Below are 57,671 nucleotides of genomic sequence, written 5' to 3'. Positions count from 1 at the left end.
CGTTGGCTGACATCAGCTCGGTAAAGGAAATGTGATGTTGGCTTGCGATTTTGTACAACCAATCCCCTTCTTTTACGCGATATATGTTGGCCTTACACTCTGTGTCGCGATCTGTGTATTCCATAACCGATATAACTTGCTTGTCTGTTTGTGTTTCAGAAGCCACTTGAATCTCATCATAAACAGGAGAGGGCACTTGAGTGTTGGTATTTTGGAATCGATATTGAATCCCGAAACCCAATGATTGCAATTTATAGTCTGGCTCCTGACTGGAAAGGAACTTGTAGCCAAAGTTGAACGCCCAGAGCGGGTTTAGCTCATATCGAATGCCAATTTGTGCGATGGGTGAGAGCTCGTCGTTTTCCGATATCACGCCCAACCCACCGTAAAGTTTGTAGCGTTTAGAGAGAGGCAAGGTGCCCAGCAACGACAGATCGGTTCCATAGCGAGAGATGTTTTGAGTGGTGTTTCGGTATTCACCGACTTTGAGCATATCTAGCTGGCCATATGTACTGGTTGACGCTTCTATTGCCCAGGTTGGAGAGAGTTGATAGCCAAGCTTTATCCCTCCTCCAAAAGAGGAATCAGAGAACTCGGTATCCGTTTTGCCGTTATGGGTGAGGGAGCCTCCCACGTACCAGTTGGTAGAGTTGGTAGGCTCTGCAATAGCAACAGAAGAGAAGCCTGCAATAATTCCCATTATGAACGTAGTTCTATTCATTAATACAACTCCTCGAACATAACGGTGAAACTTCCTGAGTAAGTGCCGGATTCAACTTCGGTTGAAGGAATATCTTGGTAACTCACCATGAGATCAAAATTAATCACATTGGTTGGCGCATCGAGTACATAACTTGTTTCGTCATTCGTCAGTTTGTTTACACCATTTTCTACCCAAATAGGGTCCTCACAGTTGGTGGAAGTACATTCAATACTAAACGGGATCTCTGTCTTCCCAGTGTTGGACGTCAACGTGAAATCATGGGTTAGCAAAGTCATAGATAATCCCGTGCTAAAGGTTCCTGTTGCGGTAATATTGAACATGGTTTCAGCTGACACAGTATGGTTGGTTGTGTCATAAGTAGGGTTCATTACACCATCACCAGCAACATCGATGCTTTCCAAACTGTTAGGAACATAATCGATATTGACGGTGAAAACGTCAGATAAAACACGATAGGTAAGGGCGCCACCTGACGACTGATAGTAGTATCGAATGTCAGCAGGAATGGTTGCCGTGTACACACCTTTCTCTTGTCCTTGCAAAGCGGCCAAGAGTGCGGTTGTATCAAAGTCAAATGTTGGTCTGTAAAAATAAAAAGGGGTAACCTCATTGCTGTAATCAAGAGAAAAGCTAGCGCTACAACTTTGCGTGCTGTCATCGGCAAGAGTGACAGTATTTCCAGATAGCTGCGATGTTGCGCAGCTTGGGGTTACAAGTTGAGTGTCATTACGAACATAATTGTTAGATGACACGTTGTATTGCACGCCTTTCAGCCCGATAGGGGCATTAACGTTTGCCCCAGTCGGTCCAGTTAACGTCAATTCATCTGGCTTGTTGGTTAGGTACGCGCCCGGGAGAAAACGATCTGTCGGAGTAAGACCACTTGCCACTGTCCAGTCACTTAAGGTGTATGTGTTGCCACCTAAAGCTATGGCGTTCTCAAGTCGCAATTGTTGACCTTCAATGTGAACATTAAGCGTGGCACTATGAACCAGCGGGGCTGCAAGCAACAGTAACCAAGAAGCAGAACGAATCATTACTTGCCATCCTTTAACGTTATCTTTTTATGGTAGCTTTCGTCATGGTTAATAACGGTCACTTCTACTTGATCTTTTGAGATGTTTTTAGGCAATTCATACGTGCGCTCACGGCCTGACAAGGACATAGCGGTAAATTCGCAGTCTTCTGTTACCTTATCTGTACATTGGTCCACATAAGCGCGGATGAAGCTGTTACCCGTGTTGTTGATGTGCAGTTTCCCGTTCGACAGTGATACTGAGTAGTCGATTTTCTGTGTTTTCGCAGGAATCACAAAGAGAGGACGATAGCCAAAGTTGATCGTCACAGCAGACTGTGATTTTCCTTCTGGGTCGTAAGGTGATGGTTCAAAGCTAACTAGGTAGTATTGGTCTTCGCTAAAGTCACATTTGTTACCACATAAGGAACGCACACCAACTTGCTTTTGGCGGCCTGATTCAAGGATCATCTTTGGATGAGTTAAGGTTACGCGCCAATCAGAGAAGTTTGACTCTGTATAAGGTGTGCGTGTCAGTTCGCCATTTTTAACTTGCAGCTGAGTGATATTCGATTGAATGAACTCAGTGGTCGATTTGTTGTTTGAGATAGTGAAAACGCCGTTTCCGTATTCGTCACCTACTAACAACATAGTATCTACGTTCATTGCTGAAGCTGCCGTTGAAATAAGTGCAGCAGCGAAAATTGGAAGTGATTTCATCATCAGTTACCTTCTGGTCTATTAAGTACAAAGTCGCGCTCTTGTTGCGTTTCCGAGTTGGCGTACTGAGCGACGTTTTCAATGTTTTGACGTTGTTGATGACTGAGTTGAAGATCCTTATCTCCAGTCAGGTAAACAAAAGACTTACGGCCCAAACGCGTTGTTAGCAGTTCAGTGCCATTGTTGGTCATTGCCTTAAGTTGTTGGTTGATCTCCGTGAGGTCATCGAACTGACCGATGTACATCACATTGATTTTTCGATCGTTTTTGACCAGAACCATTGACTCCAATGGTTCAAGATCTGGCTGGCAGTAATTTGTGCCAAAGTTTAATTGTTTTGCATCGTCTACCGATGGTAAATAACATTGCTGGCCACCGCTCTTTAGTGAGAAAGTTTGCCCTTCTTGAACATCAACTTTGTGAATACCTGAAGTAATGTTTGAGATAGACAAACACGCAGGGCCTTCACATTCGATAGTCTCAATGTCGTTACCGAAAATATCTTTAAATTTACTGACAAAGCTGATGACTCGGCTGACATTTGAATTGAGTTCAATTACCGTTCCTGGGTGCGTATAACCCGTCGCGTTTTGCTGACCTGTATTGTGCAGCGCAACACTCTCCACATCTAATTCGATAGTGCTGGTTTGATATTTATCGAGTGAAATCAAGCCAGAATCACCATAGATGTATTCTTTATGCTTCACTTTGTCGTCAGCTTTTACCACCAACAAACCTTTTGTTTGGTCCTCTCCATTGTCAAAACGAATGTTGTTTTTCGTATCAACAGAGACGTACGCATCACTCTGCTTCGTAGTGAAGTGAATGCTATTCTTGCCAATAACTTGTGTACTGCTTAGTGATGCGTTAACTGACTTTTCACCGTTGTCCGCAAGGTACACAAAACCATCTGCCTGATAATGTTCGTTTCGGTTTGCCGCATAAGCCGTCACATTATTGAGTGAAGATTGCGACGAGTTTGCATAGTAGCTATTGCTTGCCGTTAGACGGAGATCCTTCTCTTCACTCTCGAGAAGATCTCGAGTTTCTAGACTGTTGGTGTATTGACTAAAGCCATCTTGATCTATGGTGACACTCGACTTGCCTCTTAGCTTAAAGGACAAGGGTACAGACCAATTAATAGCAAGAGTCAGTTCGCCTTCATCAAAGTCAGAAGCCAACGATTCGTTGTTGTAACTCAGGTTGACATCAAGATTAGAATCAAGCACGAAAGGTGCGCTTAACCCTGATGATAAGAACCAGTTTTTACGCTCGTTGTTGTAGATATCTGCCTGATTTAAGTAGTTTACCGACCCATATCCACGGATTTTTTTACCTAGTGTAAAGCTGCTCGATAGGCTCAGTTGCTCCTTACTCGCGGCGCCATACAGATACTGAGCAAAGCGGTTCTTCTCTTCGTTATCAAGCTTTTCATAGGTGACGCCGATGCGGCCCATATTTAAGTAGCCAGATAAGTAAGAGGCTTGGCCATCAATTGAAGAGGCCGTCACCTCATAGCGGCTCTCAAATGGTAAATACCCTTTGAGGCCAACTTGCCCCATGTTGTGCTCTTCAGTCACAGTAGAGCCTAAGGCGAGGGTTTGAGTATCAGACCATTTATATGCCACTATGCCTTGAAGATAAGGCTTTGCATCGAAAGACTCAGTCTTCTGCGCTTCAAATTCATCGTCTTCATTGATGACCTCTACATCCGCTCCTTGGAATTGACCTGCTGAAATAAAATAGTCGAACTCTCCGGTGTTAAGCGTATCGGTTTGTGCGTTATAAACACGAACTGACTCTGTGGAAACCACTTGAGAACCTGCAGTGATCTCTACCATCACGTCGTAAACACCACTAGGAAGCTCTGAATAGCGAATACTGCCTTGGCCTTCTGTTACCGACTTTTGGACGATGATCTGTTCGTCTTTGTAAACTTTTAGAACGCCACTAGAAGGGGCATAAAAAAACAAAAACTGGTCATCATTGCTATTTGCTCGACTTAGATTTTTACTTGAAGATAGATTTACACTAGCTTCATGGTACTGAGTGCCGTTCAATAAAAACGATGTGCTGTTCAATGCCAAGCGGTCTTGATGATAGCCGGCGGTTAGGCGCAAGTTTTTGTGTTCGATATTGTAGTAACCGTAATTAACCTCGGAGGTTCCTTCTTGGTTGCTAACATAAGTGTCAAGGTGTACCGAGCCATAAGGTAGACCCAAAATGAGTTGGTCACTGAGTGACAAGTTAGGGCTACCGTTAAAGCTTGACGTTGTGTATAAATTTGCGCGATTGATCAAGCCAGGATTTGCATTGTACGTTGACGCGTAGTCTTTCTTTATCGCTCCTGGTTTTGTATCGGCAAGCAACGTTTTGTTGACGTAAATGTAGAGCTTGTTTGTGTGGTAATCATAGAAAACATCGTATGACTCAGGGTTAAGAGAACACAGGTTCAAGTCACCCACACAATCAACGCTGTTTTCTGCGCCAAGCACAAAATCATTAGTAATTTTCGTAGCCGTCACTTTGGTTAATCCAGAGTGCACTAAGTGCTCCACTAACGTTTGAACGTCATTCTGATCTTTAAGTTGCACAGAGTTGTATGTGACTAACATCGGCAACGTGATGAACGAACCATTCAGCCCTTTGATTTCTACATCTCGAGCTTGTTGCTCATAGAAATCTTGAAAACCTTGAGGGATCGGTGCCGCAAAAGAAGTGTCGCTAAACGAAAGTGTTACCAAAATACTGGTAGCAACGGTGGAAATTCTATTCACAATGAAAGCTCCGCTAGCACAGATAGTTCGCCTTGACATAAGCTCGCGCTCTGAGGCAAGGTCCCGAAAGAAAATTTGACGTCGTATTCGCCAACCTTTACGCCATCCGAAGCTTGATTGAACTCCATTAACAAAGGTTCAATCTCTGTTAATGGTTGTCCCTCAATGTAAACTTGAGCAAAATCTGACGGTGTTACTAAGGCCGTCTCATCCGCGCTGTAACACTGTGAAGTGTTGCTCTTCATAAAGAGTTGAAACTTCATTGATTGGTCAGAACTCGGAATGTCTGTCGTGACCGTCAACAAAGTGAACGCATCATTAAATGTATTCGCTTTCGTATTTTTTTTTAGTGTTAATGAAGAAGGGGAAAACGCGATGTCAGTAATCTGGTGAGAGAAAAACTGACTTTTATCGATTTCACTGACCAACTGAAAAATGTGTGTTTCTGCTTTTACGCTGAAAACGAATGTTCCAGTCAACATGCAAAATAACGAACGAATCAAAGAAAACTTCACGTTTCCCCCTTTTGTCAATTAAAGGCCGTCTTCGTAGCTAGCGGTCATTTGAACACTAACTTGACCTTCGCCTTGTACAGCAATATCTGTGATTGGTTGTTCATTTTTAACCGTCAGAGCAACAACGCCTGTTTGAAGTTCATTGAAGTTACCCTGAGTGAATGTCGTGCCTGATAGTTGATCAGTTACTGCTACGTCAGCTTCGTATGACATTGAACCATCCATCATTACTTGAGCGCTGATGTATGACCATGTTGCTAGAGGCTGACGGTCACCAACGGTTTCTAATGCAGAGTCATAGTCACGAGCTTCAAGAACCACCTCTGTAGATGTGAACTTGCCGTCTTTCTCAATGAAAAGAGTGCCGGAAGCAATCTCGCCGCCGCCTTCACCTGTAATCTTTAGGTTTGCGCTAGGAACAGAGCTACCAATTAGGCCACTCCAGATAACTTCGGCACTTGCTTCATCTGCTGCATTTACCGCTCCAGAAGCGAAAGTGATTGCTGTCGCGCCCATCAAGAAAAATGTATTAAGTTTCATGTTTTTCACCTATGTTTAAAAAAGTTGTTGGTTCGTATCCAATATGAAATCGAGCCGTTTTTCGTCGACGGCAATTTGAATCGATTGAGAGAAAATTTGGAAATAAAAGGCTGTTAATAGTGCTTTATCGATAATTAAAAGAGATTTAATTCAGTTGAATTTTATTTATAAGAGCATGAAAAATTTGAATTTATATTTTTTTATACAACAATTAATGCTAATGGGGTTGCACGAGGTTAAAGATGTACGAACGGCTATCTATTGATACGGTTAGAAGAACGATTACCTTGGTTGATAGTGAATCGGGAAAGGAGAATCAACCACTTGAATTGAATCGAAGTGAATATAATTTACTTCTCGCTTTTTGTGATTCTCATGGAGAGGTGATCGATAAACAGTCGTTGATTGAATTGGGGTGGCCCGGACGAGTTGTTGGAGATAACTCGCTTGCAGTTGCGATTATGAAGTTACGCAAAAAGCTCGACAGTCTCGAATTGGGTTTTGAGATAAATAACCTTCCCGGTGAAGGGTATGTATTCATCAATGCAAAAAATGTCGGAATAGAGCATGAGAATGGCGCTTCAGATGCAAGTAATCCTGAAGTAGAAGAAACGGCAACAACGGAACCTGTTGTAGAGAATCTAGCCGCCATAAAAGAGGAGGCTGACAAATCGGAACCTCGACATGTTGAGATTCAACATACAGGGATAAAAAAGCTGATCAGAAAGCCGATTTTTTGGGAGGTTTCACTCGGGATAATTGTTGGCATCGTCACTTTCTACTTCGTTTATCGCGAGGCATTTGAGTGTTTTGATTGCTTTGGAGGAGTCGGTGGCTAACGTAAAAAGACTGAGCTTTAGATTACTCGTTGTAATCGGCATTGCGTTTTTTCTCCCATGGTTCTTTTCTCTTGGTACTTATTTTTCTGGTTACGCCCACTTTCAAGATGAAGAGCATGAGATCTTATTGACGGCTAAATCGGGCTTCTACAAAACCATCCATACTTTTGATGGCCAAGTGTACCGAGTTCACACTGGTATCTATGCGTCTTTAGGCTGCTCAATGTATTTCTTTTCACTTGATGGGAATTACATCGAAGGTCTTGAGCCCGAGTTTGCTGAGAAAGTGATCAGTTTAGATTTATCTCGTTATTTCCGAGGGCTAACTCACGTGAAGCTTGCAGATCGAGGTGATGGTAAGTGGATCGGTAAGATGCAAAAAGCAGAGAGTGAACATTTATTTGATGAAGTGGTCTTCAATGGCCGCTTGGTAGGGTGGTGATAATGACTACAAGGAAAAAAGCAATCATCTACCTAATGTTACTCATCGCTCTATTGTCCATTCCATGGGTTAATGCAGTCAGCAGTAGTTTTCTAATGGAAGGGGATTTCGGTGATAGGAGTGTTAAATTTATCGGCTCTCATGGTCGATATAAACTCGAAGCGAACTATCTCTCAAAGACACATGTTGTGAATACGGGATATTATGCTTCTCTGTTTGACACTTTGTATCTGTTTCAGGTGCGCCGAGATAAAGTCGCCGCTGATGATGCGTTTGATATTAACGAGTTTCTGAGGGGACATCGAATTGTTATCGTTTTCAAGCTTAATCAAAAGTCCGACAAAGAGTACTCGATCAAATTCATCGAAGAGGACCCACGCAAAGGCATTTCTATGTACCCAGTAACTATTGAAGGTTACTTGGGAATTCTATAATGAGTAAGGAGTAGTGCTCTAATCACTAGAGCGCTATTTTGTGTCTACACGAGTAAGTTTATATTCCACCATTTTAATATCTTTCGATTGTAAGTTACCTAGAAAGTACTACAATCGCGAAATGTTACTCCTCCTTGGTGGATCTAAAAATGATAAAGAAAACCCTCCTTGCTATGGCGCTTTCTGCGAGCATTATCGTTCCGGCGAGTGCTTGTACTGGCATCTCTCTTTCTACTGTGGCGAATGACCACATTCATGCTCGCACAATTGAGTGGGGCGAGAACGATCTCAACAGCAAGTTGATTGTTGCTCCCCGTGATTACATGTTTACTTCAACTATGCTGGACCAGAAACAAGGTTTGAGTTGGAAGAGTAAGTACGGCTTTGTTGGGATCTCCGTCAGTGACGATCGCTTCATTGGCGAAGGCATCAATGAAGAAGGGCTGACTGCCGGTTTGTTTTACTTCAAAGGTTACGGCTCGTTAAAAGCGTACGATGCGAAAGACCGTGCAAACAGCATCGCTGATATGGACTTTGTTCGTTGGATGCTGTCGCAGTTCAAAACCGTCGATGAAGTTAAAACAGCGATGAAAAACATCGATATTGTTCCGGTTTATATCGATGAGAAAGGACAGCCTTCACCAACTGGGCACTGGCGTGTTACCGACAAAGCGGGTAACAACATCGTCATCGAAATCATGGATCATGGCCAAGTACACATCTACGACAACGAAGTAGGTGTATTAACGAACTCGCCAACGTTCCCATGGCAAGTGACTAATTTAAATAACTACATTCATTTGCAACCGGGCACTAGTGCGCCAACCAAGTTTGGTGGTGTTGAGGCGAAGTCGTTCGGTATTGGCTCAGGGTTCTTGGGTATGCCAGGGGACATTACACCACCATCGCGATTTGTTCGTGCAGCGTTTTTCGTCAATACTGCTCCGGAATCAAAAACGGGCGAAGAGGCGGTGTCACAAGCATTCCACATTCTGAACAACTTCGATATTCCAATTGGTACAGAATTTGGGCCTGAATATCGTGAACATATCCCTGATTTGCCGAGTGCGACGCAATGGACCTCGGTGATCGATCAAGGTAACAAGGTGCTGTACTACACCACGATGCACGACAGTCGAATCAAGAAAGTTGACCTGACTAAGATTGACTTTGACAAAAAGCAAGAAGTGAAACGCGAGTTGGATAACGGGACTTTTACGTTTACAGACGTGACACCTTAGTTTTCCCTCGAACGTATAAATAACGCACTAAGCGGAGAAGGTTTTCCTTCTCCGTTTTTTTATTTCCGAAACATCATGAATTTCAAATAGAGTTTTGAAAATTGAGGTATTGATTCAGTAAGTTATGAAGCACGAGTTATTGGCTAATGAATTTCATGACTCTTATTCCATATTAAACAGACTTTATGCGAGATTTTTTAATCTTCTTATTTATCAGTCGGATGAAAATAATAGTGCTGTAGTAAAAGTCTGATCTTTTCAACAACAAGAGGTTGGTTTAAAACTTATTTATTTAACTTTTATTTACAGAAATATGCTGCTAAATATTTAATTAATTTATGACTTCAATAATTTAAACTGATTTAACGTGTTGAAATTTATTGTCTTTTTTCCTGAGTGCTTGGTTTTATCATTGTTGTCTTGATGACTTTGAAAGCGGTGTTAATTCTCAGGCTAGAGCATTAAATTCGCTAAAGCTAATTAAGTAATTTCTAAACCCATGAAATGGACGCTCTGTTCGCGCTTGCTCAATAAGAAATATTTTAAGGTTTTAACCTGATCTTTCTCGGGAAAAGTCTGATTTCATGAAGTTGATTTTTACAATTGCTGGGAAATAAAAGTAATAAACAAAGTGGTTGAAATGCAAACATAAGGGAAAGGTATGAAAATAAATAAGGTCAGTATAGGGTTAAGTGTCGCTTGCGGATTATTATTCACGGGCGTTACTCACGCTCAGGTTATTCCGTTCAATAATAATCAGCCGACTAATGACTTACAGGGTGATTTTGAGGCGATGGTCATTTATGCGCAAAACATCACGGTTCCTCATCACAACGATAAAGGCGATCCTAGGCCGCACCTCACTGCATTGCGTGATACTTTGCTGCTTGTTAAACCTGTCGAACACGTACTGAACTCGACGCAAGTGAAAGTGATTGGGCGCGATGTTAAAGGTGAGCAATTAGGTGTGCTGTCACTGAACCCACCAGAGCAACTTCCGAGTCACGATGGTTCAAACCTCGATATTACGTATGCGCAAGATATGTGGTCAGTGGCACTGCCAGCGACTTGGATACAGCCCGGCCTTACTCTAGAGCTCCTGAATGGAAGCACATCAGGCGTCCTCTCCGGTTTGGATATTGGTGCGCCGAACGAATTGCTGATAAACACGATGGATTTAGGGATGTTAACCAATCCAAGGGGGCGTTTTTACTTCGCAGATAATCCTGAAAGACATAGAGACTACTTCCAAAAAATTCCGGTAAGCAAGTTGATCGTTAACCCGTACGAAACAGTGAAACTCAATAAAGTGATGCTGCCAGATGGTCGCTTGTTAACCGAGTTAGACCCGAGCACGGGCACTTGGCACAAAGGGGATATGCGTGCGTATACCACCAAGATTCTGATGTCGCACGGCATCAACCTAGCAAACTATGGCATCAACTCTTCGACAGCGATCTCAGAGAGAGCACACCCATATACGGCGAATCAAATTACAGCGATTGCCGCAGTAGGGCGTTATCAAAATGGCGTGGTTGCTCACGGTGGCAGTGGTGGCAACGGTATGGTAACTATCGACTCATCGTTAGGTAATGAATGGAGTCACGAAGTCGGACATAACTTTGGCCTTGGGCACTGGCCGGGCGGCACGGATGGCACAACGCATCGGTCATCTACAGACATAAACTCTGCATGGGGTTGGGATCAATTCCAACAGCGTTTTATTGCTAACTTCATGTGGAGCAAGCGTAATGGTCAGGATCAGGTTTGTTGTACCGACGGCATAGGAATCCCAGCTTTCGAAGGCTATAAGTTCAACAGAGATGCAATGGGGGGCGGTGAGCCAACTTCACCGATTTCCAAATACACTCTGCACACTCCGTTTGTACTAGAAAAGATTCAGACCTTTATGGAGAAAAAGGCGACATTTGATGAAGCATCGTCGACTGGCTTTAGTAAATGGAACGATGAAACGAAAACGATGCAAGAGTTTGAACAACCAGCGCTCTTGTTGGCCAAATCTATCGCCTCGCAATCTCAACTAAATACGATTAAAGACGACACGGTAGGTTCTGTGTTGTTGGGTTACATCAATGACTTTGATATCACAAAGGTAGAAACGGGAGACGGCCGTTGGATTCGCGATGTTTACTTGCCGAGTGCTGCAAATGTTGTCGCGGGTAAAGTGGTGAACGTCGCACGTTACTCTGGGTATGGCGTGACAGTTCATATTAATGGCCAATCGGTGAATTTGAATCGTGGTGACAGCAAGTTTTACATCAGCGACGGTAAAGGTTGGCAAGAAACCAGTGAAGCGCAGGTAGCGGAAAATAACCCGACACGTGTCCCTACGGATAGCGGTGTCGCTGTCACAACACTTGTTGGTTATTACGACCCTCAGCAAACACTTAACAGCTATATTTTCCCAGCGTTACATGGTGCGTATGGCTTTGTTTATCAGCCGACTCCGGCAGAGATCCTAAACACAAATGGATGTTATGTCAGGGTGTATAACGGTAGAAACTACCAAACGGATAACTACCAATTGGTTGGATTCCGTTATGACGATAACGTGATGAACAAGTTCCACATCAACCTCAAGCAATCGGATGCACCGACAAGAGCAGAAGTTGTCTGCGATAACACGGTGTTGAGTTCGTTAGACATTGAGAAACCAAAGCAAGACCTCAAAGTCTCTATTGTTCAGTCTGATTCCTTAACCGACTCCACTCCAACGGAGAATAGCGCACCTGTTGCTCATGCTGGTGAAGATCAGTCTGTACTGTCAGGCGCAACCATTACGCTATCTGCAAACCAGTCGACGGATGCCGATGGTGATGAGTTAACCTACATGTGGAAGCAAATCTCGGGTTTACCTGCGACCATTCAGTCGCCCGACAAAGTTAACACCAGTGTCATTTTGCCTGACTCGAACAAAGCGGAGTCGTACGTTTTTTCCGTCACGGTCTCCGATGGAAAAGCAAGTTCTGAAGATACGGTGATGATTAGTGCTCAGCCTCAAGCAAACCAAAATCAAGCGCCACAAGTGTCTCTCCCGCAAAGCATGGAGGCAAAATCTGGTGCAGTTATTGAGATTACCGCTACGGCATCGGACCAAGATGGTGATGTGCTTTCATATCAATGGCACACATCGGGCCTAGCTTATCTGCCTGTATCAGTAGGCACTATTCGTCTGACGGCTCCAGAAGTCACGGTCGATAGCCAATTTACGGTTCGTGTGATCGTCACTGATCCAGCAGGGGAAAGTGCCAGTTCAAGCACGATTGTGAAAGTTAAAGCCAACAACAATTCCTGCAGCATCAGTGATCCAAATGCCGCGAACTACGCTGTATGGTCTGCAAGCAAACCGTACTCGGGTGGTGATCTTGTCAGCCACAAGCAGCTCGTTTGGAAGGCAAAATACTGGAGCCAGAACAATCAACCTGATAACAGCGATGCTTGGGAGCTCGTCAGCGATGTAGCGCTGCCGTGGTCTACTCAAAAAGCCTACTCCGGCGGTGATCAAGTGACGTACAACGGCGTTAAGTATGAGGCGAAGTGGTGGACGCGTGGTGATCAGCCGGATACATCAAGTGTATGGAAGAATGCTGGCGTAGCATGTCCATGATGCTTTTCCGTCGTTAATTTGTCGGGAGAACTGCCTCCCGACTTGTCTTTCTCATTATCAATAAATGATCTTTTCAATTGCCGAGGCCAATGCCTTTGGGCAAGGGCACGTTGTACTTGCCAGTCAGGTAAACGCTAGGAAACAAGGAGAAAAATATGATTAAACCAAAATTGAAGTTACTTGCTTTAGCACTATCGTGTTTCAGTGCTGTTCCGCAAGCCGCTCTAGCTGATGTTCATATCGGAAAAGAGTTCCAGATTGAAGTGATGAGTGACGCCTCAAGGGTGGCATATACCGCAGAAGAACTGGGGTTAGATACACCCGCGCTTATCGCGGTCGAAGTCCTTAATGATGCTCATCAGCGTGTTGGGCTACTGCATATTGAAAGCCCTTTATACTTGCAGTTTGAAGAATTTGAAGAGCAAACGGGTGAATTTGTCGCGGCTCATGAAAAGTGGTTTGAGCAGGGAATAGTGAGTTTAGATCATGCTCAGCAAGCGACATTAGAGAAAGGAAGTTCTGTTCGCTTCTACAGTTTAAATGAGGCTGGCGAAGTTATTGAACTGCTCATGGTGCAACCAAAGCGTTTGGCTTCCCTTCGAACACGTAGTGTTTCCACATCTGCCTACAAATTTATTGATAATGGGTCTCCAAATGAAAAAATCGACTTAGTTTTGTTGGGAGATGGGTATACCGCTGGAGAGAAAGAAAAATTCCGAAGCGATGCAAAACTGATTACCGATGGTTTTTTTGCTAAGTCACCTTATAGTGATTACCGAGACTATTTCAATGTTTGGTTAATCGAAAAAGCTAGCCAGCAATCAGGTATCGGTATTGGTTCTCCACTCGACGGCAGCGCGTTTAAAACCTATTTCCCTGACAGTTCAAGCCGATTGTTGCTACTCAAAGATCGTTTTGTTTCGTTGAATGAAGCTAAGGCTGTCCTGCCTGAATCCGCGACCGAGATTTTTCTTGTTGTCTCCAATACAGAAAAATACGGTGGAGTAGGTTACGGAAATGTCGCAACCATGTCGACCCACAGCAGTGCGGTTGGACTTGCCTTACATGAAGTGGGTCATACCTTCGGTAAGCTTGCGGACGAATACAGTTATGGTAACTGTAATCTGAACGGTGAACCCTCTGCAAAAAATGTCACGATGCAAACAAGCAATGTGAAATGGTCGCATTGGATGGTACATGATCATGAGGTTGGTCTGTTCGAAGGTGCGCAATACTGTGCGACTGGAAAATATCGTCCGACCAAAAACTCCTTGATGCGTGCTTTAGGAACAAACCTTGAATTTGGCTCAGTGAATAGCGAAGCCTTGATCCTTAAAATGTATGAGACGATCAACCCAGTTGCTTCAGTTTCTCCTTCTTTGAGTACCATCGCATTAGAAAGCGAACGAGTTTTCAGTGTATCGACACCGATTCCGACTAACAGAGTGGTTATTCAATGGTCCTTAAATGGAGACGTTCTTTTAGAAGGTGATCAGGCTGCAATAACGGTAAACCCAACAAACCTCGATTCTGGAAGCCATGTTCTAAAAGTAGTCGTGAAAGACACAACTGAAAAAGTGAAACGTGACCCGAGTAATCGTCTTATCAGTGAACGTCAGTGGCAACTGAATGTCGCTGATGATCCTCAGCCAGAGCCCCAAAACCGTTATCGTTACGCACGCTTTGTTATTGATTCAGAGATTAAAGGACAAGACTTTGCTTCTGCGGCAGAACTGACTTTTGTTGACCAAACTGGCAGCACAGTGTCTCCGGCGAACATGAAAATTGTCTCGGTTTCTAGCCAAGAAACTCAATATGCACGTCCGGCAAGCAATGCCATTGATGGTGACCCTGACACATTTTGGCATTCACGTTGGAGTCAATCTCCTGTGGGTAAAGCTCCACACGAAATCATCATCGACTTAGGTCAAAGCGTCGCGTTATCCCGAGTTGAATATCTACCGCGACAAGATGGCAACGTAAATGGTACGGCCAAAGATTACAGACTGTACCTTAGTAATACCGTTGGGCAATGGGCATCACCGGTGGATAGCGGCTCGTTTGCACCGAATACGGAAGAAAAGGTGATGTTGGTGGAGTCAAAAGGTGAGGAAAACCAAGCGCCTAACGCTATTGTTTCTCGCTCGCAAGGTGAATTGACAGGATCGGGAACCGTGATGTTAATAGGTGAAAAGTCTAATGATCCTGATGGTGACGGTTTAGTGTATCAATGGCAGCAGACTTCTCCTAAATCTCCCCTCGCAGTTATTGAATCTCCTAAAGAAGCAAACACCCAAGTGCGGTTTGCTGGCAGTACGAGTGAAGTCACTTATCGATTTACCTTAACCGTCAGCGATGGTGAGCTTTCGGACTCTGCAGAAGCAGTGATTACGCAGAAAGCGGAAGCGACTCAATCAAGTCCAAAATGGGACGCAGGTAAAACATACGCAACGCCGTGTGAACGCGTTTCTTGGAAAGAGAATGAATGGGAAAACCAGTGGTGGACTCAAGGCACGGAGCCGGGCTCGGATGGAACATGGGGTGTTTGGCGAAAAGTTAATACTTCGAACAATCAGTGTTCTTAAATGCAATGTTGCAAGAAACCTAAATTAGAAATACTAGCCATAAATTACGTATTTCATGGAATCTCATAAGGGTGAAAACATGAATAATTACAAGAGATTATTTCTTTTCGTCTTGCCTATTGCGCTGCATTTACCAGCCAATGCATCTCAAAGTGAAACTTACATTGTCCTCCTAGATGATGCGAGTTCACCAAAGAAAATGACGCGAAGTACACAGGTTAATTCTGTCAAAGAAAAAGCAAATCAAGTATTGCAACGTTTGGCGAACGTGCCTGAATCGGTTCACACACGTTCGTCCCGAACTCATGCCCCCATTTTGGCTGATAGTCTCTACCAAAATCTCAATAGCTTCTCTGTAAAACTATCGACAGGTCAAGCCGAGAAGCTAAAAGAGATGACGGAGGTTAAAGGTGTTTATCCAGACGTTATCTTTAGCGCGGACGGTGTACATCGCCAGAATTCACAACGAGTCGCTTCTTGGGGATTGGATCGTTCTGACCAACGTGAGCTGCCTTTGGATGGAGAATACGAAGTAGGACCATACACCGGAAAAGGCGTATCAATCTATGTTATCGACTCAGGTATCGATTTTTCTCATCCGGATTTTGGGGGGCGTGCTCAATCTGGTTGGGACTTTGTTGATAACGACAGCGATGCTTCTGATTGCCATGGCCACGGCACTCACGTTGCGGGCACAGCCGCTGGGCGTCAATATGGTATCGCGCCGGGAGCGGATATTTATTCTGTGAGAGTCTTGAATTGTGAGAACAAAGGTTGGGGAAGCCAGATCCTTAACTCTTTTGATTGGGTCATTGAACATGCTAAGCAACAAGGTCAGCCAGCTGTCATCAACTACAGTATTTCTCGAAGTACTCGTTGGGCTCCACTCGACCAAGCGGTTGATAGGCTTATTACTGAATACAACCTGCCATTTGTACACGCGGCGGCGAACAATAACACCGATGCCTGTACCAAAACACCTCATTCTGAATACTCAATAACAGTTGGGGCATCCACCAACGACGATTACCGTTGGTATAGCTCTAACTGGGGGGAGTGTGTCACGTTGTTTGCTCCAGGAGCAAACATTATTTCCGCCCGCAACCATGGTGGTTATCAATCAATGTCCGGTACCTCAATGGCAGCACCACATGTAGCTGGTCAAGTTGCACGATTGCTAGAAGTGAATCCTAAAGCATCGCCGAGTGAGCTAAAACGCTTGCTGATAGAAAATAGCACGGCAAATGCTCTGTACAACGTGGGCGACGGTTCGCCAAATCGTTTGTTGTACGTCAAGGGTGACGACAGTACAGACGTAAACCAACCTCCAATAGCTGTTGCAACAAGTAACCAATATGAGCTGACAGGTGCTGGGACGATAAGTTTAACTGGGGATGCTTCCAGCGCTCCGGATGGCGACCAATTGATGTATAAATGGCAGCAACTCGCTCCTTCAAGCCCTCTTGCTATTATTGCATCACCTTCCGCCTCGAAGACGAATGTAGGCTTTGATGAACATGGGGCGGACATTACTTACCGCTTCTTATTAACGGTCAATGATGGCGTGACTTCTGATTCTACAGAAGTGAGAGTGGTGCAAAAAGCACAACCTACCACTCCCAACGGTGTTCAATGGGAGTCGAGCAAAACTTACGCTTCTCCTTGTGAGCGTGTCTCGTGGAAAGGGAGTGAATGGGAAAACCAGTGGTGGACAGTCGGTAACGAACCGGGCGCTGGTGGCGCATGGGGTGTGTGGCGAAAAGTTGGAGATTCGAACAATCGATGTGGATGAACAGTTAACACTTGCTCTGGTTTAAGAGGGTTTTTCAGAGATAAGGCGCCTCATTTTTACTTACAGAAGCGTATTTATTACCGATAACTTATCAATTTTTATAGAATTTAATCATTCTGTTTATCGTAGGAAAAATCAGACAGAAACCTTTATTTTCAACGTATTAATGATTTTTCACACAATAATTTTGCGATTCTCGTAGGCATTCCGTTAGAAAAGTTCTGTCGTATGCTATCCAGACCACAGGAAGTATTTGCAAGAATTCTCGCTAACGCTAGTTAAGATGTTGGTCGGGAAATCGTAATGAAAGATAAAATGGAAACGTATTGGGTTCAGCTTGTTGATAAAGCAAGTACGGCATCCGATCTGTCGGATTTGACTCGCTCGAGACTGCGAGGGTGTATAGGGAAGTATGGATTGCGTTACAAGGTGGAAGGGGGTGTATTGAGTGAACATCGCTACAACCGTAAAAACCTGGTGAACAGCATGGAAGGTGAAGCCGAAACTTCACCATCCTAAGCTTGTCTTTATTTTGAGCGGCTCTTCGTTTGCTCCAGCGCGATATGAGTTGCATCATTGCTGGTCAGCATTTGATACGGCCTTAGGTCAAAGAGTGGCATAATAGAGTAGATGTGATCAAACAAGTCCGCCTGAACGCCTTCGTAATAAGCCCAGTCGGTATTATTCGTGAACGCATAAACTTGGATTGGAATCCCTTCGGGTGTCGGCTCTAACTGCCTCACCATAATTAACATGTATTGATGGATGTCCTTGTTCGCTTTCAAATAAGCATTCACGTACGCACGGAACATTCCTAAATTGGTCATTTGACGAAGGTTACCCAACGCAGGTTCCTCGCTCATTTCATCATTGTAGTCATTGATCTCACGAGACTTTTCGTAAATGTACTGACGTAGAATTCGAATGTTCTTGAGCTTTTCGATTTCTTGCTCAGATAAAAATCGAATTGAGGTGACATCAATATTGACGGCACGTTTGATGCGTCGACCGCCGGAGTCGGACATGCCTTGCCAGTTAATGAATGCATTTTGAACCAGTGCGTAAGCGGGCAGCATACTAACGGTATTGTCGAAGTTTCGTACTTTTACTGTCGTTAATGAAATCTCTTCTACCGTACCGTTGGCGCCGTATGAGTCCATCTGAATCCAATCATTCAAGCTGATCATGCGGTTTGCAGAAAGCTGAATACCCGCGACAAATCCTAATATCGTGTCTTTAAACACTAGCATGACAAAACCTGTCGCGACCCCCAATCCAGAGAGGAAGATAACAGGGGATTCATTGGCCAATATCGACATCGATACGACAACACCTACAAAGAAGGTAAAGAGCTTAATAAGCTGAACAAAGCTCTTGATCGGCATTTTTCTCGTAATGCCTTTAAAGGTGGCAATGTCATTCAAGGCATCAAGTAGGGCGAAAATCATCCAAATAAAGATGACCAAAATCGAAATACTTAAAATGCGGTCAAAGATGTTGGCTAACCAGCCATAATGACCAACGGCTAATGGAATAAAGACATCCAAAACCATAATTGGAATCAGCAGTGAGAGTTTTTCTAAAACATCGTATTTCGTAAAGCTGTCTGCCAAGGGTTTATTGGTTTTTTGCAACACATTGTTGGCAGAGCGAACGATAAGGTGGTGAACAATCAAATAACTGATCGCAGCAGCAGCGAGGCTCGACAAAATAAAGACACTGGTGAGCTCTATTCCGTATGGATCGCTATTGATGCCGACGGCACTCAGCTTTTCTGAAATGAAAGTGCGAATATGATGATCGAGCAAAATGTCATCCTCAAAACGGGCCTGAAAACTGGGAGTGAGAATCTCAAAACAAAAAATCAAGCAGCAAGCGTTAGAAAGCCGCCAATCCTACTCCCCATCTCTTTGTTTTGCACTGCTTTAATCTAACAATCGTGAATCTTATTATTCAAAAATAGTGTATAGGCGATGATGTGATACGGGTTTAACATCCAATTCTGCAAACGGGACACGTATTTCTGTTAAGTCTGTGAACTCTCTACGGTTTTATTAGACTAGACTGAAAAGGCGGCTTGCGTTTAATTTAAGAGGCATTCAATGGAAAATTCTAATCAATCACAACAACCGACTTTTTTGTCTAAAGGCTGGAAGTACTTCGTCATTGTCGGCGTCATTATCTCATTAATGGGCGTTGGAGCCATGAGTTTGCCTGTTTTGGCTGGCGTGACGATCTCGACCATTGTTGGTGCGGTTCTGTTGTTCAGTGGTCTGGTTCAGGCATACCACACGTTTTCCATTAACGTTTGGAAAGAGAAACTTTGGTACGTCTTAAGTGCCGTTTTATATATTGTTGGCGGTTTGTTTATCCTATTTAAGCCACTAGCAGGCTTAGTAACCATTACAATGTTGATGGTGATTGTGATGATCTTAAACGGTTTGACTCGTATCTTCTTTGGTTTGAGCAACCGGAGCCTACCAAGCAGCAACGTGATTGTATTCAGTGGCGTAATTTCAGTGCTTATCGGTGGTTATTTCTTCATGTTGCTCGATGATCCTGCATTCTCAACTACGCTATTGGGTACATTTGTGGGTATCTCGCTACTGATTGAAGGCATCAGCTTCATCTTTATGGGCTTACAAATGAAAAAGCTTTCCCAATAAAGGCACTATCTAGCGCTAAAACTTTGTGAAATAGAGAATGCCTGCCGATTCGGTGGGCATTTTTTATGGATGGAATCGGGCAGAGAATCACACAGATACGCTATGCATTGATATAAAAGTCACCTAAAGTAGGGCATCACCACAATAAATTGCAGGGAAGGCAATGACGCACAAAGTATTTTGGGATGACCCGTATCAAGTTAAGTTGGAATCTACCGTATGTCGCGTAGACGGACCTTGTATCGAGCTAGAAGAAACCATCTTTTACGCCGAGTCTGGTGGTCAAGAAAGCGATGTAGGCACCATCGGTGGTATCCAAGTGATAAAGGCGGAGAAGCAAGGTCTATCCATTGTTTATACACTGGAACGTGAGCCGAACTTTGAAGCTGGCGTAGTCGTGACAACTCAGATTGATTGGGCGCGTCGTTATGCTTTGATGAAACTGCACTTTGCCGCGGAAGTGATTCTTGAAGTCGTGACTCAGCGCTTTCCTGAGATGACCAAGGTGGGAGCGCACATTTCTGCCGACAAAAGCCGGATTGATTTTGAATGGCACGAGAGCGTTAAACCATTGCTGCCAGAACTGCAACAACAAGCTCAAAGTGTTATTGATTCTCACGCTGACATCATTAGTGATTTTTCTGATACCAGCGAACAGCGCCGCTACTGGAAAGTTGAGGGTTTCGCACAAGTTCCGTGTGGCGGCACTCATTTAAAGAACACTTCGGAAGTTGGGCGCATTCAACTTAAACGAAAGAACATCGGCAAGGGTAAAGAGCGCATCGAAATCAACCTAGTAGAAGAGTGATGCTCAGCTCAACAACAGAGTAGGCTGTTGTATCGTGGCAATAGGCTTCGCTGTTTCGTTCACACTTCTTCACATCCGCTCGTCATCATCTTCCATCCTCTCTTACTGTTTAACCAAAGGTTATTAATAGACAAGGAGAGGGTTTTGAAACCGATTCAAACCGCAGTGATTGCACTTTCATTGGTGTTTAGCTCTGTATGGGCAGACACTCAATTGCCAGATTCAGTAGAGGCTGACGTAGTCCTAAAGACGACAACCAGTTGGGATGGCACTACGTTGCCTGAATACCCCAAAGGTCAACCGGAAGTCACCATTTTAAAAATTACCGTCCCCAAGGGCGTGCAGCTTCCCATGCACCAACATCCTGTCATTAATGCAGGCATTGTGCTGAAAGGGGAAATCACTGTCACGAAAAAGAATGAAGAGAAGATCGTACTGAAAGCCGGAGATGCAATTGCGGAAGTCGTCGACCAATGGCATTTTGGCGCAAATACGGGTGATGAGCCGGTAGAGATTTTGGTGTTTTACGCTGGTGTGAAAGATAAGCCGATAACGGTGAAGTGAAGCATGCAGAATCAAAAAGCCCGAGCATAATGAACTGACCCCCCATAGTTGGACACTAATTATTGGGGGTCTTTTTATGTCCAAATATAGCCGCGAGCTAAAATGTGTCATTGCTAAACAATGCTTAAATGGTACGTCATCTAGTTATTTAGAAAAGCAATATTCAGTTTCTTCGAGACAGATTCGGTATTGGGCCCAAGTTTTTGCTATCCATGGTGCAGCTTCATTTTTACCAACTAAACATGCTGTTTCTGCTCAAACAAAGCTAAAAGCATTAAATTTAATGTGGACGAATGACTGGTCTCTTTCGCACACTAGCGCAGTATTTAACCTCTCGTCCCCTGGGATACTATCTGTCTGGCTCAAAAGATTTAACGAGCTCGGTATCAAAGGGCTCAAAATTCGCCAGAAAGGAAGACCTTCAATGAAACAGCAGCCTCAACGTACCACTAAACCAGATAATGAAATGACACTTGAGGAGCTAAGAGAGGAGTTGATCTACTTACGAACTGAGAATGCTGTTCTAAAAAAGTTGGAAGAGTTGGAGCAAGAAAAGAACCGTCGAACAAAGAAAAAGCGGTCATAGCTCTAACTCTTAAAGGTAAGTACCCACTGAAGCACCTGTTGCAAACTCTGCAACTGGCGAAAAGTGTCTTTTATTATCAGGCTCAAGCGAGCAAGCGTACTGATAGTTACGAAAGTGAACTGCGGTTGATAAAGTCAATTTATCATGGGCATAAGGGGCGATACGGCTACCGCCGTATTCACTTGGAACTAAAAAAGCGAGGCTTCATGTTGAATCACAAGACGGTTCAAAGGCTTATGGCTCAGCTAAACCTTAAATCAACGGTCAGGATTAAAAAGTACCGTTCATATCGAGGTGAGTCTGGAAGAACAGCTCCCAACATACTTGAAAGAGATTTTAGTGCGTCCCAGCCAGATGAAAAGTGGGTAACTGACGTTACGGAGTTCAAAGTCAAAGAGCAGAAAGTGTACTTGTCTCCGGTTGTCGACTTGTTTACTCAAGAGGTGGTTGCTTATAGAGTAGCTAAAAATGCCTGTTTGCCGCTTGTCATTGATATGTTGACGGAAGCGATATCAAAGCTTAGACCGAACTCAAAGCCAATTATACATAGCGATCAAGGTTGGCAATATCGGCATCGACAATATCAGCAAAAAATCGAAGAGAGTGGGTTAATACAAAGTATGTCGAGAAGAGGTAACTGCTTGGATAATGCTGTTGCAGAAAACTTTTTTGCTTTACTTAAAACAGAGATGTATCACAACCAGAGCTTTGAAGATGCAGATACTCTGATAGAGCAAATTAAAGAATACATCGAGTACTACAATACCAAACGTATAAAGGTGAAGCTAAAAGGCCTGACTCCGATAGAGTATCGAACTCAGGCCTTGAAAGCCGCTTAACAGAAATGTCCAACTTTACGGGGTCACTTCATAAACTCGGGCTTTTTGTTTCTCCGTTGCAGAGCGTTATGACTCACAAGGCTTTGCGTTATTGATGCTGCGTTTTTGTTTGAACGACATCACCAGTTGCGGAACGAGTGACATCAGGATCATGCCTAGCATTAGGCTGTATTGAACGGGAGTGAAGCTTTCGCCCATCAATACTAAACCAGAAACAATGCCAGCAACTGGGTTTGCTATACCACCGAAGGTAAAGTCCACCACCGACATGCGTTGCAATAGCCACACGTACATGCCATAACCAAGCGCGGTGTTGAGTACGATAACCCACAATAAACCACCGACGTTTCTCAATGATGCGTTTTGTAGGGCGCTCACATACGGCTCTGGATCAAAGCTAGCGAAGATGACTGCGGCGATAGAAAGAATGATACCGCCTAAAATGAGCTGCCACGTTAGAACCGTCCACCAGTGCATTCTTGTCCCTAGAGACTTAGTGACGCTACTGCCGATAACGATACACATGATTGCAGATAGCATTGCGATTAAGCCAATAGGGTTAAGTGTGATCGAACTAGGGTCAAACAGGAACCACGCCAGTGCAATCAGCGCTGCGCCGCTTATCCCTTGAATCAAACTTGGTTGTCGCTTGTACACAACCCAACCAAATAACATGGCGAACACAGGTACAGAAATCATACCCACTCCAGAAATCGCAGAAGGCAAGGTCAACGCCATAACAAAGATGAGTCCGAAGAAGAGGGCGATATTGATTGTGCCGAGTACCAGTAAGATCTTCCAATCTTGTTTCTTTGGTAATGTTGGTTTGATAGCAAGCAACAAAAGGCCAGCCGGCAAAGCGCGCAGGGCGCCAAGCAACACTGGCGGCCAGTCTGGCAAAGTAAATTGTGTCACGGCGTAAGTGGTGCCCCAAAAAAAACGCCGGAATCATCGCGAGTAAAATGTTCATGTTAAATATCTTTACGTTGAGATAATTTATTGTAAAGGTACGCTCGAGATGGCTTTTTGTAAAGTATCTTTATGTTAAAATAAATTCGTAAATCAAAATGTCTTTGGAGATGAAAGGGTAATGGACGCAATTGACAGAGTGGTAAGCCAGTGGGCTAAGGAAAAGCCGGAGCTCGACACCGAACCGATGGCGATCATGGGGCGTTTGATGAGAATCGCAAAGCACATGGAGAACCACGTCGCCGAGCTGCACAAACGTTACGACCTCAAAATGGGCGAGTTTGATGTATTAGCAACGCTGCGACGCCGTGGTCAGCCATATCGTTTAACGCCATCGGAGCTGATTTCATCCATGATGCTGACGTCCGGTGCCATGACAAATAGGCTTGATAAGCTAGAGAAGAAAGGTCTGATTGCACGTGAGCACAGTAAAGAAGACCGCCGCAGCGTCACTGTCGAACTCACAGAAAAAGGTTTCGAGCTGATTGATTCTCTGATAGAGCAACACCTTCAAGCGCAACATGAGCTGATGGGGTCTTTGAGTAGTGCAGAAAAAGGGCAGGTTAGTCAGGCGTTAAAGCTTCTATTACCGCAGTATGAGTAGAAGCAAGTCATGGGTTTGAAAGAGGATTACTGAAGAATATTAAAGAGTTAGAGCAATTTCTTGATACTTTCATGTGTGCAGAAAGCAGCTTTCCATTTGGCCCTGATATCTTGTTGTTTAGTTGAAACTGGAAGGTAAAGTTTCACTCCCAGTAAATGGACTAATGATTCACATCTGTGCAAGTTTGACTTAATGATTAATGCCCTTATTAATCAATTTTTGAGTTTGGTCGAGTACGGTAACTGTTGCAGGTTCAGGAACCGAGCCTGCATTATGATTTAATGCTAGCAATAAAGTTAGCGCCGAAGCGCATAATATAACTAGCCAAATGACAGTGTAAAAGGTACGTTTTTTGGTAATAAAGCGGTCGTTAGCCAAATAATGCTTGTCATTAGACAAGATTCTTTTGATGTCATCTTCTGTTAGAGCATTTCGGTACACCTCTTTACTCGCATCATACATTTCTTTGAATCTCTTTTGTTCGGTGCATGATTCGTAAAAGGCTAGAGCGAATAAGCAAGTGAACATGAAAAGTGCAAACGCAATTATCGTTACAAACAAAGGAGAACCAACAAAAGCAAATAGCTCTGATATTGAAGTTAAATCGTTACCTTTACTAAAAATACGGAATAGAAGAGTTGATACGACAAATGTAGAGATTGTCCAGACACCCGTTTTTATTGAGTTAGCTATCTTTTCGGCAATATCACTAGCTTTCTGAGACGTTGCAAATACTTGTTCTGCTAGTTTATTGGTAGAGTCGATATAGCTCTTAACATCCTCTTTTTGTGAAAGTTCAAAGCTCGAACCCGCAGATATCAAGACTTGATTATCAGTCAGAAGTACGTCATCAACATAGAGTGGAATTATGTTTCTCGCGATACCTAGTTTGTCACTGGAGCGTCCTGAGCTATATATCCAAAGGTATAGTTGCCATAAGGAATCTGCGTTTATGTGTTTAAGTGAGGCAATATCGTGTTCAGTGGACAGGTCCTTTATACCGTTAAGAAAATAAGACACAAGACTGTTGGATATGTAAGTTCTATTTGCAACGAAGCTAAGCAAGCTGACATTTAAGAGGGCATTGAATGCTTCGTAGATTGTGCGCAGACTCTTGTGAGGTGCCGATTCAAACTTAAAATGGTCAGGAATCCATGGCCATGTAGATGCATTCGCAAAACTACATTGTCTATCACGTATCTTAACGACGTCATTACATCTCTTAATGCTAAAGCTGTCTTTTTTGATAAAAGTAGCTAAAGCTGATACGGGTACGAAATGAAAATAGTCAGTTTTGCTATATGTCATGTCTTCGTGTACAGCGAAAATGCAACTATTAATGTTGTTGGCATAAAAATGTTTAACAAACTGATTGTTCAATTCTTCTAAACTCAGTGATTCTATGTAGTTAGACAGTGATGACATTGAGTAAATGTGAGTTAAAAAAGAGTTTTCACTAGAAAGATTTGCTTGCTTCTTATGAATCTCAATTTGAATTGAAACGATGTCATCAACCTCACAAGAGCGAATCTTATCTAATAGTTTGTCATGAGCACTTTCAAATTTTTCTGCGCTCATTGTGTTGCTTAATTGAGTTGAATCTGCTCCTTCATACTCATAGAACCTAACGATAATTTTATCTTGATGGCTTGCATAACTTTTCAGTAAATCAGTTAACTTACTGGCGTCTTCAAGGTTAACTTCATTTAAACGAGCAGACGCGCAAAAACGGGTGAAGCCTTCCTCTGACTTATCCCATTGTTCGATAGGTTTACTCCAAATCCTTTTAAGTTCATTTAGTAGCATTAATTACTTTCACTGTCTTTTTTAAAGTGATCATAGCCAACTTCGGAAAATATTATTATACCTTTTCTGCCGTCTTCTTCATGAGGTATTATCGTCTCTTCTAAGCCTAGAACACCGTCAGTCAAATTTAACTCGATACCATCAGATAAAGCTATCGGAAGTTTTCGGCGTTTAGCGTTTATGTCTTCCATATTGACTCTAAACTGACCATCAAAACCATCTTTAGACTTGGAAGGGTGTTTTTGTAAGTCGGAGACTAATGATTTTGTATCAAAATCGCGATTCAATGGGACGTGTTTTGCGAAAATTTCTTCAATAAGCTCTTGATATGAAACTACATCATTACTTTTGTTACGCAAGTAGGTAAGTAAATGGTTTCTTAGCATCAAGTGATCAGCTTTATACCCTTTATTCTTTACCTTTGTAGTTAAGGTCTTATCTATTGCTTTGAATGCATTGAATGTATTCAACCGATCTTCACGAAGGGGAGCTACACCCAAGAAGTTTACCCAGAATGCTAGTGTCCTTGATACATACAATTCCTGTTTGTCATTTTCTGAAAATGTTATTACTGCTGTGTTTAACGCTCGTTTTTCAGCCGGCAAACCAAACTGATGCTCAAAATCTTCAACACTTGCAAACTCTTCTTGTTCCATTTTTATTAGTACAAGGACATCAACGTCGTTGTCGGTAGGTTTATAGTGAATGAGCAGTAAACTGCCAGGGGTTACCTTTCGGCCCATACGTTCAACAGATTTTTGAGAGATTTGTTGACTGCTGATTAAGTATCCGGTCATCAACTCGCAAAATACTGTCCAATAGTCAGCATTACTTAGATATGTCAAAAACTCTTTTTTTACATCTGAATCGTTTTGAAAAACATATTGCTGAGTGCTGCCGTTCTCAACCACTTTTTCTAGAGCAGTAGCAGCAAAATCTCGAAAATTCTCTCTAGAGTTTTGTTTTTCTACAAATTTGGCGTAGGTGCCATTTTCGATTGACAAGTGATAACAACTACAGTTGATAAAATGCATGAAAGATTACCTTATCTCATTGGTAGCAAAGGATTTATTGCATTGTACCTAATAGATAATATAGGTGTAATCAAGCATTTGCATAGTGTGACTCTTCATATTCAGAAATCATACAACCATGCTCGTTTTTGAAAATCGGTTGTTTACATGTAACGAATCTGTACAGTGAGGTATTTTAGTTTCTAGTATGTTTCAAAAGAGCTCTTCTAAGGTGGTTGCTAAACTAACGAAAGTGCAGCGTATTTCATTGGGATATCGGTAACATAGTTTGTGCTTGATCACAGATACTTTGTTTATTATCAATATCTTCGGACAAAAACTCGCACCTTTAACTCGTACCAACTATACAAATGTTATATCGATGTTAAAGGTGAAGTTATGCGTGAACTCTCTGAATGGTTAGAAGCCTACGGTGAAAGCCATCAAAACCCAATCAATCAAAAGATTCATAAAGTGGCGGTGCCGGGTATCTTTTTATCCGTAGTTGGGTTGATTTGGTCTATTCCGCAAATTCCTTTGTTTGGATTCAATCTCAATTGGGTGTGGGTCGTTGCTTTACCCGCGTGGATCTTCTACTTCCGGTTGTCTCTCAGCGTATTCATGATGATGATTGGTTACACCGTTGCATGTATCGGCCTGATCTGGTCGATGGACATACTCGGTTGGCCAGTTTTACAGATTTCGATGCTACTGTTTGGTGTGCTTTGGATTTTCCAGTTTATCGGACACAAGATTGAAGGGAAGAAACCATCGTTTTTTGAAGACGTTCAGTTTTTACTGATTGGTCCTATTTGGGTGTTTCGTAAGCATTAACGTAGGAGTGTTAGAGCGTTAATGCTTATCGGCCTTTAGCTTAAAGTTACTTGTTTATCTGAGTAATTATGTTGTTTAGTTTGGTTATGTTTTCGACGAGCTCATGCATGTTCTCCTCTCCAACTTGATTGCAAAATTCTTCTGCGTAAGCTTTATGAAAAGGAGTGATCTTTGATAAAACTTCATATCCTTTGGATGTTGGACGAAGCAATTTAGCTTTCTGGTGTGAAGGATTCTCAATGGTTTCTAGAAGACCGTCGTCTATGAGTTGATTGCTTGTTCTTTGAACGCTCTGGCGTGTAATACCCATCTTGCGAGCGACTTCTGCTTGGGTAAAAGGGTGGTTTTCCACTGCACCTAATATTTGCCAGCGTGTTGCAGTTAAGTTTGCTTGTGTTGCGATATGTTCAGCGATGGCAAGGAAATGTCCATTAAGTTCGAATATAGAAAGCGCTAGTGTACTTAGGTCTTGTTTGGCATCACGCATTGCTTTTCACCTCACCGAGCAATTCAAAGAATCCGTTGATGTCTCGTTGATAAAATAGCTTTTCCCATGAATTTAATGTTTTTTCTGAGTATAGATTCAAAGTTTTAAATATCTCGATCGCAAAAGCTACAGGCTCGATACCACTTGCAGTAATAACACGATTGCAGGTAACGGCAGGCGCATTAACGTAGTATTTGCTACCGGAGTAACCCGTCATCTCCATAAACTCCTTGGAGTTACTTGTATGTGACCTCTCGTCTAACAGGCCTTCTTTGGCTAAAGCTGCCGTTGCGCCGCATATGGCAGCAATAGATTTGTTTTGTTCGATGAATAGTCTTGCTTTTTGAATGAAATCGCTGATACCTCCGATAGCCGCATTATCAGAGCCACACAATATTAACATTTCGCTGTCGAGTGGATTCAATTCTTCCAAAGTCAAATCAGGAAGCATTGTGATACCACCTTTAGATTTTACGGAGTTTTTGTCCCTACCTACTGTTTTGACCTCGTAACTGTGATTGTCTTGTTGAAACTCTGGAGAATTTATATGCGCTATCACGTAGCCAAACTCCCAGTCAGAAATTCCTTCGTATATTGCGAGGTGAACGATTCTTTTCATGACTTTTCCTCTAAAATGGTAACGCCTAAAATAATGACAGCGTGTTGTCATCATTTCAAGGTTTATGATAAATTCAAATTTAAAGCTATAAATTATGGGGAATGTACATGAGTGCAGAAGATCATTTTCAGGGCCAGTTTGAAGTTGAATTGAAATACCGAGTGAAATACAAGCGAGCGTTTTTAACCGCGCTAAGCAGCTTACAACACGAGGTGATGTTCGAAGATAACCAAGAATCAGATTGGTTTTACGATACACCTGATCGCAAACTAACCAATGAAAACAAAAGCTTGGTGATTCGGGAAATTGAGCCATCTGGCATTAAGCTTTGGATTGTTAAAGGTCCGGAAGAAGATCGTTGCGAAGCGACAGACATCACCAAGTCTCACGCAGCAAAAAGCATGTTGGAGAACATGGGCTACGAGGTCATTCTTCATACTAAGAAGACTCGCAGTATCTACTTTGTCGGTGAATTTCATATCACGCTTGATCACCTTGAAGGTATCGGTTATTTCGCAGAATTCGCGATCATGACTGACGATGAAAGCGCATTAGGACGCTACAAACAAAAACTGCAAGCACTAGCAGGCATGTTTGGTTTGGATGAGTCCAACCGAGAATTGCGCTCTTACAAACAAATGTGGACCGCTCAGTAAAATCCCCGTCATTTCTTATTGGTCTGACAAGCAACGCCCTCCAATCGCACTATGATTAAAGTAGTGCGAGCTTGCCGTCTCGCACCAACATTCCATTTCGCAGACTGATGGTGACAATGTCACTTAAACGGAGGGGGAAATGTACAACCGCGAGCACAAATACGTGTATTGGCGAGAAGAGCGCAAGAAAGGCAAATGGCACTACATAATGAAGTCTTTCTTGATGATTTGCTGTGCGTTGTTGGTTGGCAAGGTTATAGGCTTGTTTATCTTTGGTGAGCTGCAAACGGTAAGGGATATTACCGATCAGTTTCCTGCCGATGTTTTCATCATGATGCTGGTGGGCTTCCCCATTAGCGTTATTGGTTGGTATCACGAAGAGTCGAAATTCTTCCGAGCCTTAAAGCGCCGAAATAAGAAATTTAAAGCGCGCTTGGAAAATCGCAAGAAAACAAACAAGCCAGTTTAGAAAGATGCCGCAAGATTCGAACTTTGCGGCATTTTTGATTTTTGTTCGCATTTCCAATTGTGGCTCGAATCCCTTTATCTTCGCCCATGTTCCTTCGCTAATAATTTCTTACTTTCTTTCTTGGATGACGCATGAATTTCATGACTTTTGGCAAGCCTTTCTTATCCTCACTCTGCTAAATTTCAACCAAGAACATCCCCCTCAACAGGAATAATAATGGATAAGAAAACCATGTTGCACAGTCAAAAAGTCTACTTCTGTAATGATGAAGAGCTGGCGGCAATGCAAACCGAATGTCTTGAGACCTTATACGATTACAACCACACACGTCCTTCGGAATCAGAAAAGCGGGGCGAGATACTCGGGCGTCTGCTCGCGTCTGTAGGTGAGAATTGTTACATCGAACCGCCTTTAAGAGCGAACTGGGGCTGTCACACTTACTTTGGTGACAATGTTTACGCGAACTTCAATCTTACTTTGGTCGACGATACCTACATCTACATTGGGAATAGCGTGATGATTGGACCTAATGTAACCATTGCAACGGCAGGGCACCCAATCGATCCCGATTTGAGACGAGACGTCGCGCAGTTCAATATGCCGGTTCGAATTGGAGATAACGTATGGATTGGTGCAAACTCGGTGGTATTACCGGGTGTGACGATCGGAGAAAACTCGGTGATTGGCGCGGGCAGTATCGTAACTAAGGATATTCCTGCCAATGTGGTTGCCGTTGGTAACCCGTGTCGTGTGCTCAGAGAGGTCGGACAACACGATAAAGAGTACTATTTTAGAGATCGTAAGCTTGAACTAAATATGTTCAATGGTTAGTCTGAATCTTCTACCCGAATAGGAAAGTAAAATGATCATCCGCACAACCAACCTTTGGTGGCTCCTCCTTCTAATGCCAAGCAGTCGGTAGGTTGAGTTGTGCCTGGCTGCGAGTAGATGCAGCCAGAATGGTATTCTATCTCGTAGCCTTGTATGAACAGAAAATGTGTTATCAAGGAGAGACAATGAATACGGCATCCGAATCCAATCCACATTCAGAAAACAAGCCAACTAAGCCCTTCAAACAACCGATCAATTCGGTCACATTAGGCGTATTGTTTGCACTCGCGGGAACATTACTTTTTTCTATCAAGCCCATTTTCGTCAAAATGGCCTATCAGCATGGTGGTGATGCCGTTAGCATCATGACGCTGCGAGCGATGAGTTCATTGCCCGTGTATCTTTGTATTTTGTTTTGGATGCTGCGTAAATCTGAACATCGGACACAAGTGAAAAGCCACGGATTAAAAGCTGCGGCAATTGGTGTGTTGGGCTATTACTTAGCTAGCTATTTAGACATTACTGCACTTAACTATATTTCCGCTCAATTGGAGCGCTTGCTGCTTTTCCTATTTCCAACGTTTGTTGTGTTGATCATGTGGTTAACGCAAGCTCAAGTACCTAATCGTAATGTCATCATCGCGGCTTTGGTTGGTTATGTAGGCGTTGGATTGATTGTTGCCCACGACCTTTCTCAATATGGGGATCAGATATGGTTAGGTGGTGGATTAGCAGTCTTGTCTGCTTTTGTCTTTGCAGTTTACTTAGTGATGAGTAAAGGGAGTATCGCCAAGCTTGGTAGTACAATCTTTACTAGCATCGGGATGGGCAGTGCGGGTGTAGCGATTCTAGTTCACCTGGTTTTCAGCGACTTAGATCTACAAACATTGAGTCATGAACTTATCATCATTGGTGTATTACTTGGATTGTTTTGTACTGTGATTCCGTCTTATTTGATTGCGGCCGCGATGGCGAGGTTAAATCCGGCGCATTTAAGTTTGGTGAGCAATGTTGGCCCTGCAATGACTGCGCTTTGCGCGATTCTGATACTGGGTGAGTCTTTTACTTGGTTTCATGCCGTAGGGATGACTTTGACGATCCTCTCCGTGGTGATGATAAACCGAAACAAGTGATGTGTTGAGTGAGTAAATCAAGAGACTTCAAAGCAGAGCAGGTCGAGAACGTTCGACCTGCCTTGTAGTTAACTGACTAAGGTTAGAAGACGAAGTTAACCATGATGGTGTAAAGATTTGCTTCATCTTCCGGTGGTGTGTTAACAAACGCACCAGAGGCATTGCGATAAGCGTTGAAGTGTTGCCACTCTGCATTGAGTGAAATGTTGTAATGAACATCGTATCTCACACCGAACAGGTAACTGTCACCGACACGATGTTCGTGGTCATCAAACTGTTGGCCGTAAGTCACGTATGGTGTGAATCTGTTGAGATTATATGTCCCTTGAACGTACCAGGCAGAAGCGATGTCGTTGGTTTGGCCTTCAACGGTTAACGTTAGCGCATCAAACTCGTATTCTGCCCCAAGAGAAAACAGCTTGATGCTTTGGTCTTTAGCGTTCAGAGTTTGATCTGGCACTTGCACTACACCAACCCCTGGGATATTCGTAGTGAGGTTGGTAAGTTTCGTCTCTTGGTCGTAGTTGGAGTCTAAATAGGTAAAGTTCCAACGGTAGTAATCACCACTCAGAATGAAGTTAACGCCGTACATTTCATTGGTCTTGAACGTCAATTCGGTATTGGCGTTAAAGTCGACCGTGCTTTCATCATGGAAACCGATGAAAGGTGTCGTGGTTAACGTCATGCTGTCGTTCAAGTCGTAATTCCAAAGCACCGACAAACCATTGTAAGCGGTGATGCCTAAGATGCTGTCGTAAACCTCATTTGGTGGACGAGCAGGGGTAAAGGCATGTCCCACGTAGTAGTACTCCGAAGCGAGAAAGACAGGCATTCTTAAGCGACCACCTCGAAACTCAACGTTTCCATAGGTGTACGCCAAGTATGCCCATTCTAATTGCGGCTCACTCCAATGATCTTGTGGACGTTTCACCACTTGTGCAGAAGCTTTGAAAGCATCGTAAAAGAAGTCGAGTTGCACACCAAACGTTGTATCACAGTCGTAACAGTTTTCGTCATCGATAAAGCGATTGACCAGCAGTGGTGTCTCGTTATCGGATGTCGCCCACGAGGTTGAACCAAATCCGCTGAGTGATAAATTATCGGTAATTTCTATGGTTGCGAAGCTCGGAAAAGCCAGACCACTTAGTGCAATTGCGATGAGTGATTTCTTCATATTATTTCTCCGAACTGACTACGTAGAGGATTTGTGCATTAGAAGGCAGACTACTCACCGGTGCGTAACCTATGCGATTAGGTTTTTCTTTCATCCATTCCAATAGAGCGTTCATATCTGAACTATCAATGACTTTAGGCGGACGTGCTTTGCCAGAAAAAGACAAACTCGCCCAATGCGCATTCATCTGTGCGACGTTCTTGTTAAGTAAATAGCGATAAAACTCAGATCGCTCTGACGATGTGTCTGGCCAGTCTGACAGTTCAATTCGTTTCCCTTGTAAGCGTTTGGTTTTTCCACGGTAGAGTTTTCTCGCTTTGGTAATATTTAATTCACTAAACTCTGAGTCGAGAGAGAATATGGCGTATTGATCCGCGGCTAGAGCCTCGCTATCGAACGACATGAGCAACGCGAAGGCAATCAGCGCAGTCGTCAATCCTCTCGCCATGCTGTTTTTGGAAATAAAGAAATCGGTATGCATATCCATCAACCTTTTCGTTAAATCACGCTTTCAATTTGATGAAGAAGTTTCTCTTTCCGCACCGGTTTCGGTACATAGGCATCCATACCTGAGTCATAGCAACGTTGAATATCGTCATCCACAACACTGGCGGTTAATGCAATGATCGGTGTTTTCGGTAGACCAGAGTTTCTTTCATATGCTCGGATTTCTTTGGTCGCTTGGAAGCCATCCATCACCGGCATCATGCAGTCCATTAAAATGATGTCAAAGCCATTATCTTGTTGGAACATATCCACAGCAATTTGACCATTTTCTGCAATCTCAAACTCATAACCAGCTTTACTTAACAACAATGACGCTACTTTTTGGTTTACGGTATTATCTTCAACTAACAGAATACGCTCGGAGCGACTCGGTAGGATCGTGATTGAAGGCTCTTCTTTTGGATCTGCTGCTTGATGGTTATCCACATGACTAACTGGGGCTGGACTGATGTTGTTAATCGTAGCGTCGACAACTGGTACGTTAGCAGCTTTTGCCAGTTTCTCTTTCAACACATTCGCTTTGAACGGTTTCGGGACGTAGTCGTCCATACCAACATCAAAACACTTCTGAATATCGTCATCCACCACACTCGCGGTTAAGGCGATAATAGGGATGCGGTAGTTGCGGTTTTCATCTTGCTCGATCTGACGAATTTTCTCTGTCGCTTCAAAGCCATCCATGACAGGCATCATGCAGTCCATTAAGATCAATGCGTATTGGCTCTTTTTGAACATTTCAACGGCTTCGGCACCATTTGCAGCTAAATCGAAAGGGAAGCCCGCTTTGGTCACGTGCAATCCAGCAATTTTTTGGTTTACTGTATTGTCATCAACCACCAATATTTTAGCTCTGGTATTCGCGACACTGGTTACGGCTAGTTGTGCTTTTTGGGTGAATTTTGCTTCGCAGCTTTCAAGTGCTTTCACTAAACGTTGACCAAGCAGCGGTTGAGTAATGATGGCACTCACGCTCTGACCGAAGTCAAATTGACCGCTATGTAAATGCTTCACTAAACACAGACGAACATTCTGTGTTTCCAGTCTGTGGAAAATGTCTTCATTGGCTTTGGCTGCATTAGGACGAGTCTCGGCATAGATCACAACCACCTGTTCTTTGTCATTGATCCATGTCGGTAGCTCATCTAATGACGTAACGGATTGATGCATCGCGATGCGATAGAAATTAAGCTCATCACGTAGGGTACTTTCCATATTCGGGTCGTCACAAACCAACCAAATCTGACTGTTATGAGCGGTATGTTTTGAGTCAAAATCTAGTTGGACTACGGAAGAAGTCAGTTGGAAGAAGAAGCGGCTCCCTTGGCCTTTCTCAGATTCCAATTGGATCTTTCCACCCATCAGCTCTACCAGTTGCGTGCTGATCGCTAAGCCAAGCCCAGTGCCTCCAAATTGGCGCGTTGTAGAGTCGTCTTCTTGTGCGAAGGGTTCGAATATCTTTTTCTGCTGTTGTTCATCAATGCCGATGCCGGAATCTTGCACTGAAAACTCCATTACCGCGTAAGAGCCCGACACGGAATGGGTTGATACTGACAGGCACACAGTGCCACTTTCGGTAAACTTCACCGCATTGGACATAAAGTTCATGATCACTTGGCGTAAACGGTGATCATCAATCATCAAGCGGAATGGAGTATTACGGCTAATGTTTACCTTAAGGTCGATGCCTTTTTCTTTGGCTTTTGGAGAAACAATAGAAGCAATGTCGTAGATAGATTCACGCACACAGGTTGAATGTGGACTGATCAGCAACATGCCCGATTCAATCTTGGAGAAATCCAAAATGTCGTTAATCAGACTAAGTAGTAACTGAGACGAGGTTTCGATAGTATCGACGTAATCACGCTGTGTGGCTGTTAATGAGGTATCGGAAAGCACTTCAGATATACCAATTACCCCATTAAGTGGTGTGCGAATTTCATGCGACATGTTGGCCAAAAAGCTGCTTTTTGCTTTGCTGGCTTTAATCGCGTCGTCTTTCGCACGCTCCGCATCCTCTTTTGCTTGGGTTAATTTCACTTTCGCTTGTTCGCGTTCGTAACTCAGGCGCTCTACTTCCTGAGCGAACTTGCTCAACTCGTCTTTGCCTTTGACTAATTCTGCGAGCGGCGACTCTTCGCTGTAGCTGTCGCGGCGTAAAAACTCGAGAACAAGGTTTAGGTTGCCTGTCACTTTACGTACTAAACGTATTGCGAGGCTGATGACCAAAATGGTGATTAACGACATCACGCCGATGAACATGAGTCGCTGTTGGTTGGCAATGGAGATGGCATGATCAACGTCAGCATTAAGTTGGTCAGTCATTTTATTATCGACATTTTGTAGCAGTTCGAGACGGCCGTTTAGAGCAGTCAAACCTGTCGCGACTTCTTGGGGAGGTAGGGTACTCAACTCTTGTTCACTGAACAGATAAGCACGGAATTCTTGGCTAAGAACGAATACTTCATTTGTGAAGGTTTCGATTAACAACTCGACTTGTTGTTGATTAGCATTAAGGGTTACAAAGCGCTCTAAGAACAGTTGTTGATTTTTGACTAAGGATTCAATCTCGCTACCGATGTCTGTGTCGTAGTACTGGTTTTGTTCAACGGAATAAATTAGGTACTGGCTTAAACGGTTTTCTTCTTTCGACCAGAACATTAGCCACTCAATTTGCATTAAAGCAGACAGATGGTTTTGGATTTCAACCGTGGCATTGTTAAAAGGGACTTTTTCTAAAGCCAAAAGAATCTGTTTGTAAGTGTCGGCGCGCCATTCAGCTAAGTCTAGACGCTCATCCATGTCTGTACTGGTCGCGAGAGACAAACTTGCTTCTTCTAGGCTTGACAATAAGTCCGCCATTTCAACGCCTTTATCGGCAAAAATGAGAGTGGCGGTGGCATTGAGTTTCTCAGTTGTACCTTTGATCATCACCGCTTTATCGGTTACGTCTGGATTGCTAGGCAGGTTGTAAAGATACGAAACCTGATCCATGTAGTCAGAAAACAAATGTGCTCTTTCAAGATCTTGAGCCTGAGTCGACAACCTAACGACTTGCTGCCCCGCCAGAAAGAGCAACAAAACGATGGGGAAGAAAACTAAGCAAAACAGCTTGTGTTTTACGGAGAGGTTATTCCATGAAAGCGATCCAGCCACAGTGCACGTCCATATCCAAGAGATTGATATGCAAAGTGTAGTTTATGTATCTCATTTGTTAGAAATGGTGTAGAAAAATTCATACTAATACGATCCAAAAAGTGTGACTCTTGCTACAAAGGTACAGTTTGTTAAGAGGATATGATTTCAAAAATATCAATAACTCCCTTCCTATTAGATTTATATTGTTTATTTAAAGTAATGAAACGTATCGATAAAAACCATTTGTTGTACATGCAAAATGTTTTGTCGTAACTCGGGCGAAAGTTGCTGTTTCGATATACAGGGGTAGGTATAATTTGTTTGCTTTCTTGCTAATGAGAATGCCAAACGTCAGCGCTTGCATTTTATGTAATTTGTACTCTGATTACAGCTAAAGGGCGCAAATAAGACGTGTCACCCATCGATTAGAATACGTATTTTAAAATACGACAATGTCACAACAACAATTAAGTCATGAATGTATCTCGAAGTCTTCAAAGCGTAACGCTCCGCTACACCGTCCCAATTGTCTTTATCGCTTTATTTACCAACTTTACCTATTGGGCCTACCAACAAGTCGATGAAGCAAAGAGTCTTGCTCGCTACCACGTGAAATCGGCTGAAGTAAACCTAGGAACCATCGTTGGTGGGTATCGTGATTTGTTGCGGGCTATGAGCAATGATGAGCATTTCACCGAATCAGAATTGTCGCTGAAAGAGCGAGCCTCTCGCGCTGTGTCTTATAAAGAAGCGTTTGAATTGGCAGGGATCGGGTTCAGTGATGGCGTTGGGAATATGGTCAGCACGCACAATAACAAAGTCCATTCCATCGCACATCGAGACTATTTTCATCAAGTAATCCGAACCCAAAAGACCGTCATGACCGATGTACTTACAGACATCAGTAATGGCAATATTGTGTATGTCCTATGCCGTCCAATGTTTGACTTGTTAGGGGATTTGCAGGGGACCATTTCAGCATCGATTCACTTTAGTGAGATTCAACATGCGTTAAAAACGGACAACGAAGATGATATTTATAGTGTCTTATTGGATGATGGGCTGAATGTCATTAGTCATTCCAGAGATGCACAATATGTTGGTGTCAATCTGTTCAATTATGGTTATGAAAAACTCTTTGATCGGGAAGCCAATTTACACGCTTTATCGAATTCTTCTTCTGGTGGCTTCTTCACTTATTCTTCGCCATTTGATTTGTCATACATTGAGTTCCGCAAGATCGAGGACACGCCTTGGATTTTACTTTCAAAAGCCAAGTTCAGCAGCTTACTCGGTGAAGGGACAACGATGTTTGGTGTTAACGTCTTGCTTATCATCGCGATTTATCTTGTGATAACACGATTGATGGGTAAACAAGTCGTTGGATTAACGCAGCCTCTAGACCGATTTTTAGAAGAGAGCAAGGTGGTGTTCAACGATAGCTCGATGGAGTTAAAAGAGCACTTTGAACAAGTTCTTCAAGCCAGCCGCAATGGCGTGTTTTGTTCACGAAGTGGGTTGCTCACGCGGGAGTATTTCTTGCGAGGGGCAGAGAAGTCCTTATCTCTAAGTAATACACCCAAAGCCTGTGTCTTCTTTGATATGGATAACCTTAAGTACATCAACGATACATACGGTCACTTAGCGGGCGATAAAGTTATCGCTCTGTTTGTGGCGGTGTTGAGAGAGAGTTTTGGCCACAAGCGCGACATCATAGGTCGATTTGGTGGTGATGAGTTTGTGGTGTTAACGCAAGAGTTTCGAACTAAGCGTGAATTAGAGCTAAAGCTAGACAAGTTCCTCGCTAAATTGCAAAGTACGGCGGATCGTTTCGGCATTGATATCAGTTTAACCGCGTCAATTGGGGTTGTTCTCACAGAGGGCGTGGGGCGCGATATTGATATTCTGCTGCACTGTTCCGATATGGCGGTGTACAGAGCGAAGCAATTGGGTAAAGGGCGTTACGCGTTTTATCATACTTCGATGGTAGAAGTGCCGATATTCAGTTAGCAAAAGGGAGGTGTGAAGCCTCCCTTTTTTATTGTGTCTCAGCCGCTGGTGGTGAGTTAAGCCGTAACCGCTTGAGGCTGTTTTCTCAACACATAGATGTCATGATCTCGCAATAGGTAGAGAGCGAAACACGCAGCAAGCATCGGCCACGCCGCGAAGAATAATAGGTTGTTGAACGGGTCTAGGTACTTCGCAAACGAAGAGAAAGTCGAGCCTGCGTGTAATACCAGAATCGCAAGGTAAGTCAGGTTCTTCCAAAGTCCAGCCACAAAAATCCCGATGAACACCAACTGGGCAATACCTAACGCGACAGAAAATCCACTCGATATATCTAAACCATAAAAGCCAGAGAACACTTTCATTGCATGCTCTGGTACCAGCACTTTATCTAGCGCCCACATGATAAATACCAACGCGATACTTAAGCGCAGTGCTAACAGCCCTAACCCCAACTGACGTTGAAGCTTTGGTTGGAGCGTTTCTTTCATTTTCATTCCTTTATTGAGTAGTGAAGGTTCCTAATGGCAGACCGACTCTTTCTTAAACTGATTACAACGAGATATGTAAATATTCGTGTCCCGTTCCAATTTGGATTCTCGTCAGCACAATACATAAACCACGGAAATATGACTGAATTGGCAAAAATGAAGTATTCGAGGACTCAAGGTGGATGTAGCTGATAGAAGATGTCACTCTTTCTTTTGAGCAAGGAGTTGCTACAAAACACAAAAGGAGAGACATATGAGCAAAGTGGATTGGCATAAAAACCATATTGAAGACAACACGTTAATTACGTCTTCCTATAAGAGCACTCAAAATGTACGTCGTTACTTCAAGTCCAAATGTGGAGACGGTTTCAAGTTTGACCGCAGCTTTATGCAGTGGATGAACGACGCAGAAGGAACAAGCATGGGTGATGCCGCACAAGAGTGGTTACGCAGACAGCAAGCAAAATAGTTCACCAATAAAGTGATTCACGCTAAACGTATCGAAATGGAAGTACAGAAAGAAAAACAATGAGTATTGTAGAAACGTTAACTCAACAGTTAAGTGAGATTGGGTACCCAGAGAAGCGAGTGCGCACCGGCTTGGTGAGGGCGATCTCTGCCGATGGTTTTCGAAGTTTAGACACAAAGCAAGCAGACTTCGTTTTTGAGCAGTGTGAAACATTGCTGGCAGAGCGTGATTGGGCATTAAGCGTGATTGCGTTTGACTGGGCGTTCAGATTGAAAAAGCATTATGACGCCGCCACGTACGATCGATTCGAATCTTGGCTTTATCAATACATTACCGATTGGAATGATTGTGATGATTTTTGCACCCATGCACTCGGTGCGCTTATTGCTCAAGACAACAGCATGTTTATTCGCACATTGGAGTGGGTTAAGAGTGATAACTTTGCCGTGAGGCGTGCAGCCGCAGTGACGCTTATCTATCCGATCAATAAAGGCCTGTATAAAGGGACTGAGCCTTTTCACATAGCGAATTTGTTGCTCCAAGATGATCATTATTTAGTGCAAAAGGGTTATGGCTGGATGCTCAAAGTGCTGGCCCAAAAAGAACCAGAGCGGGTGGTGGACTACTTGAAACGTCACCATAGCAAGATGCCGAGAACGGCGTTTCGATATGCGATAGAAAAGCTGGATAAGCAAACTAAGCGAGAGCTGATGGCCTTGTAGCTTCCCTCTTCGACACTTCGCCAAAGCAAGCAGAGTGATACAAAAAAGCCGACAGAATTGAATTCTGTCGGCTTTTATCGTCTTACGGGTTACTTAACAGACAAATACTCAGAAGGAGACTTATCTGGTTTCGGTAAATCCATCGTCGCAACCGCGTTGAAACCGGCAGGCGTTAAACCACCAGAGTAATCAACCGTGCCATTTGGCAGGTTAGCTTTGGTTTCTGATGGGTTCCACATACGGAAGTAATCTGTCAGATCATATCCGGTCAGGTATGAGGTACATGCCATCATGAGATCGCCTTGGCTTAACTGGCTGCTTTGCGCAGAACAGTAGTTAATGCCTTGGTCGCCAATACTGTCACCACGTGCTTTACGGTGTGCGAGTTTAAAGAAGTTCCAGCCTTGGTCTTCACCAAAGATGCTCGGCTTCTCTGCTTGATTCGCATACCAATCATCGATGTTGAAATGGTCTTCTGCCCAAAGCTTTAACTGGCCGAACATCGCTAAGCGCATGCCGACATCCGCTTCACTCCAAGCATGCCCTTCAAAGCGATCGAGCCATAAAGGTGACTTGGATAGATCACTCGCAATGCGGTCCATGTATGGCTTCGATTCACGTTGTTCTTGCATGTAAAGCGCAAGAATGTTGTTGGTGACCTCAGTAGAGCCTGCCATCATAAACGGTGCTGAAGCAAGGTTGTGTCCGACTTCATGCCATAGTAACCAGTCATTGGTTGGGTTTGATGGAACGACAGTCCATGTAGGCCAATAGCTGTTGCTTTGAACTGGGTAGCCTGAGTGCGCCGCACCAATCGAGATTTGCGCATCATTCACGAAGCGATGTCGGTTGGCGAGCAAGGCATCGTAAGTAAATCGACGGTGTTTTCCTTCTGTCGTAACTTGATCACGTCCGTAAAAATCACTCGCATGGTTCGCGAACGCGTTCAGTTCATCGGCAAACTTAGGTATGTCTGTGTCCAGTACGTTTTTCACTGGCGTCGTGTAGACGAAATGACCTGAATCGATTTCTGCCAATGGGACGTCAGTGTTGATTGGGTTTAACCATGCACCGTCTTTCCACCAAGACACACGAAGCACACCAGTGAAGTTAAACGTCACAACGTCACGAGAATCCACTTCTAACGGTTGAATGTAAATCAAACCACCGTAAGGTACTTTGAAGCTTAAAGACGAACCATCATATTGGAAGGTCTTTTGCACGCGTGGCGGGCGTTTCAAGCTCAGTTCGTGGTTTGCACGGCCTGTTAAGTCATCAACCAATGCAACATTGATAGACGCTTTTACACCACCAGAAATGGTGACTTCTTCAAGTTGCGGCGCCCACAAGCCCGTCGATTGCATGCTGCCTGCCGTACCGATAACGGTTTTGTTGTCGGTATGAATCGCAATGCTCGCTGTACTGCCTGATTGAACAGGGCGACCCGGGTAGCCCGTCGTATCAACACTGACCTCTAAATCCCAGTAAGAGCGACCTAACATCATGCGTGTTAATGGCTTTTCCATCCAGTTCAGAGGGTAAGACGGATTCAGCTCGCCTGATTCGGTAATCATTGACCATTTAGCAAGTTGCTCTCGCGTCTCTTGACCACAAACATTACCGCCTTGATGTGCGTTGCTCGTGTAGCAGTTCAGCATTTCGACCGCACGTTCGAAGCCAAGCTCATCTTGTACGTTTGGATTGAATTCGTACTGCTCGTCATTCCATAGCCAAACGGATAGGTTATCGTAGGTTGAAGTTAGCTCAACTTGCGACAAGCGTTCACCAATTTCTCCTTTACTGCGGTAGTAAAGCTCGTGAGAAAGTAGACGATCAATGTTGGCACCTAAGTTCGCCGCTTTTACCATGCTATCCACGATTTCAGGGCTCATTTCGTAACGAGTAAAGTCTGGGCGATGGTGGTTACCACGGCTTGGAATGCCATGACCTTCGCGCACTTCAATACAGTTTACTTCGTATTGGTAATTGTCTTTACAAACCGGAACTCCAGGGAACTCGCGTTGAAGCTCTGCGATTGCTGCTTTTTTCTCTTGTTCCGATTTCACCATGTGGAATGCATAACGTTGATGCTCTTGTCCATCAATGGAGACTTTGTATAGCGGTATCTCAAGGGTAGGCATGTCGATATTGCCCGGCCATTTCACCGTACCATTGTCATTGATCTCAATCTTAGTCGTGTCTGCATACCGTTCATAAACCACGAGATCATGCTCTGCGACGGTATGCAAGTTAGGTACGTTCGGGCCTGATGTACTGTGACACCAATAGCTATCAGTACACAGAGATTGGAATGTCTTGGCAACGTTCGCACCGCCAACAGAAACGCCTGCCGCATCCGCTAAACGAGCAATTGGCTCTGGGTTACTTTCTTCTAAAGCATCAAAGAAGATGATGCTACCGCCGTTGTTTACGTATTCGATCAGCGCTGTAACGTCATCTGCGTCCAATTTAGGTTGGTTGATGTCAGACACGACGGATTTTGTCGCGTAGCCATCGGTTTTGATTTGGTAAGACTGAAGCAAAAGCAGTGGTGTAGAGGTTGGATCTAATGAATCAAACTGGCTGCTGCTTAATACGTCCATTTCACCCAATTTATAGCTTGGATTGACAAAGAAATCGTAGATTTGACCTTCTTTGCGATCCCAACGGAATGCATGACCCTTGTTGATGTTGGTGGCAATCGTGACAGATTCTTGCGTTGCATTCGGCACTAACCAATCGATCAAATTGCTGAACATGACTTGCATACTGCCGTGATCAGTACGAGTATCCGAATCTTGCGCGTCTTGATTGTGAGGCGTGCTGTAACGACATTGCTGTGCTTCGCTGTCGATGCCCAGATCTGCGCCTGCCCAGTAGTTTTCTGGACACGAGAAGATAGAGGTGTACATCGCGTTACCCAAGAACACCACTTTACCTGAGCCGATCATACCTGCCGTCATGGTTGGTAGATTAAAGGTCGCGGTTTGTTTGGAAATCACTTCTGGGCGCTGCATGACGACCGTTGAGTTTTCATCAATGGTTGTGGCATCCACAATGTAGGCTTTTTGATCTTTGCCTGAACCACGTGTCCACGCCGCTTCTTCACCAAACCCAAGCCAGTAGCTGTTGTCGTTACGTGGCATAAGAACAGGGAAGGCTTCATTAGTTAGGTTGAAGTTACGCATTGCTCGTGTGTAACCAGAGCCGCCCCAACCATGGTTATCATGGAAGATGTGCACGCTATCCACACCAGCATAAATCTGATGCAGAGACTGCGTGACATAATTACTACCAGAAGCACGAACCGTACGCAGCATAGGCGCAGCAAAGCCTGACCATTGAGGCGTTTGTTTTAGTTGCCCATCAATGATTTGTGTTAAACCTTGGCTGAATTGCGCTTCGAACTCATTGGGTGTGGTGAAGTTCGTGCCTTCAATTTTTGCGCCGTTTGGTAGGCTCAAATTGATCAGCTCGTTAATAACGTTCGGGTATTGTGCAAACACCTGACGAACGGTATCGCTGATCTCAATGTGGTTGCCAGAAGACACACCATAACGATGAACGAACGCATCAAGGTTCTGTTTCACCAATGGGTTGTCGCTTAAATCTGCAAGTTGGTAATTGACCTTATTGCCTTTCACTTGGCCTAGAGTGAAGGTGTCGATACCAAAGATCAGGTTCTCACCCCAAAGGTATTCAAATTCACCGTTGGCATCCGTGATTCCGCGTGCGGATTGGCTGAAGAACTCGACGCCAGCAAGGGCATTTCCTTGCGAGTCGGTCAAACGGCTTTTGGTCAACGGTTTGTTGGCTGCACTTGGTTTGTATTCGTAAGTCGCCTCTGCATTGGCAGACACAAACGATCCCGTTAAGTTGTTGCTTGCGCCCGGAGTGACTTCTGGTTGAAGCTCTGGGTCAACGTGCGCGCTTGGCTGCTCACCTTCGTTTGCTACGCTAGGGTTAAGAAACTCGTCAATCGCCGCTTGATCGTCGCTTTCATACAAGTCTTGAATGTCATAACTGTTGATTTCATCTAAACACACTTGCGTGTCCTGAGTAGGACACGTGTCGATCTTGTTCAAGAGCTTAGTGGCGTTGTTTACGTGTCGGCCGAGTACGTCTTTTAGGTCATAGGCTTGCGTTAATTCAGCTGGCTGTGAACCCATACGAGTTTGTTCTGGGATCTGATAACTGAACTCACCTAAAGTCACACCACCAAATTGACAATCAAAATGGCCTTCTGAAGCTGCGTAGGTGAAGTAACCAGACTCACTGATGTCTTGCCCATCACACTGAATATCGCCAGTGATCTGTTTACCGTTAATGAACAGCTTACCTTGGTAGGTCGTTACGCCAATATCTGGTTGTTCAGGTGGCAAATCTGGTTCGACCGTTGGAGGTGTGGTGCTTGTTGAGTGTTTGTTTTCATCGCCTCCGCAGCCAAACAGCAGCGAAGCGACAAGGATTGAAAGAAGACTTCTTTTCAAAGACTAAACCCTTATGAAATGCCATCGAATAATGGATGAAGTATTGGTTGAGAGTGACTTTATTTAAAAGCTCAAAGTTTTTGGTTGATACTAAGTAAGTCGTTAAGTATTAGTGATTTTTTTGAGCTCAATAAACGCGCGCGCATTCTAGATTTAAATGCGACTGGAGGGAACAAAAATTAATGCTTGAGCTCAATTATTTACGCTTATGAGAGCAAGGTTACGAAGACGAACGATCCTAGTGGCTGCTTTCCCTTTCATTTCCTCAAAAATAGCGTACAGTTTGCTGGTTTTTCACTAAAATCCTTCCATTATGTCTAATGCAAAACTCCTTCTTGTTCGTGGCTTGCCGGGCTCTGGCAAGACAACGCTGGCCAAGCAATTGTCCAAACAGCTCAAAGCAAAACATTTTGAAGCTGACATGTATTTTGAGAATGAAAATGGCGAGTATGTTTTTGACGGTACGAAGCTGGCAGAAGCGCATGAATGGTGCTTTCAACAAACGCGCAAGTGGCTAAGTAAAGGCAAGACAGTGATTGTGAGTAACACGTTTGTGCGTCGCTGGGAAATGAAACGCTATGTAAAGTATTGTGAAAAGAAGGGGATTGAAGTGGAAGTTCAGGTCTGTCGCGGTGAGTACTCAAGTGTTCATAATGTACCACCAGCGACGATTGAAAACATGCGTCGCCAGTGGCAAGAGTAACGCTTCTACCTTTGTGGGCTCATTGACCTCGACCGTCGATCATGACGACTAAGGTTTTGCTCATAATGGTAATGTCCATGGAAATCCAAGAATAGAAAGAACTTAAGCTCAGTGCATAACTGTGGTCAAAGCCTACCTTGCGACGAACGTCCTCGATGCAAGAATCGTAACCTTGATTTACCTGTGCCAATCCAGTGATGCCTGGTAACACACCGTATGTTCGTTCGACAAAAAATGGGATTTCGTCTTCCAGTTTTTGATAGAAAGCAGGGCGTTCAGGGCGTGGACCAATCAGTGACATTTCACCTTTCAACACGTTGAACAATTGTGGCAGTTCATCCAATCGTGTCTTGCGTAAGAAACGGCCAACGGGCGTAATACGTGGATCATTTGCAGATGCCCAAACTGCGCCGGAGCGTTGCTCTGCGTCGACATACATGGTGCGAAACTTCATGATTTCGAATAAATCCATTTTTTCTGGCGTGCAGCGTCCAACACGAAGTTGACGATAAATAATAGGGCCACGCGAATCGATGACAATCGCCAAAGCAATCAAAGGCATGATTGGCGCAGTCACGATTAAGATCAATAGCGAAATGAGAACATCGAAAGCTCGCTTAGCTAGGTGAATGTTTGAATCGTAGCGTGATGTCTTCATGATGATTTCCTTATTGATTAATGCGTTTCCAACGCCCATTTTCCATTCCGAGTAGGTAACGCAATCCACCTGCAAAGTTGGCGATATGTCCTACGACCATGTAACTGATTAATTTGAACGGTTTGAATATATTGAAAACCGGAACAAAGTAAGTGATCAGCGCGACGAGATATACCGTTAACTGCCCAAACATTAGAATCTGAAATGCTGGATAGTGATCAAGCAGCAATGAGCTCACCAAGCATAAGATCATCAGATAAGGCGTCGCGAGACGCAGTACCTTTCCCGATAGAAATGCAAATGCGGTGCCACGATAACGGGGAAGCAGCAGCTTTTTTAGTTTTAAGAATTGCTGCATATTCCCGGCAGAAATACGCAGGCGACGCTTAAAGTCAGAAGAATCTGAGCTCTCTTCTAGCTCGATGGCGAGCATTTTAGGTTCGTAGATAGAAGCGTATCCTTGTAGCACAATGCGCATGGGCAAAATGAAGTCGTCATTGATAATTTCTGGCTCTAAAGGTGTGAACAGTTTGGTTCTAAACGTATAAAACGCGCCATGAGAACCGATGGTCGATCCAATCAACGACTCTTTGTATTTTACTTGAGATTGATAATGCCAATATGCCGCTTCACCTTGGTTTTGGGTTGTCATGATTTGATAGGTTGCATTAACGACGCCGACGTTTTCATTTTGGTAGTGCTGGCTAGCAAGTAGTAGAGAGTCACACGACACCAGTGCGGAAACGTCACTCAAAGCGGTAATGTCCGAAATGACGTTTTCCATTTCTGCGTTGAGAAGTGCCACTTTACCTCGGTTGATTCGATGATCGTGGATGATGAACAAGGTATCGGCACAAATGGCTTCTTGAATGGTGTCTTGCGCAATATCAGCGGTATTGTCAGAGCACCCGTCACAAGCAATTACCACGGTAAGCTTATTTCTCGGATAATCTAAACTAGCAAGGTTGCGAATTTTCTCTGCTATCCACTGTTCTTCGTTATAAGCGGGAACGATCACCGTAATGGAGGGTAAAGTACCGTCGCTTTTTGACGCTTTATAGTTACCTTCGCCTCGTTTCGAGGAAACTTTACTTGTTCTGCGATGAGCAGATAACCAGTTGAGAACAAGGGGGTAGCCAACGTGGTGGTAAATAATCAGTAGCGCAGATAAAACGAAACCCGCTGTCCAAAGTAAATCACTCATAAGAAGTCTCCCCAGATAAAACAGCATAGCGATTAACCATATCGCGAATATCAAAGTGCTTAAGAATGTGTTTTCGTGGTGAACGAGATTGTCGTGATAAGTAGTTTGTTAACGCTTCCGCGAGCATTGGGACTCGGTTTGGTTCTACCAATGCACTGGTATGAGGACATAATGTTTCCTTTACCGCGCCGACATTGCTGGCGATACAAGGTACGCCGCATGCTTGTGCTTCCAGTGTCGAAAGTGGAAAACCTTCTTGTAATGATGGCAAGCAAAACACATCGAGGCTTTGATAAAAGCTTGGCATGTCATTGACTAACCCGAGAAACGTCACTCTTTCTTCTAGGCCGAGAGTCCTTACTTGTGCCTCAAGCAAATCACGCTGGCTGCCACAACCAGCAAGCGCGAGGTGTGTGTTTTCTGGTAATTGCGAAAATGCTTTGATTAGGATTTCTTGTCCTTTGACGGCCTCTAAGCGGCCAGCGGTTCCGATGATAAACTTGTCAGTTGGTAGCGAGAATGTTTGTTTGGCTAACAGCCCATTGCCGTCTTTGAATTTTTCGCAATCGATGCCGTTGTGGATCGTTTTTACCCGTTCGTAACCCAAGTGATTGATGATTTGTTCTGCGACAAAATCGGCGTCTGCGACAACCTGAGGACGAAGCAATTTGAGCAGGGCGGTTTGCAATCGTGCGGCTTTTCTGTTGTTAAGATGCCACGCATCGTGCTCGGTATGGATTAAGGCCTTCACACCGTGGAGCCGAGCGGCGATGCCTCCGTAGAGAAGAGGCCCGATATGATGGGTATGTACCACATCGGCATGCAGTTGTTTTAATGTCTTCTTCAACGCTTTGAGTGTGACAAGATCCAAACCAGATTGTTTGTTGAGAAAGTGGAGTTGGTCTTGATAGTCTGCCAACTTTTCCCAATGGTTTAGCGCGGTGTACCGGTTTCCCTCTAGGCTAATGACAAAAACGGAGTCTTCTGCTTTGGCAAAGCGAAGCATCTCAAGAACCAAGGTTTCTAAACCTCCAGGTGCGAGATGCTGAACGACATGAACGATCACTTTACCTTTGCTCTTACTATTACTTTCTCGGGTCTTAACGTTTTCCATTCCTCAGCCCTCGACGTCAGTTGTTATCAGTAATACTGCACAGTGCATGCCAATCATTAAATTCAGTTAAAACATATGGTTAGGGTAGACTTTGGTGGGGTGCTTAAAATGACACAACATTATTCTCAAATTGAAATTCATATTCGTTGTGCACTTTCAAACAAGCAAGAAGTTGATAAATAAGAAAAAGCACCCGAAGTTCGAGTGCTTTGATTGCGCTGAGTGGCCCTCAGTGAAGAGCTAAAATGTTACCTTTGGAATTGTGGTGATGACAGCAACGCCCAAGTGATTTTCTAATGCCTTACGTGAACGGATAGAGTTGTCAGCCAGCTCGATAAGAGTTGCGATGCCAATTCCTAATCCCGCACCGCCAATGAGCCCCAGAAGGACGAAAACAATACTGGGTAGATTAGAAGGGAGGGTTGGCGTGTAGGGTTCATCAATGATTTTTACCCGTTTGTTTTCTTCGAACACACCGAGAGAACCCGTCAATTGAGCCATCTCATAACGCTCAACCAAATCATCGTATAATTCGCGTTTGACTGCGACGTCTCGTGCAAGCCTATTTATCTCAGTCGCGGTACTACCAAAACGGTTGGCGTTGTTTTCCAGATCTTGAATCATGTTGTAGAGACTATCGGTTTCTTCTTCTAGCGACTCGTATCGACCTCGCATGATTTGCAGCTGATGGAGTTGAGAGACAAGCAAGGGTTGTGCGTCGCCAAGGTTGCTGACCGTTGCCGTACTGGCAATATCCCAAAGCTGATTACTGTTCATTTCCGGTTGTTTAGAATTAATCAGTACGGTACGTTCTTGCTCAAGTCGATTGAGTTCTCGGACTTTACCTTGGACCAGACTGTGTGCTTCGGTGTATTTAGCACGAAGCAGCGTCAACTCACTGCGTATTTCTATGATCTGTTCTTCAATCTTACCGATAACTGGGTTTGTTTTAGAAAGTTGTTGGTCCAAACTACCCAAGCTGCGTTTTACCCCGGCTAGCTCTGCTTCCTTCTCTGCCAAGGATTGCTTGAGACTGGCGAGTCGAGACAAACTTTGCGCCTGCATCTCGGGTGTTGCGTGGGCGTAAGTATTTTTGTACTCAGCAAATGCTTGTTCTGCTGCATCAAGCTCTGTGCGCCTCTTATCGATATGAATCGTCAGGAAATGACTGGAATCTTTAATAGAGGAGCGCTCTGGTGCAAGCAATTGTTCGACAAAATGATTACTGACCGACGTGAGCATCGCTTCCATGCCATCTGGTGTCTTGTTGGTAAGTTCGATTTGAATGAAGTCTTTACCCAACTGTTTGACGGAGAGTCGACTGGCGAGATCTTTAATAATGAACTCTTGTTCTTTTAGATCCATCTCATCGTTTATCAACCCTTGTTCTTGAGCGACGGAGAAGAGCACGTGTCGGCTCTTTAATAATGTACTCAACGCGTTGATACGGTCTTTCAGTTGAGTAGAAACGGCCAGATCTTCAAGAAACGGATTCATTTTGGCGGTTTCCTGTACCAGCATGCTGGTGTGCGCAACGTAACTTGTAGGCAAAAGCTTGCTAACAATAAAACCAAGGACGGGCAGCACTAGCATAGGGACCACGATCAGGTAACGTCGACGCCAGGCGCCGTGAAGCAATACAGATAGGTTTTCTCTTAAATCGCTCATAGTGACCTCACGAGTTGTTCAACTTGAAAGGCTCTCGATGCCCAGCTTTGTTTTTCGATCAAAGCCATAGTACCAATTGGAGGAGGCAGTAAATGATTTAAGCTGGCGCATACATCCTCTGCACCCGCTGCAACATGCAACATCTGTTTGTAAGGCATGAGCGCTGGGAAAGTGGTGCTGATAACAGGTGTGCCGGTTGCTAAATACTCCAAAAGCTTGAGTGGATTACACGCTTTAATCTGAGCATTGTCGACGAAAGGTAACCAACTCGCATCCCAGTGCTGTGAGTAGCTTGGCAACTGTTGATGTGCTCTAGGTCCAAGGTAGTGGACATTAGTTCGTTGTGGGAGCGGGTTGTGGGGCAGTTCGTTTGGCCCAATGAAAACGAGATCCCAATCGGGTGCTTGAACCGCCACTTGTTCAATCAATGCGTAGTCTAACCATTCGGATAAACTGCCGTAAAAGCCAAGTATTTTTCTGCCATTATCTGGCAAGTCGTTAGCTTTGACTGCGGGAGTTGAGAATAAGGTGAAATCCACGCCGTGAGGGAGGGTGACAGTTTTGTTTTGTGGGAATTTAGCCGCCAGTTTTTCACTCGCGGCCAAAATGAGGTCGCAGCAATCAATCAAATCCTCTTCGTGTTCCAAGATCGTTTGATGATCGACGCCGGCGAGTGCACCAAAATCGTCGCCACAATAATAAACGATGCCAGAGTTATCCATACTCTTACACACATCAACGGCAGTCGGCAGAGACGTCCAGAGTACCGGTTTTTCAAAGCCAAGCTCTTTTAGCTTTCGCTTCAGTTGATGTTGCATCATGCTCGAAGCCGCCTTCCTTGCCCATTGAGTCCGCGGGGCAGGGATGGTAAGTAGGTTAATCGTTTGAATGCTGGCGCTCATGTGGCAGTCTTGATTGAACGTTGTATTGTTCTGTGTATGTGCATCAAAAGAGCGTGTGAGTTTGTTAACGATGCGTTTTACGTCTTTTGTCACCAACCTCGGTTGCCTTAAACCGATGGAATTAACCCACAGGATGCGGTGATTGTCTGTCAGATGTTTAATGATATGTTGAGTGGAAGAAGGCAATCCGCCAAAGTCTTCGCCAAACACTACGATGTCCGTCATCATTTTCTCCTTTGAGCCAACTTTATGATTGTTCTAATAAGTAGACTTATCACATTGCGTGCCAAGGAAATAACTTAATAAAAACAGATGGTTGAACTTAACGAGAGAAAGGGCTATGACGCTTTCGCATTTTGACAATCAGATTGAACGATACGATGTATCACAATAGTCAGCGCGGCTAGGATGTATATTGGCCAAGTAAACCCTTGAGTTAAAAAAGTACCGGAAACAATCGTACCGATAAGCCCCCCCAAGACGGCGTTTGCTCCAATAGACAACGTATGGTCACTAGTAGGGGTGAGCATCTGGATGGTCTCACGAGAGGTTCGAATCAAAGACACAATCAGCGCAATAAACACGAACAAGCCAACAAATCCAGTTTCAGCTAACACACCAAACCACGTGCTGTGTACGGCGTGATTGAGTCCGTCCCAATGAGAACTGTAGAAGAAGTAGTTGTTGTAGAAGTTATCTATCCCGATGCCCGTTAATGGGTTTTCTATCGCCATTTTTATTGCGGCTTCCCAAGCATAAATCCGTCCCATTGCGGACTCGTCTATCCCTTCTTCCGCGGCACCGCCAGACGAGCGGCCAGAAATCCCTGCAACGGCATAAAGAACGAGCGCCCCAACCAACCCAAGAGAGATAACTAACGCTTTGCTTTTGATGTGTTTAAACGCGAAGTACGCAAAGACAGAAAGCGCGCCAAGTAGGCCTCCTCGGCTTTGTGTCTCTAATATCGCGAAGAACAACACGACACAGGTGATCAATGCAAACAAGCGAAGAACGAAGCTGGCTCTTTTCTCTAGCAATTGGCTAACAGTAAATGCAAGTGGGAACATCAGTACTAAAGATAAATCATTTGGATCACCAAGTACCGAACCTAAGTCGCGGCTGATGGTCACGCGTGAGCCTTCGACCAATCCTATACCATTACTCGCGTTAGACAGGGCGGTTAAGCCAACCAATAGTCCTGCTAGCATGATGGCTTTCGACATTTGAGCAACTTGTTTTGGTGTGGTGATGAGCCAAGTTATCGCTAGCGTCATTACGATGATCTTCCAATAAACACTGTTGAATTCATCAATCGCAACAGGGCGGTTTGAAGCGAATGCTACGCCTAATGTCACCAGAACCCAAAAAATGGATAACCATTTCAAGCAAGGGTGCCAAAACGCAATAATTTGACGGCTAATCAATAAATGAAATGACAAGGCCATAAGAGCCCCAAGCGAAAGCAGCAAAGGAATTTTGAAGTTGTAAATCACCGGAAAGGTTTCGTGAATCCGAAAGAAAGAAAAAATCACAAACAGAGTCACGAACCAGAAGGTTTGGTTGAGAACAAACAAGATAGCCAATGGCGCAAAACAAAGTACGAGAATCAGAATTGGATTTGGCATCACCAACCATAATAGCGCGATACACGTCGTGAGCGTGATCGCAATGATGGATTGCTTCATTCTCAATTCAGCGCTGATCATAGCGGTGTTCTCTTCATTTGGCCGCGCCACTTGAGCCAAAAGTGGTGCACGTTACTTTTGGTTTGCGCATCAAAGTAACGAAACGCTATGGTCGCGATGAGCACGCAACTTGTGAAACATACCAGCATGATAAGTGGGGTAGAACCGGCTGAATGAATCAAGAATAACGACGCGCCAGCAAGGATATGTAGTATTACCATTAAGCTCAGGTGGAAAGGGAGCTTCATGCATTGTTGACCAATGCTAAAGGTCAACGCCAGTCGACAAAGCTGAGCATAATAAAGAGCGATAAACACACCGAAGATCCCTAGTGCTGATAAGCTGAACAACATCGCAAGACCAATTGCGGCCGGTATTGCATTAATGCCCATTAACCAGTGGGTCTTCCTTTTGTATAGGATGCTAATACACAGCAAGTCGCTCCATTCTTTAAGTAGGGCTATCGGTAAAAGAAACAGAACATAAAGCGACGCTTCTCGATACGCCACAGGTAAGAAATTGTTGATGATGATTACGGCTAATGAGCCTACGACTACGACTAGAAATGTCAGATAGATCATACCTAGATGGGTGATTCGCGTCGCTTCGTTGGCGCCCTTTTTCTCTAAAATCGAAAACCGTCTTGGCGACCACCACATGGCAAAAGGTTGTGCCAAAAAACACATACCAATTGCAAATTTAAATGCGATTGTGTACACCCCTAGCGTTGCTAACGATGCATTTGCCCCAATAAACCAACGTTCTGCACCATTTAAACAAAACATGATTAAGCCCGAGCACATAATGGGATAGCAGTATTTAAAGAATTGTTTTGTCGAGATAAAACTCGGAAGAACCAACTGATAGCGATTGATGAAGTGTAACCAAATTAATTGTGCCGCAGCAGCGAGCAGCCCACCAAGTAAGACGGACAGCACCGTTTGGCTAAATTGAAGCGCGATGATAATGAACGCCGCTTGAAGTGCCGTGGTCGTCACCATCACATACAACAAGGTTTTCGCCTTGTCGTCTTGTAGTCTTAGCCACGCTGTCCCTATCGCAATCGCTCCCTCGAAAGCAATGGCAACCAAGGCAACCATCCATTCTGCCTTAGTAAAAGGTTCTGGTACGGGCATAACAATGATGATCGTAGCCAAGACCAAAGCGATAGGAACAGAAATAAGCAATGAAAGAGAGTAAATTTGGTCTAGCAGTGACTTCCTTTTCTGCGGGTCGTCTTCCACGCCAGCGAAGCGATTTAGGGCTTCATGCAACGCTAGGCTAATGATTAAAGCAATCACAATACCAACAGACGCGATGATTTCCATTTTACCGATTTGTTCCGGTGTCAAATATTGCGGAAGTATTGGTAGCATGATTAAGCTAATACTCTTGTTGATCACCAGTGCAATGGCAAAGAGTGACATGTTGGTCATTGCTCTAGACATGGTCATATCCTTTGACGTTGTTGCGCTTTTTCGCGCTGGATTCGTTTTGTTGTTCTGGGCCTGAGCACAAATGCTGAGTGATTGGGAAGTAACAACGTTCAGCCGTATAAAGTTGAGCGACATTGAGTGCTTCGATTCCCATCGTTACCTTTAACCATGGAGACTCATTGAGTAAGCGAATCGCGTTGTGCAGCGAGGCCGCGTCGTTGGGTGTGTATTTGATGCAATTTTTTCCGTCAGTAAGGATTCGATCCCAGTAACTGTCATCATGTGGAATTACCACACACATTCCTGCGGCTAATGATTCCAAAATTGCAAGACCAAACGGCTCATTCTCTGCTGTTGCAACAAACACACCACATTGTGCTCTTAGGTCATCAAGGTTTGCTGGTGACTCGTACCAATCGACGCCTTTTGCAGTTAAATCAGGGGTTAAGCATTCATCATCAATTAGGTTGGGTTGGATATAACACACGGTTGCTTTGAAGTTTGTGCCGTTTTCCAATTGAATGGCGTCTAAGAGCAAGTCGACGTTTTTGCGTTTTAGAAGAGTCGCTGCCCAAAACACGCGAGAGGACATAGGATTCGCTTGCTTTGGCCAACGCTCTGAAGAGAGACCGTTAACGAATGATGAGGTATTTAGGTCTGCCCAGTAACGTTTAACTGCAGCAATGGGTTGGTTGAGATACGCTTGCAATGCGTGGATTATGGATTCGCGACAACTTGCCAAGTAATAGATACTGGTTGCTTTTGTGACGCAATAACCTGCAGATCGTGATTTACCTACCGATTGGCTGATGATTTGAACGATTGGTTTACGGTTCAATAAGCGCAATAGATACAAAGGCATATCGTTGTTGGGATTAGAAAGGCCGAGTAGCCAATCAATTTTGGGTAATCTGCACAAGATGAACAACAATTGGAAAAGGTAAAACCCATTCATTAACCAATAAGCCAGGCCATGCTGAGAAATAATCGGCGAGCGACGAACTTTAACGACTTGAATACGTTCGTCATCTTTCAGTAACCGATTCCAGTGCTCTGGGTGAGTCGTTGCGACATAACCGACGACATCTCGCTGATCGCACTGTTTTAAGAGTTCAGCATTTGCTGTTTTTGAACCGCTTTGCAACGGGATAGTGTCCAACATCAGTACGTATTTCATGACCCTATCCTCAATTGTGTTTTAGCCAACGAGGCATAGGTTTAAGACTGTGCGTGGGTGGTATAGAAGCCGTAGGCTCATGTGCCAGCTCTGCATGATAAATTGACTCTATCGCGTTCACCGAAGCCGAAACGGTAAGGTGTTGCGTCGCGTAGTGATAAGCATTGTGAGCAATTTTATTTCGCAGCGGAGCATCATTTAGCATGCGCTGCACAGAATTGAGCAGACCGGCCATCCCATGATTGGAATACAGAAGAGCACTGTGATTGTGTTCGACTAATTCAGGGATAACACCGATTTTTGGGGCCACGATAGGCAATTTTGCTAACGCAGCTTGCCCAATCACCAAGCCGTAGTCTTCCTCGTAAGCACCGCTGATAAAGGCATCGACGTTGCCTGTCATCCATGCGTCTTTGTTATGCTGTTCCCCGACAAAATGCACACGGTCTTCAACACCAAGATCCGCTGTGAGTTGTTGTAAGGGGGCTTTTTCTTCCCCGTCTCCAACAATCACAAGGTGCGGATTATTCTGATGATAGTTGTGCATGTGAATCGCGCGAATCAGGCGGTCAAAACCTTCACTTTTAATCAGAGCACCAACGGATAGGAAGGTGAAAGCGTTTTTTGGGATACCGAGGTAGTCCTTCACATCAACCGATGGTTCATTTCGGTTTAACGAAACGCCATTGTGGATCACGTGTAAGTTCTCTTTTGGGTAGCCGTCGCGGGCCAGCTCTTGGCTTATTCCCTTACTGACACAGATCAGCTTTGGCGACATGTGCAAGTCAAGTGAAAACCGATCACGGATGGGATAATGGCAATGCAGCTGCGTAACCAAAGGTATGTGGTTCATTCGTGTCGCCAGACACATCCACTGACAGGTCGCACCACTGTTCACATGCACAAGATCGATAGTGTGCTTTTCGATGAGTTCAGAGCCTTGCTTGATAAGGCGATTCCATGCGCTGATGTCCCAGCGGGGCGTACTCCAGCCTCCGACTAACTTGAAGGGAGAATATTGAGTTTCAATCCCCATCTCTCGGCATTTTTCAATTAAAGGCTCACAGTTCGTCCAGACATAAGGCAAGAACTGCTCACGATCAATGCGCGACAAAAGATCAAGTAATACAACTTCGTTGTGGCGAAGCCAGCTGTCGCCATAATGAACATATAGAATGCGTTTTGGAGTAGCCATCGTCGTCACCTCGGTTTGCCCTTTTGTTTACTGGGATACTGCAACCGAGATGCCAAACCTTATCATTTGTTTAAGTTACTGATTTAATGGAGTAAAGATATTTAAGAGTAGGTAGGGGGAAGAAAGTTTTTCATTATGAGAATGCATATGCATCAAGTTTGATTTTCAATTTGATAGCGTTCAATCAAAATAGGAATGATACTTTGTGAAGAATACTGCTCCGAGATGGTCTTAATGGCCTTTTTGCGAATAAGTGATTGGGTATAGGTGCTCATGGTTATCCAATGGTTGAGCTTGTCTATCAAATTGAGAATATCTGGCGCAATAAATCCATTACTGCCATCTTCAATAAGATCAGATAATCGGCCGACATTTAGGCTGAATACCACAATTCCTCTCGACATCGCTTCTAATGCCGCCATTGGGAGGCCTTCATAGCGAGAAGAGATAATCAATACGCCAATATTGTTCCATACCGCGTTCATGTTGTGTTGATGCCCATGAAACACAACATTACCGGGCGCTTGTTGGGCGAGGTCTTTTCCTTCAGGACCGTCGCCGTAAATAGAAAACTGACGATCAGGAAAATGCCTCGCGATGTCGATAAAGCGATCCGCGCCTTTTTCATGGCTCAATCGACCAACGAATGCGATTTCTTTGTAGCTGCTGTTTTGTGCAGGAAGTGAAACAAAGTTGTTCAATAGCTCGGTTTTTATCGGCAGTTTATTTTGAATACTTTGGCTAACCGCAAAACAATGATCGGACAAACGACCGCTATAACGATCAAGCCAATCGTAA

The 57,671-nt window shown here is 44.1% G+C and carries 49 protein-coding genes and 2 pseudogenes (2 of these 51 only partly in view); 24 read left to right on the top strand and 27 right to left on the bottom strand.

Annotation, left to right across the window (positions count from 1 at the left end):
- The 6 genes in view from C1S73_RS02775 to C1S73_RS02750 are tightly spaced (at most 18 nt apart) and all read right to left on the bottom strand, a layout consistent with a single transcriptional unit that may run on beyond the window.
- A protein-coding gene (locus tag C1S73_RS02775; RefSeq protein WP_081634787.1) for a LysM peptidoglycan-binding domain-containing protein crosses the window boundary here: on the bottom strand, positions 1 to 721 show its 5' portion. It extends 80 nt beyond the left edge of the window; 721 of the gene's 801 nt are visible here — the first part of the coding sequence; its start codon is at positions 719 to 721; the stop codon falls past the left edge of the window.
- A complete protein-coding gene (locus C1S73_RS02770) occupies positions 721 to 1,761 on the bottom strand; it encodes a hypothetical protein (RefSeq protein WP_038871146.1) in 1,041 nt (346 codons plus the stop codon). The genes C1S73_RS02775 and C1S73_RS02770 overlap by 1 nt, the downstream gene beginning before the upstream one ends.
- Positions 1,761 to 2,462: a fimbrial biogenesis chaperone gene (locus C1S73_RS02765; protein ID WP_307718615.1), complete on the bottom strand. Its 702-nt coding sequence runs from the start codon at positions 2,460 to 2,462 to the stop codon at positions 1,761 to 1,763. Before C1S73_RS02765 ends, C1S73_RS02770 begins: the two co-directional genes overlap by 1 nt.
- Positions 2,462 to 5,236, bottom strand: coding sequence for a TcfC E-set like domain-containing protein (locus C1S73_RS02760; RefSeq protein WP_038871152.1), 2,775 nt, complete (start codon positions 5,234 to 5,236; stop codon positions 2,462 to 2,464). The genes C1S73_RS02765 and C1S73_RS02760 overlap by 1 nt, the downstream gene beginning before the upstream one ends.
- Positions 5,233 to 5,751 (bottom strand): hypothetical protein, encoded by a 519-nt coding sequence (locus C1S73_RS02755; protein WP_038871156.1) that lies wholly within the window; start codon positions 5,749 to 5,751, stop codon positions 5,233 to 5,235. The genes C1S73_RS02760 and C1S73_RS02755 overlap by 4 nt, the downstream gene beginning before the upstream one ends.
- 18 nt (positions 5,752 to 5,769) lie before the next feature.
- Complete coding sequence (locus C1S73_RS02750; protein ID WP_038871159.1) at positions 5,770 to 6,291, bottom strand: hypothetical protein; 522 nt, start codon at positions 6,289 to 6,291, stop codon at positions 5,770 to 5,772.
- A 242-nt stretch (positions 6,292 to 6,533) separates the two neighbouring features.
- Between C1S73_RS02750 and C1S73_RS02745 the strand changes: the two genes are divergently transcribed.
- The 8 genes from C1S73_RS02745 to C1S73_RS02710 all read left to right on the top strand — a co-directional run bounded on the left by C1S73_RS02745 (position 6,534) and on the right by C1S73_RS02710 (position 17,771).
- Complete coding sequence (locus tag C1S73_RS02745) at positions 6,534 to 7,130, top strand: winged helix-turn-helix domain-containing protein (protein WP_038871162.1); 597 nt, start codon at positions 6,534 to 6,536, stop codon at positions 7,128 to 7,130.
- Entirely contained in the window at positions 7,123 to 7,572 is a 450-nt protein-coding gene (locus C1S73_RS02740; protein WP_038871166.1) for a hypothetical protein, read from the top strand. The genes C1S73_RS02745 and C1S73_RS02740 overlap by 8 nt, the downstream gene beginning before the upstream one ends.
- A gap of 2 nt (positions 7,573 to 7,574) precedes the next feature.
- Positions 7,575 to 8,006: a hypothetical protein gene (locus C1S73_RS02735; protein WP_038871169.1), complete on the top strand. Its 432-nt coding sequence runs from the start codon at positions 7,575 to 7,577 to the stop codon at positions 8,004 to 8,006.
- Positions 8,007 to 8,155: 149 nt separating this feature from the next.
- The gene (locus C1S73_RS02730) at positions 8,156 to 9,247 is read left to right on the top strand and encodes a linear amide C-N hydrolase (RefSeq protein WP_038871172.1); all 1,092 of its coding nucleotides are present in this window, start codon (positions 8,156 to 8,158) and stop codon (positions 9,245 to 9,247) included.
- A 661-nt stretch (positions 9,248 to 9,908) separates the two neighbouring features.
- A complete protein-coding gene (locus C1S73_RS28180; RefSeq protein ID WP_038871175.1) occupies positions 9,909 to 12,875 on the top strand; it encodes a M66 family metalloprotease in 2,967 nt (988 codons plus the stop codon).
- Positions 12,876 to 13,030: 155 nt separating this feature from the next.
- A complete protein-coding gene (locus C1S73_RS02720; protein WP_038871178.1) occupies positions 13,031 to 15,460 on the top strand; it encodes a M64 family metallopeptidase in 2,430 nt (809 codons plus the stop codon).
- Between the two features lie 79 nt (positions 15,461 to 15,539).
- Positions 15,540 to 17,252, top strand: a complete 1,713-nt coding sequence (locus C1S73_RS02715; RefSeq protein WP_038871198.1) for a S8 family serine peptidase — start codon at positions 15,540 to 15,542, stop codon at positions 17,250 to 17,252.
- A gap of 303 nt (positions 17,253 to 17,555) precedes the next feature.
- Positions 17,556 to 17,771: a hypothetical protein gene (locus tag C1S73_RS02710; RefSeq protein WP_227740561.1), complete on the top strand. Its 216-nt coding sequence runs from the start codon at positions 17,556 to 17,558 to the stop codon at positions 17,769 to 17,771.
- Between the two features lie 8 nt (positions 17,772 to 17,779).
- Here the strand turns inward: C1S73_RS02710 and C1S73_RS02705 are convergent, their stop codons facing one another.
- On the bottom strand, positions 17,780 to 19,060 hold the full coding sequence (locus C1S73_RS02705) for a mechanosensitive ion channel family protein (RefSeq protein ID WP_038871181.1): 1,281 nt from the start codon (positions 19,058 to 19,060) through the stop codon (positions 17,780 to 17,782).
- A gap of 294 nt (positions 19,061 to 19,354) precedes the next feature.
- Here C1S73_RS02705 and C1S73_RS02700 point away from each other — a divergent pair, with 294 nt between their 5' ends.
- The 5 genes from C1S73_RS02700 (at position 19,355) to C1S73_RS02680 (ending at position 22,715) form a co-directional block, all read left to right on the top strand.
- Complete coding sequence (locus C1S73_RS02700; RefSeq protein WP_038871184.1) at positions 19,355 to 19,918, top strand: HdeD family acid-resistance protein; 564 nt, start codon at positions 19,355 to 19,357, stop codon at positions 19,916 to 19,918.
- 163 nt (positions 19,919 to 20,081) lie between these two features.
- Complete coding sequence (locus C1S73_RS02695) at positions 20,082 to 20,726, top strand: alanyl-tRNA editing protein (RefSeq protein WP_038871187.1); 645 nt, start codon at positions 20,082 to 20,084, stop codon at positions 20,724 to 20,726.
- 144 nt (positions 20,727 to 20,870) lie between these two features.
- Positions 20,871 to 21,290 (top strand): cupin domain-containing protein, encoded by a 420-nt coding sequence (locus C1S73_RS02690; RefSeq protein WP_038871190.1) that lies wholly within the window; start codon positions 20,871 to 20,873, stop codon positions 21,288 to 21,290.
- Between the two features lie 76 nt (positions 21,291 to 21,366).
- A complete protein-coding gene (locus C1S73_RS02685; RefSeq protein WP_038873058.1) occupies positions 21,367 to 21,876 on the top strand; it encodes a helix-turn-helix domain-containing protein in 510 nt (169 codons plus the stop codon).
- Positions 21,873 to 22,715 carry an IS3 family transposase gene (locus C1S73_RS02680; RefSeq protein WP_244179734.1) on the top strand — a complete coding sequence of 281 codons (843 nt, stop codon included), beginning with the start codon at positions 21,873 to 21,875 and terminating at the stop codon, positions 22,713 to 22,715. Before C1S73_RS02685 ends, C1S73_RS02680 begins: the two co-directional genes overlap by 4 nt.
- 66 nt (positions 22,716 to 22,781) lie before the next feature.
- On the opposite strand, the pseudogene C1S73_RS02675 reads toward C1S73_RS02680, so the two are convergent.
- Positions 22,782 to 23,685: pseudogene (locus C1S73_RS02675) on the bottom strand (DMT family transporter).
- Positions 23,686 to 23,805: 120 nt separating this feature from the next.
- Here C1S73_RS02675 and C1S73_RS02670 point away from each other — a divergent pair.
- Both C1S73_RS02670 and C1S73_RS28075 read left to right on the top strand, forming a co-directional pair.
- A complete protein-coding gene (locus tag C1S73_RS02670; RefSeq protein WP_038872599.1) occupies positions 23,806 to 24,288 on the top strand; it encodes a MarR family winged helix-turn-helix transcriptional regulator in 483 nt (160 codons plus the stop codon).
- 29 nt (positions 24,289 to 24,317) lie between these two features.
- Positions 24,318 to 24,407 (top strand): annotated as a pseudogene (locus C1S73_RS28075) (MmcQ/YjbR family DNA-binding protein); the annotation flags it as partial.
- A gap of 70 nt (positions 24,408 to 24,477) precedes the next feature.
- Here C1S73_RS28075 and C1S73_RS02665 read toward each other — a convergent pair.
- Positions 24,478 to 26,094: a hypothetical protein gene (locus C1S73_RS02665; protein ID WP_038872600.1), complete on the bottom strand. Its 1,617-nt coding sequence runs from the start codon at positions 26,092 to 26,094 to the stop codon at positions 24,478 to 24,480.
- The gene (locus C1S73_RS02660; RefSeq protein WP_038872603.1) at positions 26,094 to 27,128 is read right to left on the bottom strand and encodes a nucleoid-associated protein; all 1,035 of its coding nucleotides are present in this window, start codon (positions 27,126 to 27,128) and stop codon (positions 26,094 to 26,096) included. Before C1S73_RS02660 ends, C1S73_RS02665 begins: the two co-directional genes overlap by 1 nt.
- A 378-nt stretch (positions 27,129 to 27,506) precedes the next feature.
- Between C1S73_RS02660 and C1S73_RS02655 the strand changes: the two genes are divergently transcribed.
- On the top strand, positions 27,507 to 27,941 hold the full coding sequence (locus C1S73_RS02655) for an Mpo1 family 2-hydroxy fatty acid dioxygenase (RefSeq protein WP_009706035.1): 435 nt from the start codon (positions 27,507 to 27,509) through the stop codon (positions 27,939 to 27,941).
- Between the two features lie 46 nt (positions 27,942 to 27,987).
- Here the strand turns inward: C1S73_RS02655 and C1S73_RS02650 are convergent, their stop codons facing one another.
- Together C1S73_RS02650 and C1S73_RS02645 are read right to left on the bottom strand one after the other, a co-directional pair.
- Positions 27,988 to 28,428 (bottom strand): MarR family winged helix-turn-helix transcriptional regulator, encoded by a 441-nt coding sequence (locus tag C1S73_RS02650; RefSeq protein WP_038872606.1) that lies wholly within the window; start codon positions 28,426 to 28,428, stop codon positions 27,988 to 27,990.
- Positions 28,421 to 29,047 (bottom strand): DJ-1/PfpI family protein, encoded by a 627-nt coding sequence (locus C1S73_RS02645; RefSeq protein WP_050566734.1) that lies wholly within the window; start codon positions 29,045 to 29,047, stop codon positions 28,421 to 28,423. Before C1S73_RS02645 ends, C1S73_RS02650 begins: the two co-directional genes overlap by 8 nt.
- A 107-nt stretch (positions 29,048 to 29,154) precedes the next feature.
- Between C1S73_RS02645 and cyaB the strand changes: the two genes are divergently transcribed.
- The 4 genes from cyaB to C1S73_RS02620 all read left to right on the top strand — a co-directional run bounded on the left by cyaB (position 29,155) and on the right by C1S73_RS02620 (position 32,136).
- Entirely contained in the window at positions 29,155 to 29,703 is a 549-nt protein-coding gene (gene cyaB / locus C1S73_RS02640; RefSeq protein WP_038872609.1) for a class IV adenylate cyclase, read from the top strand.
- A gap of 139 nt (positions 29,704 to 29,842) precedes the next feature.
- On the top strand, positions 29,843 to 30,172 hold the full coding sequence (locus C1S73_RS02635; RefSeq protein ID WP_038872612.1) for a hypothetical protein: 330 nt from the start codon (positions 29,843 to 29,845) through the stop codon (positions 30,170 to 30,172).
- 216 nt (positions 30,173 to 30,388) lie between these two features.
- Positions 30,389 to 31,003: a sugar O-acetyltransferase gene (locus C1S73_RS02625; RefSeq protein WP_038872617.1), complete on the top strand. Its 615-nt coding sequence runs from the start codon at positions 30,389 to 30,391 to the stop codon at positions 31,001 to 31,003.
- A gap of 185 nt (positions 31,004 to 31,188) precedes the next feature.
- The gene (locus C1S73_RS02620) at positions 31,189 to 32,136 is read left to right on the top strand and encodes a DMT family transporter (protein ID WP_038872620.1); all 948 of its coding nucleotides are present in this window, start codon (positions 31,189 to 31,191) and stop codon (positions 32,134 to 32,136) included.
- A gap of 82 nt (positions 32,137 to 32,218) precedes the next feature.
- On the opposite strand, the gene C1S73_RS02615 is transcribed toward C1S73_RS02620, so the two are convergent.
- The 3 genes from C1S73_RS02615 to C1S73_RS02605 are packed head-to-tail and all read right to left on the bottom strand — an operon-like array spanning position 32,219 to position 36,970.
- Positions 32,219 to 33,310 (bottom strand): porin, encoded by a 1,092-nt coding sequence (locus C1S73_RS02615; RefSeq protein WP_038872622.1) that lies wholly within the window; start codon positions 33,308 to 33,310, stop codon positions 32,219 to 32,221.
- A gap of 1 nt (position 33,311) precedes the next feature.
- The gene (locus C1S73_RS02610) at positions 33,312 to 33,791 is read right to left on the bottom strand and encodes a hypothetical protein (RefSeq protein ID WP_038872766.1); all 480 of its coding nucleotides are present in this window, start codon (positions 33,789 to 33,791) and stop codon (positions 33,312 to 33,314) included.
- 17 nt (positions 33,792 to 33,808) lie between these two features.
- Positions 33,809 to 36,970 (bottom strand): response regulator, encoded by a 3,162-nt coding sequence (locus C1S73_RS02605; RefSeq protein ID WP_038872625.1) that lies wholly within the window; start codon positions 36,968 to 36,970, stop codon positions 33,809 to 33,811.
- A gap of 456 nt (positions 36,971 to 37,426) precedes the next feature.
- On the opposite strand from C1S73_RS02605, the gene C1S73_RS02600 reads away from it, so the two are divergent.
- Positions 37,427 to 38,962 (top strand): diguanylate cyclase, encoded by a 1,536-nt coding sequence (locus C1S73_RS02600; RefSeq protein ID WP_038872628.1) that lies wholly within the window; start codon positions 37,427 to 37,429, stop codon positions 38,960 to 38,962.
- A 56-nt stretch (positions 38,963 to 39,018) separates the two neighbouring features.
- On the opposite strand, the gene C1S73_RS02595 is transcribed toward C1S73_RS02600, so the two are convergent.
- Positions 39,019 to 39,450, bottom strand: coding sequence for a hypothetical protein (locus C1S73_RS02595; protein ID WP_033006358.1), 432 nt, complete (start codon positions 39,448 to 39,450; stop codon positions 39,019 to 39,021).
- A 253-nt stretch (positions 39,451 to 39,703) separates the two neighbouring features.
- Between C1S73_RS02595 and C1S73_RS02590 the strand changes: the two genes are divergently transcribed.
- Both C1S73_RS02590 and C1S73_RS02585 read left to right on the top strand, forming a co-directional pair.
- The gene (locus tag C1S73_RS02590) at positions 39,704 to 39,919 is read left to right on the top strand and encodes a DUF6434 domain-containing protein (protein WP_038872631.1); all 216 of its coding nucleotides are present in this window, start codon (positions 39,704 to 39,706) and stop codon (positions 39,917 to 39,919) included.
- 59 nt (positions 39,920 to 39,978) lie between these two features.
- Complete coding sequence (locus C1S73_RS02585; protein WP_038872634.1) at positions 39,979 to 40,641, top strand: DNA alkylation repair protein; 663 nt, start codon at positions 39,979 to 39,981, stop codon at positions 40,639 to 40,641.
- A gap of 89 nt (positions 40,642 to 40,730) precedes the next feature.
- Here C1S73_RS02585 and C1S73_RS02580 read toward each other — a convergent pair whose 3' ends face one another.
- On the bottom strand, positions 40,731 to 45,131 hold the full coding sequence (locus C1S73_RS02580) for an SslE/AcfD family lipoprotein zinc metalloprotease (RefSeq protein WP_038872637.1): 4,401 nt from the start codon (positions 45,129 to 45,131) through the stop codon (positions 40,731 to 40,733).
- Positions 45,132 to 45,444: 313 nt separating this feature from the next.
- On the opposite strand from C1S73_RS02580, the gene C1S73_RS02575 reads away from it, so the two are divergent.
- Entirely contained in the window at positions 45,445 to 45,834 is a 390-nt protein-coding gene (locus C1S73_RS02575) for an ATP-binding protein (protein WP_038872641.1), read from the top strand.
- Between the two features lie 19 nt (positions 45,835 to 45,853).
- Here C1S73_RS02575 and C1S73_RS02570 read toward each other — a convergent pair whose 3' ends face one another.
- The 10 genes from C1S73_RS02570 to C1S73_RS02525 form a co-directional block, all read right to left on the bottom strand.
- Positions 45,854 to 46,492 carry a sugar transferase gene (locus tag C1S73_RS02570; protein WP_038872769.1) on the bottom strand — a complete coding sequence of 213 codons (639 nt, stop codon included), beginning with the start codon at positions 46,490 to 46,492 and terminating at the stop codon, positions 45,854 to 45,856.
- A gap of 10 nt (positions 46,493 to 46,502) precedes the next feature.
- Positions 46,503 to 47,696: a glycosyltransferase family 2 protein gene (locus C1S73_RS02565; protein ID WP_038872644.1), complete on the bottom strand. Its 1,194-nt coding sequence runs from the start codon at positions 47,694 to 47,696 to the stop codon at positions 46,503 to 46,505.
- A complete protein-coding gene (locus C1S73_RS02560) occupies positions 47,689 to 48,810 on the bottom strand; it encodes a glycosyltransferase (RefSeq protein ID WP_038872647.1) in 1,122 nt (373 codons plus the stop codon). The genes C1S73_RS02565 and C1S73_RS02560 overlap by 8 nt, the downstream gene beginning before the upstream one ends.
- A 240-nt stretch (positions 48,811 to 49,050) precedes the next feature.
- Positions 49,051 to 50,478 (bottom strand): GumC family protein, encoded by a 1,428-nt coding sequence (locus tag C1S73_RS02555; protein WP_038872650.1) that lies wholly within the window; start codon positions 50,476 to 50,478, stop codon positions 49,051 to 49,053.
- Positions 50,475 to 51,605 carry a glycosyltransferase gene (locus C1S73_RS02550; protein WP_038872653.1) on the bottom strand — a complete coding sequence of 377 codons (1,131 nt, stop codon included), beginning with the start codon at positions 51,603 to 51,605 and terminating at the stop codon, positions 50,475 to 50,477. The genes C1S73_RS02555 and C1S73_RS02550 overlap by 4 nt, the downstream gene beginning before the upstream one ends.
- 113 nt (positions 51,606 to 51,718) lie before the next feature.
- Positions 51,719 to 53,086: an O-antigen ligase family protein gene (locus tag C1S73_RS02545; RefSeq protein WP_038872656.1), complete on the bottom strand. Its 1,368-nt coding sequence runs from the start codon at positions 53,084 to 53,086 to the stop codon at positions 51,719 to 51,721.
- Positions 53,083 to 54,513, bottom strand: coding sequence for a lipopolysaccharide biosynthesis protein (locus C1S73_RS02540; protein ID WP_038872659.1), 1,431 nt, complete (start codon positions 54,511 to 54,513; stop codon positions 53,083 to 53,085). Before C1S73_RS02540 ends, C1S73_RS02545 begins: the two co-directional genes overlap by 4 nt.
- Positions 54,506 to 55,678, bottom strand: a complete 1,173-nt coding sequence (locus C1S73_RS02535; RefSeq protein WP_038872662.1) for a glycosyltransferase family 4 protein — start codon at positions 55,676 to 55,678, stop codon at positions 54,506 to 54,508. Before C1S73_RS02535 ends, C1S73_RS02540 begins: the two co-directional genes overlap by 8 nt.
- Positions 55,679 to 55,688: 10 nt before the next feature.
- A complete protein-coding gene (locus tag C1S73_RS02530; RefSeq protein WP_038872665.1) occupies positions 55,689 to 56,873 on the bottom strand; it encodes a glycosyltransferase in 1,185 nt (394 codons plus the stop codon).
- 152 nt (positions 56,874 to 57,025) lie between these two features.
- Positions 57,026 to 57,671, bottom strand: partial view of a glycosyltransferase family 4 protein gene (locus C1S73_RS02525; protein WP_038872668.1) — the 3' portion only. It continues 434 nt past the right edge of the window; the window shows 646 of its 1,080 coding nt (coding positions 435-1,080); its start codon lies off the right edge, out of view; the stop codon is at positions 57,026 to 57,028.

Origin of the sequence: Vibrio jasicida 090810c (genome assembly GCF_002887615.1) — a bacterium.
Lineage (GTDB): Bacteria > Pseudomonadota > Gammaproteobacteria > Enterobacterales > Vibrionaceae > Vibrio > Vibrio jasicida.
This window is presented reverse-complemented; position numbering and strand designations above follow the sequence as displayed.

Coding starts and splice junctions, on each gene's coding strand:
- C1S73_RS02770 (WP_038871146.1), bottom strand. CDS start 1,761: ATGATTCGTTCTGCTTCTTGGTTACTGTTGCTTGCAGCCCCGCTGGTT.
- C1S73_RS02765 (WP_307718615.1), bottom strand. CDS start 2,462: ATGATGAAATCACTTCCAATTTTCGCTGCTGCACTTATTTCAACGGCA.
- C1S73_RS02750 (WP_038871159.1), bottom strand. CDS start 6,291: ATGAAACTTAATACATTTTTCTTGATGGGCGCGACAGCAATCACTTTC.
- C1S73_RS02745 (WP_038871162.1), top strand. CDS start 6,534: ATGTACGAACGGCTATCTATTGATACGGTTAGAAGAACGATTACCTTG.
- C1S73_RS02735 (WP_038871169.1), top strand. CDS start 7,575: ATGACTACAAGGAAAAAAGCAATCATCTACCTAATGTTACTCATCGCT.
- C1S73_RS02730 (WP_038871172.1), top strand. CDS start 8,156: ATGATAAAGAAAACCCTCCTTGCTATGGCGCTTTCTGCGAGCATTATC.
- C1S73_RS28180 (WP_038871175.1), top strand. CDS start 9,909: ATGAAAATAAATAAGGTCAGTATAGGGTTAAGTGTCGCTTGCGGATTA.
- C1S73_RS02720 (WP_038871178.1), top strand. CDS start 13,031: ATGATTAAACCAAAATTGAAGTTACTTGCTTTAGCACTATCGTGTTTC.
- C1S73_RS02715 (WP_038871198.1), top strand. CDS start 15,540: ATGAATAATTACAAGAGATTATTTCTTTTCGTCTTGCCTATTGCGCTG.
- C1S73_RS02710 (WP_227740561.1), top strand. CDS start 17,556: ATGAAAGATAAAATGGAAACGTATTGGGTTCAGCTTGTTGATAAAGCA.
- C1S73_RS02700 (WP_038871184.1), top strand. CDS start 19,355: ATGGAAAATTCTAATCAATCACAACAACCGACTTTTTTGTCTAAAGGC.
- C1S73_RS02695 (WP_038871187.1), top strand. CDS start 20,082: ATGACGCACAAAGTATTTTGGGATGACCCGTATCAAGTTAAGTTGGAA.
- C1S73_RS02685 (WP_038873058.1), top strand. CDS start 21,367: ATGTCCAAATATAGCCGCGAGCTAAAATGTGTCATTGCTAAACAATGC.
- C1S73_RS02670 (WP_038872599.1), top strand. CDS start 23,806: ATGGACGCAATTGACAGAGTGGTAAGCCAGTGGGCTAAGGAAAAGCCG.
- C1S73_RS02665 (WP_038872600.1), bottom strand. CDS start 26,094: ATGCTACTAAATGAACTTAAAAGGATTTGGAGTAAACCTATCGAACAA.
- C1S73_RS02660 (WP_038872603.1), bottom strand. CDS start 27,128: ATGCATTTTATCAACTGTAGTTGTTATCACTTGTCAATCGAAAATGGC.
- C1S73_RS02655 (WP_009706035.1), top strand. CDS start 27,507: ATGCGTGAACTCTCTGAATGGTTAGAAGCCTACGGTGAAAGCCATCAA.
- C1S73_RS02650 (WP_038872606.1), bottom strand. CDS start 28,428: ATGCGTGATGCCAAACAAGACCTAAGTACACTAGCGCTTTCTATATTC.
- C1S73_RS02645 (WP_050566734.1), bottom strand. CDS start 29,047: ATGAAAAGAATCGTTCACCTCGCAATATACGAAGGAATTTCTGACTGG.
- cyaB (WP_038872609.1), top strand. CDS start 29,155: ATGAGTGCAGAAGATCATTTTCAGGGCCAGTTTGAAGTTGAATTGAAA.
- C1S73_RS02635 (WP_038872612.1), top strand. CDS start 29,843: ATGTACAACCGCGAGCACAAATACGTGTATTGGCGAGAAGAGCGCAAG.
- C1S73_RS02625 (WP_038872617.1), top strand. CDS start 30,389: ATGGATAAGAAAACCATGTTGCACAGTCAAAAAGTCTACTTCTGTAAT.
- C1S73_RS02620 (WP_038872620.1), top strand. CDS start 31,189: ATGAATACGGCATCCGAATCCAATCCACATTCAGAAAACAAGCCAACT.
- C1S73_RS02615 (WP_038872622.1), bottom strand. CDS start 33,310: ATGAAGAAATCACTCATCGCAATTGCACTAAGTGGTCTGGCTTTTCCG.
- C1S73_RS02610 (WP_038872766.1), bottom strand. CDS start 33,791: ATGCATACCGATTTCTTTATTTCCAAAAACAGCATGGCGAGAGGATTG.
- C1S73_RS02600 (WP_038872628.1), top strand. CDS start 37,427: ATGAATGTATCTCGAAGTCTTCAAAGCGTAACGCTCCGCTACACCGTC.
- C1S73_RS02595 (WP_033006358.1), bottom strand. CDS start 39,450: ATGAAAGAAACGCTCCAACCAAAGCTTCAACGTCAGTTGGGGTTAGGG.
- C1S73_RS02590 (WP_038872631.1), top strand. CDS start 39,704: ATGAGCAAAGTGGATTGGCATAAAAACCATATTGAAGACAACACGTTA.
- C1S73_RS02585 (WP_038872634.1), top strand. CDS start 39,979: ATGAGTATTGTAGAAACGTTAACTCAACAGTTAAGTGAGATTGGGTAC.
- C1S73_RS02575 (WP_038872641.1), top strand. CDS start 45,445: ATGTCTAATGCAAAACTCCTTCTTGTTCGTGGCTTGCCGGGCTCTGGC.
- C1S73_RS02570 (WP_038872769.1), bottom strand. CDS start 46,492: ATGAAGACATCACGCTACGATTCAAACATTCACCTAGCTAAGCGAGCT.
- C1S73_RS02565 (WP_038872644.1), bottom strand. CDS start 47,696: ATGAGTGATTTACTTTGGACAGCGGGTTTCGTTTTATCTGCGCTACTG.
- C1S73_RS02560 (WP_038872647.1), bottom strand. CDS start 48,810: ATGGAAAACGTTAAGACCCGAGAAAGTAATAGTAAGAGCAAAGGTAAA.
- C1S73_RS02555 (WP_038872650.1), bottom strand. CDS start 50,478: ATGAGCGATTTAAGAGAAAACCTATCTGTATTGCTTCACGGCGCCTGG.
- C1S73_RS02550 (WP_038872653.1), bottom strand. CDS start 51,605: ATGACGGACATCGTAGTGTTTGGCGAAGACTTTGGCGGATTGCCTTCT.
- C1S73_RS02545 (WP_038872656.1), bottom strand. CDS start 53,086: ATGATCAGCGCTGAATTGAGAATGAAGCAATCCATCATTGCGATCACG.
- C1S73_RS02540 (WP_038872659.1), bottom strand. CDS start 54,513: ATGTCTAGAGCAATGACCAACATGTCACTCTTTGCCATTGCACTGGTG.
- C1S73_RS02535 (WP_038872662.1), bottom strand. CDS start 55,678: ATGAAATACGTACTGATGTTGGACACTATCCCGTTGCAAAGCGGTTCA.
- C1S73_RS02530 (WP_038872665.1), bottom strand. CDS start 56,873: ATGGCTACTCCAAAACGCATTCTATATGTTCATTATGGCGACAGCTGG.